Source organism: Alkalibacterium olivapovliticus (assembly GCF_003003275.1).
Lineage (GTDB): Bacteria > Bacillota > Bacilli > Lactobacillales > Carnobacteriaceae_A > Alkalibacterium > Alkalibacterium olivapovliticum.
On sequence record NZ_PVTO01000001.1, the window covers coordinates 115,343 to 173,013 of the forward strand.

Genomic DNA, 57,671 nt, shown 5'->3' on the forward strand with positions numbered 1-57,671 from the left:
GAAGCTAAAAAAGAAAAAGATAATATGCTTCCTGATCTTGTGGAAGGGGATGTGATCAAGCTTGAATCACTGGAGCCAAGTCAGCATTTCACACAGCCACCAGCACGGTTCAGTGAAGCGACCTTGATCAAGTCTCTTGAAGAAAATGGAGTTGGGAGACCATCTACCTACGCACCGACGCTTGAAACAATTCAAAGACGGTACTATGTTACGCTTAAAAACAAACGATTTGAGCCCACCGAGCTAGGAGGAATTGTCAATGAAATCATTGGCGAGTTCTTCCCTAACATCGTGGATGTCAACTTTACTGCCAGCATGGAAAAAGATCTGGATGCTGTTGAAGAAGGCAAAAAAGAATGGGTCGAGCTGATCGATCAATTCTATCAACCGTTCAAAAAAGAAGTGACGATTGCTGAGAAAGAACTCGAAGAGGTTGAAATAGAAGATGAACCGGCAGGATTCGATTGTGAAAAATGTGGATCACCTATGGTCATTAAGATGGGCAGATATGGAAAATTCTTTGCCTGTTCTAATTTTCCGGATTGCCGTAACACCAAAGCAATCGTTAAAAAAATAGGCGTTACTTGTCCTTTATGTAAAAAAGGAGAAGTGGTTGAACGTAAATCCAAGAAAAATAGAATTTTTTACGGATGTGAACATTATCCGGAATGTGAATTCACTTCATGGGATAAACCCATTGGACGAGACTGTCCGAAGTGTGAACACTACCTGGTTGAAAAAATTACTAAGAAACAAAGTCAGGTCAAATGTTCAAATTGTGATTATGAAGAGGCCCTTCAGAAATAAACTAATACTATACTCAGTTTATATAGCTTTAAAAAGATCTCTCGTCCCTTTAAACATTGTGGGTGGGAGATTTTTTTTGAGCGATCTATGATATGAAACAAATCTGTCTCTGGCCCCATGTCCAAAGAGAATGATTGTGGTAGAATAGAGGATGGAAGGTGAGATTTGATGGATAATAAATGGATGCAGTTGTTTTCTGATTACTTGAACAATGAACGGCACTACTCGGCACACACCAATCAGGCGTATATGGATGATATAAAAGCATTTGAGGCTTTTTTAAGCGAAACAGGAGACGAAGACTTTCTCTCTGTCAATTTGTCGGATGCCCGTATTTATCTGAGCCATTTAACGGACAAAAAATACGCCAGAGCTTCAATCTCCCGCAAAATATCCAGTCTTCGGGCGTTTTATCAGTTTATGCTGAATAATGAAATCGTGTCGGATAACCCGTTTTCTTATCTTCATGTGAAAAAACGAGGGTCAAGACTGCCTACCTTTTTTTATGAAAAAGAAATGACGGCCTTGTTTGAAGCTGCAGATGGGGATAAACCGTTGGATTATCGTAATCAGTCAATACTTGAATTACTGTATGGCACTGGAATTCGTGTCAGTGAATGCCAGGGAATCCGAATCGATGATGTCGACTTTTCAATGGGCATGCTGTTTGTAAAAGGAAAAGGAAATAAAGAGCGGTATATTCCGTTTGGACACTATGCAAGTGAGGCTATGAAAGCTTACCTGACTGAGGGCCGGGCCGTGGTCATGACTAAATACACTAAAGAGCATGACTTTTTATTTATCAATCATCATGGGGACCAGATCACTCAAAACGGTATTCATTATGTACTGAATCAGCTCATCAAAAAGAGCAGTTTAACTAATAAAATTTCACCTCATATGCTAAGGCACACATTTGCCACTCATCTATTAAATAACGGAGCAGATATCAGGACCGTACAGGAACTGCTTGGACATAAAAGCCTGTCATCAACACAGGTCTACACGCATGTGACGACGGAGCATTTACAGAAAGATTATGATGCCTATCACCCAAGAGCTAGGGGATAAGATTATTTTATGACTAAACTGGAAAGAAAGAATGACTATTTCAAGCAAATCTTACAGAGTGCTAATAATTTGAACACACTGCTTTACATTGAGAGAAAAAGAGATTAAATTGGATAAGGAACAACTTATTTGTCGTCATCAATTAATTTATAATTCAATACGGAGGGTTCAATATGGTAGAATTTCATGCAACCACGATTCTAGCCATTCAGCACAACGGTGAATGTGCAATGGCAGGAGATGGACAGGTAACGATGGGTGAACAGATCGTTATGAAAGGGACAGCGCGTAAAGTCCGTAAAATATATAATAATGAAGTACTTGTCGGATTTGCGGGTAGTGTAGCAGATGCATTTACTCTTGAAGAAAAATTTGAGGGATACCTCAATCAGTATAATGGCAATCTAATGCGTGCTGCCGTGGAACTCGCTAAAGAATGGCGCACGGATAAAATGATGAAAAATCTGGAAGCCTTGCTGATCGTTATGAACAAGGAACAAATGCTGCTGATCTCTGGTAATGGAGAAGTGATTCAGCCGGATGATGGCATATTGGGGATCGGTTCAGGCGGAAATTTCGCATTATCTGCAGCCAGAGCGTTGAAGAAATACGGAAAAGACTTGTCAGCAGAAGTCATTGCGAAAGACAGTCTGACCATTGCCGCGGATATCTGCGTTTACACTAACCATAATATCGTTACTGAAAAATTGTAAGGAGAATGTATAGATGAGAGCTAGAAATGATTTAACACCAAGAGAAATAGTCACACGACTAGATGAATACATCGTCGGACAAAAGGATGCCAAAAAGGCTGTTGCGGTCGCACTAAGAAATCGCTACCGTCGATTAAAGCTGGATGACGACATGCAGAAGGAGATCACCCCTAAAAACATTCTTATGATTGGGGCTACTGGTATCGGGAAAACAGAAATCGCCAGACGTTTGGCAGCTATCGTGGATGCGCCGTTTCTTAAAGTAGAAGCGACGAAATTTACAGAAGTCGGCTATATTGGGCGGGATGTCGAATCAATGGTCAGAGACTTGACTGAGTCCTCTATTCAGATTGTTAGAGACGAGTACCGAAAAAACGTCAGAGGACGTGCTGAAAAGAGAGCAATTGACCGTGTTGCCAAAGCACTTGCTCCCGGAATCAAAAAAGAAAAAACCGGCTACGATAATAACCCATTAGCTGGCATGTTCAAGGGCATGGGAGTGGATCCCAACCAGTTTGCTCAAAATAATGAAGATGATGAAGAAGAAACAGTCACAACAGAAATCTCTTCAAAACGGGCAGAACTGAAAGAACAAATTGCTAAGGGCGTACTGGACAGTCGTGAAGTTGAAATCAAAGTCCAGGAAAAGAAAAAAACGACACCAAACCCAATGAGTGCGCCAATGGAATCTATGGGGATCGATTTATCTGAAACCTTAGGGCAACTGACTCCGACTAAGAAAGTTAAACGTAAAGTCACAGTTAAAGAAGCGGTTGAACTCTTTACTGAAGAAGAAGCTGATAAACTGATTAATCAGGAAGACATTAATGCGGATGCAGTCCATTTAACTGAAAACTCTGGGATCATCTTCATTGACGAAATCGATAAAATCACTTCTAAGGGTGGACAAAATAGCGGGCAAGTCTCACGTGAAGGTGTCCAGAGAGACATTTTACCCATTGTTGAAGGATCGAGTGTCCGTACGAAATATGGGACAGTGAACACTGATCATATCCTCTTTATCGGATCTGGGGCATTCCATTTGTCTAAGCCCAGCGATCTGATTCCTGAGCTTCAGGGGCGTTTCCCGATTCGTGTGGAACTGCAGGACTTGACGAAAGACGACTTTGTGAAAATTCTGACTGAGCCGCAAAATGCGCTGATTAAACAGTACCGTGCACTTCTGGATACAGAAAATATCGAAGTGATTTTTACAATGGAAGCTATTGAGAAAATTGCCGAGATTGCATTCGACGTGAATGAATCCACCGATAATATCGGAGCCAGACGTCTGCACACGATACTTGAGCGACTGCTGGAAGATCTTCTGTTCGAATCACCTGACATGAGTATGGGCGAAGTGAAAATCACTCAAAAATATGTCGAAGACAAAATCGGACACATTGTTGAAGATAAAGACTTAAGTCGCTATATCTTATAAAAGTAAGCAAATAAAAAACAGCCTCCTTAACCAGTCAGATCATCGACTGGTTAAGGAGGCTGTTCTCAAGCTGTTAGCTGTTTTTGGAACTATTTCGTCCAAATGGCACTCTGTTTTCTTCACCATTTCTGATCCGTTCAATATTTGAACGGTGCCGAACCACAACGATAATCATTGCCACCCAGACAATCAGTGCGAACACCCAGTCGCCGATAAACAATGACGCGACTGCGGCTACAAGCAGTGTGATGATACTGGCTAAACTGACCATGCTAGACAGGTATAATATGGCTGACCATAGAATGATCAGGATACCCACAAATAATGGCTGAGCCCCTAATGCGATCCCTGCACTGGTCGCTACGGCTTTTCCCCCTTTAAAATAGGCAAATACTGGAAAGACATGACCGATGACTGCAAATATACCAACGACCATAGGATGTATGGCCAATCCTAACCAGACGGGCAGCAATGCCGCAATCGTTCCTTTGGCAATATCCAGGATTAAGACGATTGTCCCCGCCTTTTTACCCAGCACTCTAAATGTGTTGGTTGTTCCCGTATTGCCGCTTCCGTGTTCTCTGATATCTGTTTGAAAGAAAAGTTTACCTATCCACACACCGGATGGAATTGAGCCTAAAAGATAAGCTGCGCCTATCATGAGTATTTCAATCACTTGGGTTCCTCCTTAAATCATGCGCTGCACTATTGATTATTTTACCATGTTTAACAAATAATCAACACCATTTTTAAAATCAGAGAGTGTTATTTTGATAAAAGCGAAGTGAAAATCAGAACAAATGTTTTTTACCAAAAAATTGATAGTTATGGTAATATTAATAATGCTTGTACTTTATCTTTATAGAGTGCATTGAGTCAGGTAGAGCGTACGCTTTAACAAACAGCAACTGAATGTGAAGAAGGAGACTGAAATTAATGGCAATGAATAAATACGATGATAATTCAATTCAGGTACTGGAGGGACTGGATGCCGTACGTAAGCGTCCTGGGATGTATATTGGGTCGACAGACTCCAGAGGTCTGCATCATTTAGTCTATGAAATTGTTGATAACTCAGTAGATGAGATGCTTGCAGGATATGGATCGAAAATAGACGTGATCATTCACAAAGACAACAGCATATCAGTTAAAGATGACGGAAGAGGAATGCCCACTGGAATGCACCAATCCGGCGTTCCATCTATTCAAGTTATCTTTACAGTTCTGCATGCCGGAGGGAAATTTGGTCAGGACGGCGGATATAAAACATCAGGTGGGCTTCACGGAGTAGGCGCTTCAGTGGTCAATGCCTTATCTGAGTGGCTGACTGTTACAGTTAGGCGTGATGGCGTTGAATATACCCAGAAATTTAAAAACGGCGGAAAACCATCCGGCAAATTGACTAAAGCAAAATCACCGAAAAAAGAGACAGGTACAACCGTCCATTTTAAACCGGACGCTAAAATCTTCTCATCTTTGGAGTACTCTTTCAGCTTACTCAGTGAACGCTTAAGAGAATCAGCCTTTTTACTTAAAGGCACGACAATCACTGTTAAAGATGAACGAAAAGAAGCGAGTGAGTCTTTTCATTATGAAGAAGGAATCAAGGAATTTGTACATTATTTAAATGAAGAAAAAGACACATTGACCCCTATAGCCTATTTCGAAGGAGAATATAAAGGGATAGAAGTAGAATGTGCTTTCCAGTATAACGACGGCTATTCTGAGAATGTTTTGAGTTTCGTCAATAATGTGCGGACTAAAGACGGTGGTACACATGAAATAGGGGCTAAGTCAGCCTTTACTAAAACCTTTAATGACTATGCAAGACGCGTGGGTTTGATCAAAGAGAAAGATAAAAATCTTGAAGGCTCAGATGTCAGAGAAGGAATTGCTATTATTTTATCGGTCAGAATCCCTGAAAACTTGCTTCAGTTCGAAGGCCAGACTAAAAGCAAGCTGGGCACTTCAGAAGCCCGTACAGCCTGTGATTCGATTATCTCAGAGCAGTTCAACTTTTATCTAGCCGAAAATGGCGAAATGAGCCAGAAAATCGTGCGTAAAGCCGTAAAGGCAAGAGAAGCTAGGGAAGCTGCCCGAAAAGCCAAGGAAGACTCCAGAAATGGCAAAAAGCGCAAGCGGAAAGAGACGCTGCTGTCAGGCAAGTTGACGCCTGCTCAGAGTAAAGATGCCAGTAAAAATGAGTTATATCTGGTGGAGGGGGATTCTGCCGGTGGTTCTGCTAAACAGGGACGAGACAGAAAATTCCAGGCGATCCTTCCGTTGAGAGGGAAAGTCATCAATACTGAAAAAGCCAATATGCAGGATATTTTAAAAAATGAAGAAATCAGTACCATGATTTATACAATCGGGGCCGGTGTTGGTCCTGAGTTCGATCTGAAAGACTGTAACTATGACAAAGTCGTCATCATGACCGATGCGGATACAGATGGAGCCCATATTCAAGTACTGCTTCTGACGTTCTTTTACCGGTACATGAGACCACTGATCGAAGCGGGTAAAATTTATCTGGCTCTGCCGCCTTTATATAAAGTGTCTAAAGGAAAAGGAAAGAAAGAAGTCATTGAATATGCCTGGACGGATGAAGAACTCGAAAAACTACTCAAGACATTTGGAAAGAATTACATGATACAGCGCTACAAGGGTCTGGGAGAGATGAACGCGGACCAGTTGTGGGAAACCACGATGGATCCAGCCACACGGACCTTAATTCGCGTTACAATCGATGATCTGGCACAGGCAGAGCGAAGAGTCTCTGTACTGATGGGAAATAAAGTGGATCCGCGCAGAAAATGGATCGAAGAAAATGTCGAGTTCTCGTTAGAAGAAGGCGGAAGCATTCTTGAAACAAACGAAGTCATGGATGAACTCGAAAATCCAATTCAATAGCGGGAAAGGGCTGAAAAATTCGTATGGCAAATGAACGAGCAGAAATACAGGAACTGACTTTAGAAGAAGTAATGGGTGACCGTTTCGGACGGTACTCTAAATATATTATTCAGGAACGTGCCCTCCCTGACATCAGAGATGGGCTTAAACCAGTTCAGCGTCGTATTCTTTACGCGATGTTTTCTGAGGGTAATACAAATGATAAGGGGTTCAGAAAATCAGCTAAAACAGTGGGGAATGTAATTGGTAATTTCCACCCTCATGGTGACAGCAGTGTATATGAAGCAATGGTTAGAATGAGCCAGGACTGGAAAATGAAAACACCGCTGGTTGACATGCACGGAAATAACGGGAGTATGGATGGCGATCCGCCCGCGGCTATGCGGTATACTGAAGCACGCCTATCAAAAATAGCGGAAGAACTTCTGAAAGATATTGATAAAGAGACCGTTGATCTCGTGCTGAATTTTGATGATACCACCAACGAACCGACCGTTCTGCCTGCCCGTTTTCCGAATTTACTGGTTAACGGCGCTACAGGTATCTCAGCAGGATATGCAACAGATATCCCACCGCACAATTTGAAAGAAGTCATTGACGCTGCTATTTACCTGGTATCGCATCCAAATGCATCGATCGATAAACTGATGGAGTTTGTAAAAGGCCCGGATTTTCCAACGGGCGGAATTATTCAAGGGATCAAAGGACTGAAATCAGCTTACAAAACAGGTAAAGGAAAGATTGTTGTCCGCAGTAAAACTGAAATCGAAACGATGCGTGGAGGGAAGGAACAGATTGTCATTACTGAAGTTCCTTATGAAGTGAATAAAGCAACGCTGGTCCGTAAAATGGACGAGATCCGATTGAACAAAAAAATAGAAGGAATCGCTGATGTCAGAGACGAATCTGACCGGACAGGGCTAAGAATTGTCATTGAGTTGAAAAAAGATACGCCTGCAAATGGAATACTGATGTATATGCTAAAAAACACAGACTTGCAGGTATCGTACAATCTTAATATGATTGCAATCAACGAGAGACGTCCTCAACAACTCGGGATCAGAGAGATTCTGACTGCTTACTTAAAACACAAGCGGGAGATCGTTGAAAAGAGAACCCGTTTCCTGCTTCAAAAGGATCAGACACGCTCTCACATTGTAGAAGGTCTGATTAAGGCTATTTCTATTTTGGATGAAGTCATCAAGACCATTAGAGAAAGTGACAATAAAAGTAATGCAAAAGACAATCTGGTTAAAGCCTTCGACTTTACCGTGATGCAGGCAGAAGCAATTGTCAGTCTGCAGTTGTACCGCCTGACGAATACAGATATCACTCAACTGCAGAAAGAGGCAGATGAACTGACTAAACGGATGAAGGGGTATAATCTGATACTGAGTGACGAGAAAACGTTGAATAATGTTATAAAAACAGAGTTAAAAGAGATCAGAACACAGTATGCTCAAGACCGTCAAACAGTTATTGAAGATGAAATAGAAGAAATAAAAATCGAAAAAGAAGTACTGGTTGCAGAAGAAGATGTTGTCGTATCAGTTACCAAACACGGTTATTTCAAGCGGACGAGTTTGCGTTCATACAGTGCGTCGAACCCTGAAGAAGTCGGACTGAAAGAAGGGGATTATTCTCTCTTCACTGAAAAGATGTCAACATTAGAGCAACTTGTTCTGTTCACATCAAAAGGGAACGTCATCAACCGCCCTGTGCACGAAATTCCAGAGATCAAATGGAAAGACTTGGGACAGCATATATCCCAAAGCATCAATCTGGAACAAAACGAAACGATTATTGCGGTCTTTGGCCTGAAAGAATTCAGTGATCAGCAGCGTTTTGTCTTTATGACTAGAGAAGGGTATATTAAGCAGACGCTTGCCTCTGAATACGAACCGAAGAGAACCTACCGTTCACGATCAGCTACTGCCATCAAGTTGAAATCAGCAACAGATGAGTGTCTATCAGTATATCTGATAGACGATGATAGTCAACTGGATGTCTTCCTGGTGACACACTTGGGATTTGGTCTGCGCTACAACTTAACTGAAGTATCGTTAGTGGGCTCGACCGCTAGTGGCGTAAAATCCATCAATCTCAAAAAAGACGATTACGTCGTCAACGGCATTATCTTTAATCCTCAGGAAGGAAACAAGAGTGCGATGCTTGTGACGCATAGAGGATCAGTCAAAAAAATGAACATGAGAGAGTTTGATCTTATTTCAAGAGCTAAAAGAGGATTACTTGTCTTGAGAGAACTGAAAAATAAACCACACCGAGTTGCACTGGTTATTGGCGTTGAAGATAAACACGATGAACTGACGATCCTCACCAGCAAAAATAAAACACAGACTATTTTGCCTAAAGAGTATGCATTCAGTGATCGTTATAGCAATGGATCATTTATCTTAGATGAAGATTCTGACGGAATTCCGGTCGATTCTTACAAATCAAACGTCGTATTGATTGAAGAAGAACCAAAAGAAAATTAAGGTTAATGAACAGCAAGCAACAAAATCTTAAAAATTAAAAGTGAAAAAACAGGGACTATTTTGTAGGTTAATACAAAGTGGTCCCTGTTTTTTTCTATATTCTTCTAAAATTAGTTATGAGGCAATTTTCTTCCTGCTATAATTTCTCCTAAGTGTTTTAGTAGGTATTTATAGCTTGATATCGACAAAAGCAGGTGATTTATGTCGAACCCACAAGGTATGAGAGATTCGAGATAGACAAAAGAGCGGACATATGTCGAACTCGATGATGAAAAACTAAACGAGATCGACAAAAGAAGGTGTTTTATGTCGAACCCGCAAGGTATGAGAGATTCGAGATAGACAAAAGAGCGGACATATGTCGAACTCGATGAAGAAAAACTAAATGAGATCGACAAAAGAAGGTGTTTTATGTCGAACCCACAAGGTATGAGAGTTTCGAGATAGACAAAAGAGCGGACATATGTCGAACTCGATGAAGAAAAACTAAATGAGATCGACAAAAGAAGGTGTTTTATGTCGAACCCACAAGGTATGAGAGTTTCGAGATAGACAAAAGAGCGGACCTATGTCGAACTCGATGAAGAGAAACAGGGGGATTTCGACTAAAGAGTAGACATCTTTAGAACCCGGCTAAGAGAAGCCCTATAATAAGTGAGGGTAAAAGAGCGACAATAAAAAGTGCATTCCCACTACCTTTCCTTATTATAGGAATAGGTGGGAGGAACACTATATATCTTAGTTCTCCCTTTTATGGAGAAATTTTGTCTGAAACGAGATACAGACTAGGATTCAGCTAATAATTTCAATCTGTTTAAATCTTTATCTTCTCCGAGAACAATCAAGGTCTGACCGGGAGTGAGGTGGTGATCTTAGTCGGATTAAAGAGGATATCGTCACTATCCATTTCTTTGATAGCAATAATAATCAGATCTGTCTGCTCAGGGATATTCGCATCCATCAGCGTTTTATGACTGAGTCTGGAGCCTTGCTTTATGACGACTTCATTCAGATTCAAATCTATTTTACCTGAGTGTGTAATGGTATCCAGAAAATCAATCACATTTGGCTTGAGCAGCATGGAAGCCATTCGGTGGCCTCCAATCTCATTTGGAGAGACTGTTTTATCTGCTCCTGCCCGTATCAGTTTTTCATGAGAATCATGAGTGATTGCTCGGGCCACGATTTGTAGATTTGGGTTGAGCTGTCTTGCTGAGAGTACCACATATAGATTATTCGCATCATTATTCAAAGAGGCTACCAAGCCTTTAGCCCGAGATATACCGGCTTTCTCAAGCGTTTCGTCTGAGGTGGCATCTCCCTGAAACGCAATGACAGAGCTGTATTCTTTCACTTGTTCGATTTTGTCTTGTTCGAATTCAATCACGACAAAATCGACCTGTTCTTTTTCCAGTGATTGAATGATATGCTGCCCGGTTTCACCGGCTCCGCACACTATAATATAATCTTTCATTTCACTAATATGATCTTTCATTCGTTGTTCCCTCTAGGATTCACGTAATTTACCACCAAAAAAATAGCCGATTAACTGAGATCCGGAGTAGCCAAGAGTCCCTAAACTGAAAAAAATAAGGATGATTGTAAAGACTTGTGCCGGTGCAGTCATAGGGGCAACTTCCTGATAGCCGACTGTGGACATAGTAATGACTGTCATGTAGATAGCGTCCATTAATGTGATATCCAGTAATAAAAATAGCCGATAGTGCCTACAATAATAATCGTTACTAGCAAATATAAAACATGAATTGTTCTCTTGCGCTGCTGCAAATGACCCACTCCTAAATAGCGCATACTAAACTTCTTCTTGTGATTATAAGTTTAGCATTAATGAATATAAAGAGATAGTCTGACCATAAACAGTTTCAGCCATTTCTAATTTAAAAAATAACGACAAAAAAGGAGCTGAAATACTCAATCAGCTCCTTTTTTTGTTACGAATGATTACCCTTTGTAAGCGGAACGGTAGACTTCAGCTAACTCTTTCACTAAAGGCATTTTTGGATTAGCAGTAGTACACTGATCTCCAAATGCGCGTTCAGCCATATCATCTACAACTGATTCAAATTCTTTTTTATCAACATTATTTTCTTTGATGCTCATTGGAATGTTCATTTCTTTAGCTAAGTCATAAATAGCTTTAATTAAGCTTTCTACACCTTCTTGTGTGGTACTTGCCGGTAAATCAAGTGCTTTTGCAATTTCAGCATAACGCTCGTCTGCTATAAAGTGCTCATATTTAGGAAATGCCACAAATTTAGTCGGTTTTTTAGCATTGTACCGTATGACGTGAGGGAGTAAAATCGCATTTGCACGGCCATGGGCGATATGGAACTCTGCACCTAATTTGTGAGCCAGACTATGGTTGATTCCTAAGAAAGCATTGGCGAAAGCCATACCAGCAATTGTTGAGGCATTATGCATTTTCTCTCTCGCTACTTCATCGTCACCGTGGTGGTAAGCAGTCGGCAAGTATTTAAATACTAACTGCATAGCCTTGATAGCTAATCCATCTGTAAAATCATTCGCCATGTTCGATACGTAGGCTTCGATTGCATGAGTCAGGACGTCCATTCCAGTATCAGCAGTCACGACTTTAGGAACAGTCATAACAAACTGAGGATCGATGATCGCAACATCAGGTGTCAACTCATAATCTGCCAGCGGGTACTTGATGTTATTTTCAGTATCCGTAATAACGGCAAAGGAAGTGACTTCAGAGCCAGTACCTGAAGTAGTTGGTATAGCGACAAATTGTGCTTTTCCACCCAAAGTAGGGTACTTGTAAACACGTTTACGGATATCCATGAATTTTTGTTTGATGCCGCTAAAGTCTGTTTCAGGGTGTTCGTAGAATAACCACATCCCTTTAGCTGCATCCATTGGTGATCCACCGCCAAGTGCGATAATGACGTCCGGCTGGAAAGCTTCCATTGCTTTAGCGCCTTTCAGTACTGTTTCTTTAGAAGGATCTGCTTCGACATCAGAGAATATTTCGCAATGGACATACTCTTTACGGTTACGCAGGTGATAGAGGACACGGTCTACATATCCTAATTCAACCATCATAGGGTCTGTTACGATGAACGCTTTTTTGATAGCGGGCATTTTAGCCAGGTACTGTACTGAGTTACGTTCGAAATAGACTTTTGGTGGAATCTTGAACCACTGCATATTATTTGTTCGTTTAGCACGTTTTTTAACATTGATCAAATGCATTGTACTGACGTTTGTAGACACTGAATTTCCTCCAAATGAGCCACACCCTAATGTTAAAGAGGGAAGGTAGGCGTTATAGATATCACCGATCGCACCTTGAGAAGAAGGAGCGTTCACAATCAGACGACCAGCTTTCATACGTCTGTCAAATTCACTGATGATGGCATCGTTGTTTGAGTGTATAACAGCAGAGTGTCCCAATCCCCCGAAAGCCAGCATTTCTTCCGCACGCTTGATACCTTCTTTAGATTCGTTCACTTTATATGCTGCTAGTACAGGACTTAATTTTTCTCTTGAAAGTGGATAGTCTCTTCCAACACCCGGGTATTCAGCTACTAGAATTTTAGTTTCCTCAGGAACTGTTACATTAGCCATTTGAGCAATCTGATAAGCTGAACGGCCAACGATATCCGGATTTAAGTGATTCTCTTCAGATACCATCAATTTTTCAACCAGTAGCCGCTCATCTCTGGAAAGGAAGTGACAGCCGTTGTCGATCATTTCCTGTTTGACATCATTATAGACTTCTTTATCAGCAATGACTGCTTGTTCTGAAGCACAAATCATACCATTATCGAAAGTTTTAGAAAGAATCAGATCATTTGTTGCTCGTTTGACATTAGCTGTTTTTTCAATGTAGCACGGAACGTTACCAGCGCCAACACCCAATGCAGGTTTCCCTGAACTATAAGCTGATTTGACCATTCCTGAACCACCTGTTGCTAAAATAGTAGCGACACCGTCATGTTTCATCAATGTTTGAGTTGCTTCTATAGAAGGTTTTTCTACCCATTGAATACAGTGCTCTGGTGCGCCAGCTTTAACAGCAGCGTCATAAACGGCCTTTGCAGCAGCAGAACTTGACTTCTGAGCAGAAGGGTGGAAAGCGAATATGATTGGATTACCTGTTTTGATTGAAATCATAGATTTGAATATTGTTGTAGAGGTCGGGTTCGTTACTGGTGTTACGCCTGCGATCACACCGACTGGTTCTGCAATTTCGACGGTTCCTTCATGTACGTTTTCATTGATGACACCGATTGTCTTGTCGTCTTTAATACTGTGATAAATATATTCTGATGCGAAAATATTCTTGACAATTTTATCTTCATAAACGCCTCGACCAGTTTCCTGTACAGCTAATTTAGCTAGGACCATGTGTTGATCAAGCGCTGCAAGAGCCATTTCTTTAACGATTTTATCGATTTGTTCCTGGTTGAGTTTGTACATTTTATCTAGAGCTGATTGCGCATTAGTGACCAAGTTATCGATATCTTTCTGTACACTTGTGATCTTTTCTTTTTTATCTAATACTTTTACCATAATGGTTCCCTCCATAATGTTAGTGAAGTATTGAGCATGATGTGGTTTAAATATAATCTTACTCCACAGTTAATGGGTACTCACCATTTTGTGAAGAAAGATTGTCTGCTCAACGCTTAAACTAATTTGTTTTTGTTTACAAACACATCATAGCATAGTGAATTCGCTTGCATAAATCAGGAAGTGTGTCTAATTTGTGACATATTGTGATTTATCGAGCAATAGTTAAGCGGGACCGTCTGCTTACTTATTGTCACTTATTGTTCACTCATTCACTTGAGTAATGCTCTTATATGTGATAGTATGAACATGTAGAAAAACACGAGTCAAAAAGGAGAATTGATTATGGAAAAGCAACGTACTGACGAAATGACCCTTGAAACAATTTGGAACGGGTTTAAAGGAAGTCAATGGAAAGAGTCTGTTGATGTCCGCAATTTTATCCAAAGTAATTATACGCCATACGATGGAGATGAGTCATTCCTTGAAGGGCCGACTTCAGAAACTGAAGAGTTATGGGCTCAGGTTATGGATTTGAACAAACTAGAACGCGATGCTGGTGGTATGCTGGACATGGATACGGAAATTGTGTCGACCATCACTTCACACGGACCTGCCTATTTAACGAAAGACAAAGAAAAAGTAGTCGGGTTTCAAACTGACAAACCGTTTAAACGCTCATTACAGCCATTCGGTGGCATACGGATGATGGAACAGGCTGCAGAATCTTATGGGTTTGAGATTGATCCCTATTTATCTCATGTCTTTAGAGATTGGAGAAAGACTCATAATGAAGGTGTGTTCAATGCTTATACACCTGAAATGAGAGATGCGCGTCGCACAGGTATCATTACTGGCTTACCGGATGCTTACGGTCGTGGACGGATTATTGGAGATTACCGACGAGTAGCTTTGTACGGTGTTGATCGTTTAATAAAGGAAAAAGAAAATGATAAGGCTCTTTCTGATACGGCCATGATGAGTGAAGATATTATTCGCAAACGTGAAGAGATCAGTGATCAGCTTAAGGCATTAAATGAATTGAAAGAATTGGGGAACATTTACGGATTTGACATTTCACGTCCGGCTAAGACAGCTGTTGAAGCATTCCAGTGGTTATACCTTGGATACCTCGCAGCTATTAAAGAACAAAACGGAGCAGCAATGTCTCTTGGACGTACATCAACTTTCCTTGACATCTATATGGAAAGAGATATTAAAGAAGGAGTCATGACGGAAAAAGATGCTCAGGAACTAGTTGACCATTTTGTCATGAAACTTCGTCTTGTCAAATTTGCCCGAACACCTGAATACAATGAACTGTTCTCTGGAGACCCAACATGGGTAACTGAAGCTATCGGCGGAATTGGAATTGACGGCCGTCACCTTGTAACTAAGAACAGTTATCGATTTTTGAATACTCTAAGTAATCTAGGACCAGCACCAGAACCGAACTTGACAGTTCTATGGTCAACAAAATTACCCTCTTCATTTAAAAACTACTGCTCAAAAGTATCAATCGAAAGCAGTGCCGTTCAATACGAAAATGATGACATTATGCGAGAAGAGTGGGGCGATGATTATGGGATTGCCTGCTGTGTGTCTGCTATGCCAATCGGGAAACAGATGCAGTTCTTCGGAGCTCGTGCGAACTTAGCCAAAGCTCTGCTGTATGCAATCAACGGTGGAGTCGATGAAGTGTACAAAACACAAGCTGGACCTAAATTCCGACCAATCAGATCTGATGTTCTTGACTATAATGAAGTTGTTGAGAAATATGACGATATGCTGGACTGGTTAGCAGGAATGTATATCAATACACTGAACATTATTCACTACATGCATGACAAATATAGTTATGAGAGTGTGGAAATGGCTCTGCACGATTCAGAGATTGTTCGGACAATGGCGACAGGTATAGCCGGATTCTCAGTAACTGTTGACTCTCTTTCAGCTATCAAATATGCAAAAGTTAAAGTGATCAGAGACGAAGATGGTCTGGCAGTCGATTATGAAATCGAAGGCGATTATCCTAAATATGGAAACAACGATGACCGTGTAGACGATATTGCGATAGATTTGCTTAAAAAATTCATGGGTAAAGTGAAGAAACACCCAACTTACAGAAACGCTGTTCACACAACCTCTATTCTAACGATTACATCAAACGTTGTGTATGGTAAGAAAACAGGTAATACACCGGATGGCAGACGGGCAGGTGTTCCATTTGCACCAGGAGCTAATCCGCTGCATGGAAGAGATACTAATGGAGCTCTGGCAAGTTTGAACTCGGTTGCCAAGTTACCATATAAAGAATCATTAGACGGCATTTCCAATACGTTCTCTATCGTACCAAAAGCGTTAGGAAAAGAGGAAAGTACTCAGATACGCAATCTGTCAGCCATGCTTGACGGTTATGTTAAAAAAGGCGGTCACCACCTGAACGTCAATGCACTGAATCGTGAGACATTAGAAGATGCGATGAACCATCCGGAAGAGTACCCGCAGCTGACCATCCGTGTATCAGGTTACGCTGTTAACTTTATTAAATTATCTAGAGAGCAACAACTTGAAGTCATTAGCAGAACATTCCATGACAATATGTAAACTAAGTCGGTAAGGGACTTAACTATAGGGGGAGCAATAAAATGGGAGAAAACACAGTAGGATATGTACACTCAATAGAAACCTTCGGGTCGCTTGACGGGCCCGGCATTCGATTTGTAGCATTCATGCAGGGATGTCGTATGCGCTGTGAATTCTGCCATAACCCTGATACATGGAACATGAATGGGGGAACGGCCTATACCCCTCAAGAATTATTTGATAAAGCAATCGATTACCGTGATTACTGGGGTGAAGAAGGTGGCATAACCGTCAGCGGAGGGGAACCCCTTTTGCATATCGATTTTTTGATTGAATTCTTTAAGTTGGCGAAAGCAGAAGGAATACATGTGTCTCTTGATACGTGCGGACAGCCTTTCACGTATGATCAGCCTTTCTTCAGCCGTTTTGAAGAACTGATGAAATATACAGATCTTGTTTTGATGGATATCAAGCACATCGATAATGAGATACACAAGCAGTACACGATGCATCCGAATACCAGTATACTCGATATGGCTAATTATTTATCAGAAATTAAGGTGCCGATGTGGTTAAGGCATGTACTGGTGCCTGAACGATCTGACTTTGATGAGCACCTGGAGAAACTAAGTGCCTTCATTGATCAGCTGAAAAGTGTTCAAAAGGTCGAAGTGTTGCCGTACCACAAATTGGGTGTCTACAAGTACAAAGAACTGGGTATTCCTTATAAGCTCGAGCATATCGATACACCGACTGCGGAGCGAATTGAAAATGCTAATCGTATACTCAAGACACATAAATATCAGACAGCGTAATCCAAAAGAACTTTGCTTGAGGAGATAGAATATACCTTCTCGTGCAGAGTTCTTTTTTTGCATTAATTGAATTTTTGACCGAAATACTATATTCTAATACTAACGACATTTATCACAAAGGAGAATGAAAGTGGATAAACTATTAATATTCGGACACCAAAGTCCTGATACAGATGCAATTACTTCTGCCATCAGCTTTTCATATTTACAGAATCAATTGGGTAAAGTGACAGAACCCGTAGCGTTGGGTGAAGCAACAGATGAAACTCAGTATGCCCTTGATTATTTTAGTACAAAAGCACCCAGAGTAGTGGATACTGTAGCCGAAGAAGCAGAGGAAGTAATGCTTGTCGACCATAATGAGGCGCAGCAGAGTGCTTCAGATATTGACAAGGTCAAAGTAGTGGCTGTAGTCGATCACCACCGGATTGCTAACTTCCAGACGGCGGATCCAGTATACTATCGCGCTGAACCGGTTGGGTGCACGAACACGATTATTTTGAAGCTCTTCAAAGAACATAATGTAGAAGTGCCTAAAGATATTGCAGGATTAATGCTGTCGGCCATTATCTCAGACACACTGCTTCTCAAATCTCCTACTTGCACTGAGGAAGACGAAAAGGCAGCAAAAGAACTGGCTGACCTAGCTGGAGTCGACCTGGAAAAATATGGAAAAGAGCTGCTTAAAGCAGGAACTAACACATCTGACAAGAATGCAGATCAGATCTTAAACTCTGATGCGAAGAATTTTCCTATGGGTGACTTCACGGTTCGCATTGGTCAAGTCAACGTGGTGGATGCACAAGAAGTGTTGGACCGTAAGGAGGAGCTGCTGAAAGAAATGGCTTCTCAAAGTTCCGCTAATAGCTACGATCTATTCCTGCTGGTCATTACCAATGTGCTGGAAAGTGATTCAGTAGCTATCGTGTATGGAGAAGAACGAAACAGAGTTGCCAATGCTTTCGGTAAAGATATAGTAGAAGATACTATTTTGCTGGAAAATGTTGTTTCCCGTAAAAAGCAGGTCGTCCCACAATTAACTAAAGAACTAAGCTGACAGTACTAGACAAAAAATCCCGCTCCCCTAAAAATTAGGAGGAGCGGGATTTTTTTAAGATGAATATGACGACTGTTGAGTTGCATGAAAATGCCGTCTGATCAGCCGAATAAAGTCGAGCATGCCTACTCCGCTGACTGTTGAAAGAAACGCCGTGGCTCCGAGCTTACCTCCTGAACCGTCAAATAAGGCGAAGGCTGCAATAAATAATACACCTGTCAGAATGGTAAGGAAGAGCATGTCGTTGTACGTTTTCACACGGTTGTATGAGACCATACCTGTAAATGTGGCACAAAAAGCAGCAACCACAACCACATGAGTAGAATCGGGATACAATAATGCCAGTGTCAACCCGACAAGTGCAGAAGCTGAAACAGCATCCATATCAACTATTCGCTGCAGAGCGTAGGTAGCCATACCGGCGGCTATAATAGATAGAAAGACGACTAGATACAGTTTTCGATCTAATGGATCTACAGTTCTTAGAGGGGTTCTAAATATAAGACTAGTCAGAAATGTACCGGAAAAGGCCATGAACCCCAGCTTGCCTCCAAATCCTGAAAAGAGGTGGAGAGACAGAATATATAGGGTTCCGGAAATCAGGCTGGCAACCAGAAGTGAAAGCGGGTTTGAAAATATGAGACTGCAGGCCATTCCGATAAAAGAGCCGCAGTAAATAGCTGCTGCATAAGGTTTGAAAGTCCAGGCTGCAATCAAGCCAACGACACTTGATGCCAGTACACCGCCCAAACCAATAGCGTGATTCAGGTAAAAGGTAAGGTAGGCTCCTATAGACAAAGCCAGTATAGTCAGAAGATTACTTCTGTTGATTAAAATAATGTTCTGTTTGAGTTTACATTTAATACAGGCCCATTCTTTCCTGACCTGAATCAGAAGGAACATACCGGAAAACGCAACTATGCTAAGCAGGAAGGCATTTAGCGTCTGGATATTGCCGCTCACCAGCGACTGCGTGAGAAATAAGGCCATGATCGAGAAAAAAAGAAAGCTGATAGTAGTGATCACTGGTCTCGCTCCTTTTTAGTGATGTGTTTCACATTAATAGTTAAAAAAATAGATTCGTCCAAAGTGTAATCGTTTTATTTTACAGGTACATTGTATCACATGATTTATTAAAATAAAACTATTTTCACAAACTATTTGTAAGGTGAGAGATTCTTTGTCCTGATGTCACTTTTCGGACAATTAAAAAGGGATCAGTATCTATTAAGACACGATCCCTTTAACTCATTTATCAATCATATGGAATGAAGATTTCAGTGAATGTTTCTTTATTGAAAGCAGCCATCTGCTGTGAAAATGAACCGGCACCATTCTCAGTAAACCAGTCGAATCTCAACTGGTCACTGTATATCATGACTTTATCACCAACCGATACGGTTTCGTCGACTTCGACAAGCAGGTGACTCATCATCATGACTTGAATAGGATATGACTGCTGATTGATCAGTACAGGATAATTTTTCCTGGAAAGGATCAATCCATTGCCGTAACCAATATCGATGACAGCCAGACGTGTTTGTTTCTCGGCTGAAAAAGCAGCTGAATAACCGGCATTCTGTCCGGCAGGAACATCGGTTATCTCGATAACATTAGCCGATACTTCTACGGTTTGACGGGCAATTGATTCATCAAGTCCCATATAATATGGCCGTGTCCCATAAAGAATGACGCCGCCTCGAATATGTGTATGGTTCTTATGCAGCCCTTCTCGCAAATAGGAAGCACTGTTTTGAGCATGTATATAAGTCAGAGAGGGAAGGTAGTCCTTGACAGTGTTTAGAACTTCCCTCCAGTTGGCCACTTCGTGCTGGTAGCGGTCACTTTCAAAGTCATCCGCATAGGCAAAATGTGTCCAGATGCCATTGACGTTCAGTTTTTTATCTGCTAAAACAGTCAGCATGTCAGAACCATCGGTAAAGCCCAGACGATTTAAATCATTTCGAAACACCAGCTGCACCGATAATCCGGCGAGCTGTTCTTTGTACTTAGTATAAAATTCAAATGATGGAAGGGACAAGGTAATAGAGTTCGCCTTAAGTTCCTCAAATGCTGTGCATGGATCTAAAAGCAGAACTTCAACGGTCGAATCAAAGCTCCTCAGTCGTTTTGCTTCTTTAAGATTAGTCGTGGCAAATGCTCGAATCCCGGCGTGATAAAAAGCATCAAAGGTATCCTTCAGGCCGAAGTTATAGGCATCATTTTTTACAATGGCAATCGTCTGGACTTGCGACTGAATACTTTCCGCCTGTTCGGCCAGCCGTTTCTGATTCCGGATCAAAGTAGCGGTCATTAAATCGCTCCTAACGTTTCAAGAATGCTCTGGTAATACTGCACACCTTTAACAAGTATCTTTTCATCAAAATTAAAACGGGGAGTATGCAGTCCGTAAATGTAGTCTTTTTCTTCATTGCGTGCCCCGAGGAAGGCAAAATTAGTTTCGGCTACTGATGAATAAAAGGAAAAATCTTCCCCAAATAAATAAGGTTCAGTCAGCAAATCAAGGGTCAATCCTGATTTGTCACAGCTTTCAGTAACGGTTTCGATCAGGGAATCACTGTTATTCACTGCCGGGTAACCTTTTGCAACAGTGAGTTCTGTGGTCGTCCCAAAAAGGCTATCTGCACTTTTAGTGATGTCTTTCATTTTAACTTTTATATGTTCCAGATCATCCGGTTCATACGTCCGAATAGTGCCTTCGATATAACCCTCAGTCGCTACTGTATTGATTGCTTCTCCAGCAGATAACTTTCCAATGTGCAGGATGTTCTGATTCAATCCATTCAGGAAGTAATGCTGTACTTGAGCCAGTTGCGTTGCAATTTGTGTAACAGCCCCAAGAGCACTGCTGCCGTTATTCTTTTGAGCAACGTGAGCAGAGAGACCTTTCACACGGATGCGGTATTCAGTTGCGCTGGCCATCAGAAATCGGGGTTTGGTCGCAAGTGTGCCTTCAGGAATATCCGGCCCAAGATGCAGACCGAAAATTTTTGAGACAGAGTAGTCTTGAAAAGGGAACGCATTGATGAGCGCATCCGCACCTGCATTCGATTCTTCAGAAGGCTGAAAAATGAGCAGGACATTGGTTTTCAACTGCCCGGCATCAGATTGATGTTTAAGCGACTCTGCGAATGTCAGAAGGATCGAGGTGTGACCATCATGTCCGCAGGCATGCATGACGCCTGCATGATTGGATGCAAAAGGAAGATCTGTTTCTTCCAGGATCGGCAGAGCGTCTATATCAGCTCTGAACCCGATCGTTTCTTTAGAATCAGATGTCCCTTCAAAGAAAACAACAGTCGCCGTGTCCAAAGGCGTAAAGTAGGGAACAGCCAGTTGGTCCAGCTGTTCTCTGATATAGGCTGTTGTTTTGAATTCGTTAAAAGACAGTTCAGGGATCTGATGAAGATATCGTCTGTGTTTGATTGCAGTTTCCAGTAAATCAGTCATTAGTTCCTCCATTAAAAACATTCAGTATTAGGGTGATTACTTGTTTAACTGTCTGAGTGCAGATACAATCGCTACTTTAGTCGATTCCACTTCACTTGTGTTTTTGATTTTACGGGCAGGTACGCCTGCTACGACAGTGTTTGCCGGAACATCTTCAGTGACGATAGCGCCAGCAGCTACTACAGATCCTTCGCCGATTGTGACACCTTCTAAAACAACAGCATTTGCTCCGATTAGAACGTTGTCTTCAACAACTACAGGTTTTGCGCTGGCTGGTTCAATCACACCCGACAATACGGCTCCAGCACCCACATGAACATTTTTACCAGTAATGGCTCGGCCGCCTAAAATCGCGCCCATATCAATCATAGTGCCTTCTCCGACAACTGCACCGATATTGATGACCGCTCCCATCATGATGACGGCATTGTCACCAATGGAGGCGTGATCTCTAATAAATGCACCCGGTTCGATACGGGCATTAATTTTGGACGTATCCAATAGAGGGATGGCAGAGTTGCGACGATCCTGTTCGATTACATGGTCTGACAGTCTCTCGCTGTTTTCTTCATAAAATGGTATCCAGTCGTTTTGATCCGTGAATAGTGTATAGCTTCCACTTGTACCGAATACTTTAAACGATTCAGGAAAGTCTGATTTCTGTAAATCAGTATTGACATAAATTTTCAGAGGGGTCGTTTTCTTTGAATCACTGATGTATTTAATAATTTCTTTTGCGCTAAATTCTTTCATTGATTACACTCCTAAGTTGTTGTAGGTATAAAACCCGTTATTTTTTTTGATTAATTTTTCGGCAACGTTTAATGCGCCATTGGCAAAGATATCTTTGGACTGAGCTGTGTGCTTAATTGAAATGACTTCATCTCCACCTGCGAACAAGACCTCGTGCTCACCAACGATGGTCCCGCCTCGAATAGTCGAAATGCCTATTTCTTTTTTGTCTCGTTTAGTAGTAGTCTGACTACGGTCATAAACTTCGGTTGTGTCTTTTCGTCCGTTTTCTTTGATCGCATCAAGTAATTTGATTAGCGTTCCGCTTGGTGCATCGATTTTCTGGTTATGGTGCTTTTCGATCATTTCGATATCGTAATCGTTCATCAAAGGGGCAATGTATTCTAGTAGCTGAGTAACGATGTGAACGCCGTAACTCATATTCGCACTGAAAAAGACAGGAGCTGATTTTGCTTTTTCGTTCATTAACTTAACCAAGGTGTCTTTTTCACCAGTCGTCGCAATGATCATTGGACGATCGTATGCTGACTGGAGCATCTCTTTCGTAAGATCAGGATGCGAGAAATCGATGAAGACATCTGCTTCAGGCAAGTCATCATTAAAGGAAGTGAAAAGGGGATAAGGACACTGTTTCTCTTCCATTGGCGTAATAACACCAGCAATAGAGTAGCCCTTATCTTCAGCTAGAGCAGCTACTCGTTTAGTCATAGCGCCGTATCCGACTAGAATCAATTTCATATTATCCGTCCTTTCTAATCAAATCAAACTGCGTGATCACTTTATCGATCTCAGTCTGTTCGAGTGGGACAAGTGGTAGTCGCATAGCGTACTCACCAAATCCGATGTGGCTTACCAGTACTTTGATAGGGATGGGATTAACGTCTACTCCCAGAGCATCGACAAGTGGAAATAAGGTTTGATGCAGTTGTAATGCTTCTTTTGGTGCTGTCTGAGCTTTTTCATACAGGTCCTGGTATTCGTTTGGTAGTGCATTTGCTAGAACGGATATGATGCCGTGTCCGCCTTGGGCAAAGTAGGGAAGGGCCAAGTCATCATTTCCGCTGTAGAACGCGAAAGACTCGTCGACAACTGCCTGCAGACGACTGAAGTGAGCGAAGTCACCTGTTGCATCTTTAAGGGCAGTAATAGTTGGATGCTGAGCCAGTATTTTCAGTGTTTCCGGTTCGATCGTCATGCCTGTACGTGACGGGACATCATATAAGACCACAGGGATATTAACCGCATCCGCAACCGCTGTAAAGTGAGCAATCAACCCTTTTTGGCTTGTTTTATTATAATAAGGTGTGATGACAAGCAAAGCATCTACACCGAGTGCTTCTGCTTCTTTAGAGGCAGCTACTGTCTGAGCAGTATTGTTTGAGCCTGTACCGGCAATAACTGGAATGTCTCCGCCTGCTACTTCTAAGGCAATCTTCAGGCAGTTGACTTTTTCCTCCGACGTAAGGGTAGATCCTTCGCCAGTTGTTCCGTTAATGACAAATGACTGAATGCTGTTGTTTTTTAAAAACGTCAAATGGGCTCTGAAAGCCTCATAATCGACTGCGTTATTTATAAATGGCGTGGTCACAGCAGCAGCTGCACCCGTAAATAGGTGTGACATATGCTTATACTTCCTTTCCTTTAATCAGTTGATCTAAAATTTGGACCGCATTCCAAGCGGCACCTTTTAGGATGTTATCGCTGACCGACCATAGATGGTACGTATTCGGTAAGCTCGGATCTTTGCGGATCCGTCCGACATATACGCCTTTTTTATGAGCCGCGTCAAGTGGAGTAGGGTAAATTTCTTTTGAGGGATCATCCATTACCACTATAGAAGGGAAATTCTCCAAAGCTTGTCTTAATTCATCAATACTCACTTCTTTATCAAGTGTGACATTCATAGCGACTGCATGAGAGTGGGGCACAGGAACTCTCACACAAGTGGCGGTAACATTTAATGTCGGATCACCTAAAATTTTTCGGGTCTCTCTGATCATTTTGTCTTCCTCTTTCGTGTACCCATCTTCAAGAAAGACATCGATTTGAGGAATGACGTTATGATAAATCGCTTTGTTGTAATTTTGAGGTTTTTCGCCTTTTTCTCCTCTATCCAAGTCTTCGATTCCTTTCCATCCAGAACCTGAAACAGACTGATAGGTCGTATAAGCGACACGTTTCAATCCGAAAAGATCAGCAAGAGGCTTTAAAGGCACAACCGACTGAATGGTTGAGCAGTTAGGATTGGCAATGATATGTCTCTTCAGTGATGCACGGTTGACTTCAGGGACAACAAGATCGATTGAAGGATCCATTCTCCATGCGCTGGAGTTGTCTATTATGACGGCACCCGTTTCTTCAAAGATAGGAGCATAACGCAGGCTGGTGTCTCCACCGGCAGACATGAGTACATAGTCAAAGTGGCTGTCTGCGGCATTTTCTTCTGTCAATTCTTCGACTACATAGCTATTGCCTTTAAGTGTCACTTCTTTTCCTGCTGAACGGGCTGAAGAGTATAAGGTAAGGGAGTTAAAAGGGATAGCTTCTTCATCTAATAACTGGAGCATGGTCTGACCAACAAGACCTGTAGCTCCGACTAATGCAATTGATACCATTTCAAAAAATCCTTTCTTATAATTAGTTTATAAATCAAATGTCTGGCAGAGGATACGTGTGGCTTTTTCTCCGTTTTTCCCGTCGACTACATAAGACACACTGATTTCAGAAGTCGTGACCTGATAGAACGGAATATGTGATTCGATCAGTGTTTTAAATATTTTTGACGCGATTCCGGTCATGTCTCTCATTCCTGCTCCTATAACGGATACTTTGCAGTACGTTGTTTCTATCTTAACGTATAATTCCTGATAATGGGACTTGAGTGAATCGAACAGCTCATTTAATTCGCGTTCTTCAGACTCTTTAAATGTAAAGGATAACTGAAGACCATCCTGGTTCTGGATTTGAGAAATCATGTCGATGTTGATTTCTGCTTCTTCCAGCTTAATAAACAAGTCATGCAAAAATGATTGGTTCTCGTCAGTAGGGTAGGTGATGGTGACGTGAGCCATTTCTTTATCTAAGGCAACGCCTGTAACAGCTTTTCTTTCAAGTATCTGATCATTTGGCACGATCCATGTTCCTTTCTCATTCGATAGTGTTTTTCCTAAATAGAGGGGGATGTTATGGTTGTTTGCGAGTTCGACGCTGCGCGTTTCCAGTACACCAGCTCCTAAAGCAGACATTTCCATCATTTCTTCAAATGAAATCATATCCCATCTTTTTGCATCCGGGTAGACACGGGGGTCTGTCGAATAGACGCCGGATACATCGGTATATATTTCGCATGGGCAGTCAAGCGCTGAGGCAATGGCAACAGCTGTTGTATCGGAACCGCCCCGTCCTAGTGTAGTCAGTTCTCCTGCTTTGTTGAAGCCCTGAAAACCGGCGACGATCAGGATATTGTTTTCTTCAAATAACTGTTCAAGTAAATCTGTTTTAATTGAAGAAATCTTACTTTTTAAATGTTTGCCAATCGTTTCAATGCCTGCCTGATAGCCTGTGAGCGGTTTGGCCGAGACGTCTAAATCGTGTAAAGCGAGTGATAAAAACGATATGGTCTGCTGCTCACCTGTAGTCAGAAGCATGGCCAGGTCTTTATCGTTTGGATTAGAGGTCAGTTCATGAACCGATTTTAGTAGATTATCGGTTGTTTTCCCCATTGCGGATACAACAACAACCAGTTGCTCACCGTTTTGAACGCGTTCTTTGAGGTAATGGGCAATGTTTTTTATTTTATTGAAATCAGCGACACTTGATCCGCCGAATTTTAAGACACTTCTCTTCATGACGACTCCTTTAGTCAGACATTTTATTCTGGATCAGCCAGTATCAGCGCGAGCTAGGGGGTATGCAAAAAAACAAGCCGGGAATGCCCGACTTGTTTTTAAAAAGCTATATAACAAGTGGAAGCACTCCGTTTAGCGTCAGCTACTCGGCAGTCTGCATATTGTTCATATACAGCCCAACGATTCATTATTCTGTAAAAAATAAATCATTTCGGCAAATTTCCCTTTCCTTATTTCAGACTTACAGGTCTATGCGAAATAAGTACTGTTGATTTTTGCACCTCATCCAGTTCTAATTTTAAATTGTCAAATTTTAATGTTCCTAAGCACTAGCTTATCAAATTTAGAAGGCGTTGTAAAATGATATTTTAGAATAAATAAAAACACGCATTATGTAACCGATTTCCTGATAATTGAATGAGAATGAACGAAATTGACTGTATCTTATTGTTTTTGACCGTTCTATATGATAAACTCATCTATGAAGAGGTGAGGTAAGTGCTTACAGAAGATCGTTACTCAGCGATAATGGATCTGCTGAGTGAAAAAGATACCGTTACAATACAGGAACTCATTAGCCAGTTAAATCACTCTGAATCAACTATAAGGAGGGACTTGACTCTGCTGGAAGCTCATGGCAGACTCGTTCGCGTTCACGGTGGTGCTAAAATGAAACGGCGAGCAAGTGATGAAGCGTCCATGGAGGACAAAACAGTCAAAAACACTCAAGACAAAGAAATTATCGGTCGCGCGGCTGCTGATTTAGTGGAAGATCATGATGTTATCTATCTGGATGCAGGATCAACAACCTATGCAATGATCCCGTACCTGGTAGATAAAAAAATAACCGTTGTGACTAACGGAGTGCCCCATGCGGCGCTCCTGTCTGATCATAAGATCGACACAGTGTTATTAGGCGGAAAAATCAAACAGAAAACAAAAGCCATCATTGGGACAGTAGCCGAGAAACAACTGGATGCCTTTCATTTTTCGAAGGCTTTTATGGGAATGAACGGAGTGGATCCGCATTACGGCTTCACGACACCAGATATTGAAGAAGCTTCGGTAAAACAGAAAGCGATGCATCAGTCAAATGAGCCTTACGTCTTAGCTGATCCGTCCAAATTTGGAGAAGTCAGTTTTGTCAAAGTAGCGGATATCGATGACTGTGCCGTCATTACCAGTGTATCAACTAAACTGTCCAGAAAAATACAAGAATTAACGAAAGTCATAGAGGTGAGTAAATGATTTACACAGTCACATTAAATCCATCAATCGATTATGTAATTTACCCAAATGAAGAAATCAAACTGGGTGAATTAAACAGATTTGATAAAAATGGTAAGTTTCCCGGCGGTAAAGGGATAAATGTCTCGCGAATTTTGAAAGAACTGGATAAAAAATCAGTGGCATTGGGATTTTTAGGTGGATTCACAGGTGAATTTATAAACCATAAGCTTGCTGAATTAGCAATCGAGACACAGTTCATTAAGGTAGATGAAGACACACGCATCAATGTAAAAATTAAAGGCGCTGAAGAAACAGAGATTAATGGAACAGGCCCATATGTGGATGCAGACAAGCAGGCAGCCTTACTCGTACAGATGGACAAGCTGACTACTGATGATGTGGTCATTCTTTCCGGAAGTAAACCGTCAAGCTTACCTGTAAATTTTTATCAGACGTTAATCAAACACATAGCTGAAAAAAATGCGTCATTTGTAATAGATACAACAGGTAAAGAATTAATGGAATCTCTTGGCATGCACCCGTTACTGGCAAAGCCCAATATTCATGAATTAGAGTCTCTTTATTCAGTTAAAATTGAAAACAACGAAGAACTTATTCATTACGGGAAAGATTTGATTAGTAAAGGGGCTGAACATGTCATTGTTTCTATGGGCAAAGAAGGCGCTGTGCTCTTTACAGGAGAAGCTGTTTACCACGGAAAAGCAGAACCTGGGAAACTGGTAAACTCAGTCGGTGCAGGAGATTCTATGGTAGCGGGCTTTGTGGGAACGTATCAGTCTTCTAAAGACCCGGTCGAAGCATTTCGGTACAGCCTGGCATGTGGATCAGCAACAGCTTTTAATGAAGATCTAGCCACTAAAGCAGACATCCAAACAATTCTAAATACCATAACAATCCAAAAATGGGAGGAAAAATAAATGCAAATCAATGATGTATTAAGAAAAGACTTGATGATAATGGACGTGCAGTCAACAACTAAGGAAGACGTCATCAATGAAATGATCAAACGACTAGCGCAAAAAGAAGTCATAACAGATACACAGACATTTAAAAAAGGCATTATGGATAGAGAGAGTCAGACATCAACTGGCTTAGGTAACGGGATTGCTATGCCGCACTCAAAAAACAAAGCGGTAAAAGAGCCTGCAGTATTGTTTGCAAAATCTTCAAAAGGAGTAGAATATGAAGCACTTGACGGAGAACCCGTGCAATTATTCTTCATGATCGCAGCTCCAGAAGGTGGAAATAATGTTCATTTAGAAGTACTGGCTTCACTTTCGAGGAAATTAGTCGACGAAGATGTCGTTTCTCAACTGAAACAGGTCACTACACCTGAAGAAGTTCAGGCATTATTCGCAGAAAATGAAGAAGAGGTTTCAGTAAGAGAAGAAACTAGCTCAACAGACAGTAAAGATAAACCTTTCGTCGTAGCTGTTACGGCTTGCCCGACTGGGATTGCTCATACCTATATGGCTGAAGATGCCTTGAAGAAAAAAGCAGCTCAAATGGGCGTTGAGATCCGCGTTGAAACGAACGGAACAGATGGTGCTAAAAACAAACTGACTAAAGAAGAAATCAGTCGTGCGGCAGGCGTTATCGTTGCAGCTGATAAGAAAGTTGATATGGCTCGCTTTGATGGGAAACCAGTCCTGCAGAGACCCGTATCAGAAGGCATCAACAAGTCTGAAGAACTGATTTCACGTGCGGTAGCTGGTAAAGCCCCTATATTCAGTGCAGATGGGGCCAGCGTCTCTGACGATAATGAAGAGGGTGACAATGCTAGCGTTTGGCAGTCAATTTATAAAGATTTAATGAACGGTATTTCTCATATGCTGCCATTCGTAGTAGGGGGAGGAATATTACTGGCTATCTCCTTCCTGTTCGAAGCACAGCTTGGCAGTGATAGTATATTCTTCACGTCATTAAATACTATAGGCGGTTCTGCATTCGAGTTTTTGATTCCAATATTAGCAGGTTACATTGCCTATAGTATTGCTGACCGTCCAGGACTATTACCTGGTATGGCAGGCGGGTTGCTGGCTGTTCAAAGCGATGCAGGGTTCCTTGGCGGATTAGTTGCCGGTTTCCTGGCTGGTTATGTGATGCTGGGTATCAAGAAATTACTCAGAAACGTACCAAAAACATTTGAAGGACTGAAATCGATCCTTCTTTACCCAGTCCTTGGTCTTTTAGCTACCGGTTTGCTAATGTTCTTCCTAGTGGGTCCATTCTTCGCCGTAATCAATAACGCGATGCTTGCATTCCTTGAGAACTTGGGTACAGGAAACGCCGTTGTATTAGGCGCTGTTCTTGGCGGTATGATGGCAGTAGACATGGGTGGTCCAGTCAATAAGGCTGCTTACGCTTTCTCTATTGGCATATTCACAGATACAGGTAATGGTAGTTTAATGGCTGCAGTTATGGTTGGCGGAATGATTCCACCATTAGCCATTGCTATTTCAACATTATTATTCAAGTCTAAATTTACTGATCTGGAACAGAAATCCGGATTATCAAACTTTGTATTAGGGGCTTCATTCATTACAGAAGGGGCTATCCCGTTTGCTGCAGCCGATCCGATTCGCGTCATTGGATCGTCACTGGTCGGCTCAGCAATTGCCGGTGGATTGACTCAATTGTGGAACGTATCGATTCCGGCACCACACGGTGGTCTTTTCGTCATTGGAATTGGCGAAAATCGTTTGTTGTTCGTAGTGGCTTTAGCAATCGGTTCACTGATCAGTGCATTAATGCTTGGTTTCTGGAAACCTAAAATTGAACAGTCTGACGTAAAAATGCAGGCTACTGAATTAAGTTAATTCCTCATAAATAGATAGATTGGACCCCATCACATTTATATGTGGTGGGGTCTTTTACAATTTATATGTCTTTATTGGAGAGCGAAGCTTGTCTCTAAGAAAAGATCAATGAAGACTTATTCCTGTGATAACGGCTAATTTGTTGCTACTATTATAATATATACGAAGAACTAAAAAGAAGGAGACTGCATAATGAAACAAAGGCTATCATTTCCAAACGGTCGCCAAGTGCTGAATCTAGGTCAGGGGACATGGCGCATGGGTGAAGATGACTCTAATAGAATGAAAGAAATTGAAGCTTTGCGAACGGGAATCGACAATGGATTAACGTTAATTGATTCAGCAGAGATGTATGCGGAAGGAAAAGCAGAATCAGTTGCAGGTGAGGCTATCAAGCCATATAAGCGAGACGATTTATTTCTGGTCTCTAAAGTGTATCCAACTAATGCCGGAGAAGAACACATGTTCGAGTCGTGTGAAAACTCATTAAAACGCTTAGGTGTCAACGAACTAGATATGTATTTGCTCCATTGGCCAGGACATATTCCATTGCAGGAGACTGTCGATTGTTTTGAGGAATTGAAGCGACAAGGAAAAATTCGGGCTTGGGGCGTATCAAATTTTGATTTAGAGGAAATGCAGGAGCTGTTATCTCTGAATAATGGAGAGAATTGTCAGACGAATCAAGTTTTGTACCATCTGGCCTCAAGGGGTATTGAAGTCGTTTTGCACGATTATCTGAAAGCTAATAATATTCCAATCATGGCTTATTGCCCAATCATTGGTCAGGAGCCAGATTTAAAAGAAAAGGTGCACAACAGTCCAGCTGTGAAGCAAATAGCTGCTCAGCATAATATCAGTATTGTCCAGTTACTTTTAGCGTTCGTCATGCAGCAGGAGCAGATGATCGCTATACCAAAAGCAGGATCTAAAGATCACGTCATTCAGAACAGAGATGTACTGGATATCAAACTATCTAATGAAGAATTAGCTTTGCTGGATGAAGCATTTCCGGTGCCGGATAAAAGAGTTCCATTAAGAATGCAATAAGCCATGAAAAACTGACCAGATTAAATGGGTCAGTTTTTTTGCGAAGAGCGTCATACAATTCAGACAGAAGTGCCATTCAGTATAAATCTAATAAAAAACGAGAAATAGTGATTGAATTGAAATCAATTCGTTTATTAAACCAGAGGAACTCCAAAACAATATAATTTAAGAAGGCGTTCTTGTTAAGTCTGTTAATCTACTTTGTATAATATATATTATGTAAACCAAAATAATGAAAAAAGCTCCTCTATCAAGATACCTCATTTATCTTATTAAAATCCCCTATTTTTTTATTATTTATCCCTTTATTTTATGTAACTTGGAATCCACTTGAATAGTCTATAAAATGAGATCATTTACAAAATTTATTTTCTAGGATGCTCTCAGACATCAGTTCAGTTTGATCAGCGGCTCATTATACCTGGATCGGCTTAAAATCGTCGCTGTTTTCTCTTGAATATCTGGAATGATAGATTCAAACTCTATAGCTTAATCATATAAAAATGTCTTTTGCTGAACATATCATTTTTTAATTTGTAGTAATTAAGATGACTATTTGCTATCCGAAATATGTAACTAGCAACTGCGTATTTATTTAATTAGTCTTATTAATGTGATCAGTCATGTTTAGTATGTAATTAAATCTTACTTCAAAATGATTCTAATAATTTAATATGTGCAGAAATAAACAGTAAATGTGTATAATGATTATGAGAATTAACTGGTTTATTGAAATTATGCGTATGCTGACACTCTCTGCATGCAAATTCTTGTGCACAGCTGACCATCGGCAGCACTGACAAAGACTACTGGAAGATAGTCGTGACGTTTATTCAAGTTATTTGTTGAGATGATACACTGTACTCTACTTAGCCAGTATCTCCCTCCCCTCCCTTCTCCTCTTCCCTATCTTTGAGAAAGGAGGGTGGAATACTCGATACTACCAGTCATCATTATTAGTTAATTCTTCTAAAAGCATAACCATAAGTGGGTTAAAATCCATTTCGTAGTAGGTTCCATCAATATAGAGATGGTTTTCATTGAAGAAAATGGTTTCCTGAGCAGATTCTTCGAACTCCATCACTAAGCCGAAACTCGGCTCATCCAGGCTTCCAAACAACTGTCTCTCAGCTGAGAGATTCCAGAAGTCATTATTTGGATATAACCTTGTTTCGGACTGAGGTGTACTATCTTCTAACTCATAGTCTAAAAAACTATACCTAAACCGCTCTATACCCTCAGCAGATAATCTAAGAAATTGCCCAGCTTCCACTCCATCAAATTCTACTGAAGGATGATTGGCAAATCCTGTAATTTCAAGCAAAGTGATTTCACGACTATCAATTATGTCCATCAGAACAATGTCTAATTGCGTTCTACTCCACAGCATAAACACCACAAATAAAAGAACGCCAAGGGAAAAAAGTCTAACTAATAGTGTGAAAAATGTCTTTCGTTTGGTTTTTTCCAAGTCCGTTGTACTCATTTACCTACCCCACATTTTTTCAGCTCCCATATCCTCTAGAAACGTAATGAATCTGTGCTCTAGGTCACATTGAAGTAGTTTAGTTAATCGAACATAATAAAACATTTATAACTAAAATTTATCAGTAATAATGACAGAAGGCAATATTTACTAGTCTGTTTAACAGTGAAACGTTCAAAAACAGATTACTTTCTTAAATGATTCAATTGTTTATCGGGCACTATTTTCGGGTATACGGCTATACACTATAAAAAATTATATTATGACTTGGTTTCCAAGCGTATAGAGACTATACTTCACTTAAAGAGTATTTTGGAGGTGAAACGGGTGAAAAAAACAGATGTACATACCATTCCGATTGAAGATCTTTTAACAAAGTCTACGGCTGCATACTTAATGGACACCCCCTTTCCTGATAATCGGTTGTCAAAAATACCGCTATGGAAAAAAATCTGGAACGAAAAAAGGCTGGAGAGACTCCTTAAAACTCTCAAAAAGGATTTACATCCATATATTTCAGAATTTAAGGCGTACGCCGAGCCTGCTGCCAACAGAGATAATGCTAGAGTTGTCAAACTAAAAGAACTGGTTATCGATACACTTGAAAAAATCGATGAAAAGAAGCTCTTATTCGATCAGCCGTTTCTAACTTACTTCTTATCCCAAGGATATATGGATGCCGCTGAGGGATTTTTACTTAAGGCTGAAACTGACGATGCCCAATTAAGCCATGTAGACATTTTCCAGGCTATGCGGAATGTCTGGATCATGAATAGTCTACAGCTTTACTGGGGCAATCCTGTGAAAGTAACAGCACCTATGTATGCCTACAGCATGTTGTACCCTTATACAGATAATCTTCTTGATAACCCTGAAATTGATACAAGGATTAAAAAGGCATTTAATCAGCGGCTTTCAAAAGCATTGTCCGGTGAAAAAGTTGATGCCTGTTCTGATACTGAAAAAAGAATTTTTATACTGGTTGATGAGATATTTGAACAGTTCCCAAAGAACACTTTCCCAGCTGTCACTGAAAGTATCCAGCTGATTCATAAAGCCCAAGTGGAGAGTCTCAAGCAAACGGCGGACAAATCGTTGTCTGAAGACGATATTTTGAAGATCAGCTTGTTTAAAGGGGGCACTTCAGTCCTGGCAGATGCATTTCTGTTAACAGGAAGCCTTAATCGAGAGCAAATGGTCTTCTCTTTTCATTACGGTGCTTTTCTACAGCTGTTAGATGACTTACAGGATAAGGAGTCAGACTTAAAAGAGCAAACCCAGACGCGTTTCACCATCCGAGACACTCAAGAATCAATGGACAATGAAATAACTAAACTAATAGCCTATATTTACAAAGTAAATAGTCCTGACTCATCTGACGACCAGACGAAAGCGCGTTTGAAAGACATTATTAGTCGCTGTACACTGATTATGGTCATGGAGTCTGTTGGGAAAAATCTAGGCTGTGTGACCCCTGCTTTTTACAGAAAGCTGGAATCATACTCTAAAGTCAGATTAAAAACGTACAGGGCCCTTCAGGAACAAATTGAATCCATTATGGAAAGTATCGTGTAAACAGACTGTCGACCTTTTCTCTGCATGCCCTCCCCTCTTTTATAGCCGCTGATGTGTGGCGTTTTAGCATACAAAAACACAAACGCGATGACTACCATCGCGTTTGTGTTTTTTGAGTATAGATAGGCTACGCCAGCCAAGTACTTATCTGGTAGTCACCTTATTAAATCAGATATCCGACAATAATACTCTGTACACCTTGTCATCATCTTCTGCTGGATCTCCTCTGCCATCTGTATTATTACTGATAAAATAAAGGTATTCTCCATCGATGTATATATCCCGTATTCTTCCGAACTCTGTAAATAATGCTCTTTCTTCATTGGTTTCCAGATTAAACTCTAGAACAGCATTCCCACGCAGTGCCGAGACGTATAGTGTGTTATCATGGTAAGCCATACCTGAAGGTGCCCAAGTGTTGTCTTGTCCAGATGTAAACAAAGGGGATACCATGCCTTCCTGCTCTTCTTCCCCTTCAATCACGGGCCATCCGTAATTTTCTCCTGATTCAATTACATTTATTTCATCATTTGCTCTATCTCCATGCTCACTTGAGTACAGCGTTTCATCAGCGTCCCAAGTCAATCCTTGAGCATTTCGGTGACCATAACTATAGACATATGAATCCGCAAATGGATTATCCTCTGGAATAGAGCCATCTAAGTTAAGGCGCAATGTCTTTCCGCCTAGTGAAGATAGGTCCTGCGCTATTTCAGGACTTGCTGCATCACCTGTAGTTGCATAAAGCCTATCGTCAGGCCCTATCTTCAAACGTCCTCCATGATGAACTGATCCACTCGGGATTTGATCAAGCAGAACCTGACTTTCTCTCCAGGTATTATCTTCCAGGACAAGTCTTATAATTCGATTAAATCGATTCTCGCCTGTTTCATAAGTATAATAGGCGAACGCTTCACTTGTTTCCGAGAAATCTGGACTCAATACAAAGCCTAATAAGCCGGCCTCTGATGCACCCGATAGCTCTTCTTCCAGTTCCAGCTCTTGTCTATCGACTGTACCCTCTGTTATCGTTAAAATAGTTCCCGGTCGTTCAGTTAAGTAAAGCGTCTCATCGAACGCTTCTATCGTCCATGGCACCTCTAAATTCTCCGCTACAATCTCAATATCCATTTCGTTCGGCTCTTCTGTATCAGGTTGTTCTAATACATCCTCACTGTCTTCTGAAAGTTCCGGCTGCTCATTGTCTGTGCAGGCACCCAATAAAGAAATAGAAGCGAGCCCAATTATAAGCATCTGTTTCATTCTTAAAACTCCTTTCCAAAAGAAACTGAATAATGGCTCTTATTTTTTAAGGTTATCAAATCTTGTTCAGTTTCGACTGCTTCCGATTCATAAAGGTGTTAACAGCTTTATGATAGTATAGTGTATCAAGAACGAAATGGTCGTTATGAGTATTAAGAGAAACATGGGTGTTAAAGGCTTAAAATACCAGTTCCATTCTGATCCTGGAAGGTAGATTAATGTAAAAATAGCAGATGAAAGGAAACTAAAAAGATTTCCAGTGATAAGGACATTTGTATTATTCGTCATAAAGGCAATACCACATAACAGTGAAAATCCAGCTAACATAACACCATAAAACATCATGGAGCCTGACAGGGCATCTCCATACATAGCGAGGAATACAAATGGAATGCAATAAAACAAGAGCATTAAACGTCTTACTCTCTTTTTGTTCATTTGTGAGTCTCCTTTGTGTTGAACTCGAATTTTTGTGGAAGAAAAGAAATCACTACTTTTAAATGTCAAACGCAGCCCCATATAGTTGTCTGTGCTATGATGAATAAAACTTATTTTAGGAGGAAACAATGGTGTGTATCGTTACATTTCTTTATCAATCCAATCCAGAGTACCCGTTGATTCTCGTTCAAAACCGTGATGAAGCATATGACAGAAAAAGCCAGCCGATTCATTTCTGGAATGACTTCCCTGATGTTTTAGCGGGCATTGATACGCTTCATGGCGGAACATGGGCAGGCATAACTAAGACTGGGCGCCTTGCTTCTCTAACAAATCGTCCATTTGAAGACTTTTCAGCTCTAGACAGTACTTTATCTAGAGGAAAGCTGGTAAAAGATTATCTGACGAAAACACAATCTCCAGAAGCATTTCTGAAGCAGTTACGCAGCACCAGGTATAGTTACGACAGTTATCAGTTAATCTTCGGTTCGATCGATAACGTGCAGGTATACTCAAATGCTACAAATGACCATCGTGTCCTCCAGCCCGGTTTATACTCATTGAGCAATACAGAGGATGATTTAAGTCAACACAAGACGACACGTGCTGCAGAGCTAGTGGGGAATTATTTAAATCGTCACCCCCAAGCTGATCTAGATGTTCTTATCACCTTATTTAATGATAAGAAAAAGGCTGAAGCTCTCCATCATTACCCTGACCATATTCCATCTGACGTGGCAAAAAATAATTCATCTATTTTTATTGAAGGTGAAACATATGGCACAGTCAATACCACTGCTTTAATGGTTCACAAATCAGGAAAGGTTACGTTAAAAGAAGTAAGGTATAATCAAGCTGGGCCACTAGAAGCAACTGAAGAAATGTTTCAGATGGATGCAACTGATTAACTGCAAACAAACAGTACCCTTTATGATTCTGCCCCTTTTTTAAGCATCTCCTGAGCCATTTCGCGGTACTCTTTTAAGCCTGAGATGCGGGCAAACTCTGCAATGGTGAGGGCTTGAGTCGCTAGTCTTTCGATGACGTGCTCTTTCATCTGAGGCCAGACGTACCCACCCGCATTTTTATAGCTGTCAATCAGTCGGTGTAGAGCCCCTTCGCCAAACAGCATGTAAATAGAGGTGAAATCGGTAGAGGGATCAGACACTTCAGCTTCAGTCCAGTCAATCATGCCAGTAACGCGGTTGTCTGAATCTATTAGTGTGTGCCCTGGGAATAAATCGCCATGAATTAGGGTTGTCTTATCAGGCCAGGTGGCGTCTGAGTTTACCCAGGTCTGCCAGCGCTGCCAGAGTTCCTCGTTAATTTCGTAATCATCTTTTATACTATCCATTCGCTTTTTCATGGAGTGGCGAATCTGACTGGCTGTCTGCAGTTTGAATCCAGTCTGTTCAGCATCGTCGAGCGGCAAAGTGTGAAGCGCAGCCAGTGCCTGACCCAAACTGTCTAAATAAACATCAGGGACAGACTCGGAATCAAAGACCCAATCCGTTTCCTTGGTGTCAGGATCAAACGTAACTGCCGGAACACCCTCCAGTTTTTTATAAAGGATGATGTCATCATTAGCCACTTCCCAGACTGGCACTTGGAAAGCTGCTTGATGCTTACTGATAAAATTCAGGCTGTCTTTTTCTTTTTTTATTTTATCAAATACATCTTCACGCCTGGGTAGTCTGCACACCCATTCCTGCCCTTCTATATCGTCTGCAAAGACAATTTGAAAATCCAGTCCCATCGATTCGACAGTCATGGACTCTTCCACTAAACTGACCCCATATTTGGATGCGGTCAACACTGTCTCTCTCTTTAATGTATCCATAAGGATTCCCCTTCCATTCTATAGTGTTTTTCACATTTCGTGTTCGGAAAAACGCATTTGAGGACGCCATTTGCGGTCTGATGCGTTTTTAAGAAAATCATAAGTCTGGAACGCGCTGTCGTTAGCCCCAAAAATATCCGGCCCGTTGGTTTTACTGATGGCCCCTAACTCGTATAAAATCCATGTCAGGTATTTCTTCGCCCATTTCTCATCCTGAACCTGATACAGCCTGGACAAGGCGATGGCATCTTTATCTTCAAAAATATCGTCTAATGATCTTCCTTTTTCTCGCTCTTGCTGAATAAACCAGCTTAAACGGTCAAAAAACAGATCCTGCTGCTCAGCTGTAATGGAGCCATTAGTTGTTGCAACTTTAAACACAGAAATTAATTCAACGGTGTCTTTATAGTCTGGAAGCGAATAGCGGTCCAGCAAATAGGCACTGTTCTCTCTGGTCTCTTCCATTGCAGCTACAAAGGATTTAAATTTGCTCAGATTTTCTTCGTAAACCACTTCATTTTCTTTTAAATCCGGATCGAAATAAAGGTATTCCTGGACCCATGGTTTTTCCTCAATTAATTGACTCAAGTCAGACATGTTTTTGTTCCTCTCTGATTAAACGATTAAGATTGATTGATATACTGTTTGAGCTCTGCAAGGCGCATGATAGCGTCTTGCACACCTAAATCGTAAATGGCCTGCAGTTTATCTGGATCACGCTCTAATCGCCCGATTTGAATCGTCTGGGAGGGTCTGATGACGAACGCCTCGCCCGACTGCTCATCTTCCGTGATTTTTTCAACAGTTTGATTATAGTTTGCGTACCTGTTCTTCAACGTTTTTTTAAATTTAGGGTAGTGTCTGTACCAGCGGTCGATCACGAAACGGCTGGGTTTTGTTTTTCTGTAAGCAAGCGGTCGGGTCAAAATAACGATTGTCTTATCGTACCCCAAAGATTTAGCCTTCTCATAGGGAATGCTGTCACTGACACCCCCGTCAAGGTAACGGACGCCGTTATTCACAACAGGTTTTGAGACAAAAGGCATGGAGCCTGATGCTCTGAGCATTTCCATCTGATGAAAAGGGTCAGTAATAGTGATGTATTCTGGCTCCCCTGTTTCCATATTAGTGACTGTTGCATAAAAGGCGATGCCGGATGCCTTGAACGCTTCTTCATCAAAGATATCCAGAGAGAAAGGGACTGTGTAGTAGGCAAATTCCTTGTTGACCATGTCACCTGTTCTGATCAGGCTTCTCAGACTGATGTACCGCTTGTCATTTATGTACGTCTTATTATATCTGAGTGCTCTTCCTTTTTGACCGGAAGCAAAGTTGATGCCAAACAGCGCTCCGGCAGAGACTGTGACCATTCCGTCGATGCTGATTTTTTCATCTATCAGTGTATCCAGTACACCGGCCGTATACAGGCCTCTCATCCCGCCACCTTCTAATACCATTCCTACAGACATGCACTCACCTTTTCACAATTAATTAGTGTTTCACTGACACTATACCTAATAACTATACCACTTTCCTTATCCATAAAGAAAGAACCACTATCAAAAAAACGACAGTGGTCCGGAGCTTGTTTAATCTAAATTATCTATAGCATATTGAGCTTGTTCAGTGCTGAATCCTTCGAAAACAAGCTGGTCGAACAGTCCACTATCAGACATAGGGGAATAGTCCTGATAATCGAGCGCTTTTTGAAGAGCTTGCTCATTCCAGTCAGCCACAATCGTATCAATGGCATATTGAGCCTGGTCCTCTTTGTATCCTTCAAAAATGAGTTGTTCGTATAGCCCTTGTTTAGAAAAAGCTGTGTAGTCCAAGTACTGTTCCGCTTGACTCAATGCCTGATCATGCCAGTCTGCCTCAACTGTTTCAACAGCATATAAGGCTGAATCTTCAGGATACCCTTCAAATATTAACTGGTCATATAACCCTTCTTTAGAAAATGCAGTGTAGTTTAGGTACTGTTCTGCCTGCGACAAAGCATTACTGTGTTCTCTTGAAATAGTCTCGACAGTATCTTCAACCTCTTCTTCAGGTTCATCAACGACTTCCTCCGCCTCTTCTTCTACTTCAAGCTCTTCCTCTTCTACCGCCTCTTCTATTTCCTCTTCACTGTCTTCCTCTATCTCTTCTTCTTCGTCAACTGCTTCAAGAGTGGTCTCTTCTTCCTCAACATCTTCAATTTCTGTGGCGACAACCTCTTCAGTATCTGGTTCCTCTCCTTCAGGCTGAGTGGTGTCATCACATCCGCCCAATAAAGTGATTCCGCCAATAGCTAAAGTAACTAGTCCGATCCGCCACTTTTGATTAAATAGCTTTGACTTGTCAGATGCTGCAGATAGTCTTCCCTTGTATTCTGACTTTGACATATAGTGCCCTCCTTATTTATTTTATTTATAATATTAAGTTTTAAGTATATCTAATAATAACACGCTTACATTTTTAATACTACGAATATAATATAATTATGAGTATAAAACATGTAGACCCCTTTTATAGTTCAGGGATCTACACTGTAGTTCTATACGTCAGTTTATTTGCTGACATGGTTCTGAAGAAATTCTATCATGATATCAATCACTTCTTGAGTGTAAAATGGCCCTCCACCGTGGTCAGCTTCATCTATACAGTAGAAAGTGGAGTCTATTTGTTTAGATAAACAAATCTCATGCAGTTCGACGCTTTGTTCAAATGGAACAACGGTATCTCTGTTTCCATGCATGATTAAAAGCGGTGGATACGTTTTTCCTTTTTTGAGGTAATGCTTTACAGAGGCACTTAATGCTCTATCTGTATCATCAAGAGACAGGAAATCTCCTAACAGAATATTTTCCGGACTAGTCGGAATGTCATGAGGGACGGTCGATTTATAATCCGCGATGGTTGTCAGATCTGAGACACCATAAAGATCAATGATCCCTCTAAGTTCTGGCAAAGGGATTGTTGACGAGTCCAGATCCGGTGTATTCCACGTTGCCCAGCTCATTAAAGCCGTATGTCCACCGCTGGAATCACCTGACAGAAAGACGTTAGACTGATCTATATTGAGTTCATCTGCATGTGCAGCTAAGTACCGTACAGCCTGTTTAGCATCTTCGATTTGACTGGGAAATGAGGCATCAGGTATCGGCAAGTATTCGACTACCGCTAATATGAAATCACTGGTCACGATATCTTTAAAGTCAAAGATATGCCCATTTAAATTTTGTTTAAACCAGGCTGATCCTTGTACATGAACGACTAAAGGATAACGCGTTGATTCGTTTCCATGCTGATCAGGATAGACCATACGAATTTTTAAATTATGGCCATTTTTGCGAGCGTAAACCAGGTCTTCTCTATCTGCCCGAGCCAAAATAGTACTCATATCGCTTTTGATTGTTTTCATGCCTTTTGCAGTAGCTTGAGATTTCGGCATAGTTTCAGGGGTATAGGTCATTAGAATAAAACACACCTTTCAAGTTGAACGTCCTCTTAATAAGAGTGTAATAGCCAGAGGAGACCAAGTCAATTAAAAATGTAACCGATTGCTAAAAGTCTGGAAAAACAGCATAGACACGGACTTTATCCGGTGCCTATGCTGTAGGTGAGTTAATCCAATATAATCAGTTTAAATTCATTATCGCCATTGACTTCGCCTTCTACCGCTTGTCCTTCTTCAACAAATGGTAGTGTGTCGTTTAAGGTGACATCAGCCTTGTAGATGCTGCCGTCTATCATGAAGTAATAAATGGTATTGCCTGAAACAACAGCCTGGGAAATATTTTCCACCTGTCCACTGACGAGTGTCAAGTTATCATCGTCAACTTCAACGATTTCATCCAGGTCTTCACCCTCACCTTCTCCATCACCATCAGCAGTGCTGCCACCATTCAACTGAACAATCAATCCATCAACTGTATCACTAGTGATGACGCGTTGATAATCCTGGGCATCAACTAAAGCATATGATCTGACCAGTCCCGAGTCATCCTTCAATGATGAAATATAGTAAGGTTTGTCATTCAAACTGATCAGCAGTGGGAATGTCGACTGAAAACGCATCTGCTGAAGGGATCCTTCTGCAGAATCCATCGCGGATACTTCATCAGCTGATGTTACTGGATAGAATTCAGCTGCTTTCGTACGCAAGTTGACGAGATAGAATCCGATATTAGATGCGTCATTATTAATAGACGTCACCCCTGTGTAAAGATAAACATCATCGTTCATTGGAATGTAATTGTATCCATCCGTCGTTCGAGTCACACCCCGTTTACCAAACTGAGCATTCAGGAATCCGTCGCTGTATTGTCCTCTGTAATTCAACTGCTGTAATATCAGATCCGCAGAGTAAACCCGGTCGACCCATGATGGCATCTCGTCCAAATCATAATTTTCTGTTTCACCGGTTACAGCGTCCAGAATAATCAGTCCTGTGGGTTCGAGCTGTTTGAACCAGAATCTGTTTTCATAGGTTGTCGCAATGTAATACGGGTGACCAGCATCATCCACTTCAAATGAGGGATCTTCAAATAATTTTGTCGGGTATCTGAAGCGTAAATGACGATGCACATTACGGTTCAGCATTTCAGAGTCCGAATACATAATGTTGTCATCCAAGTCTTCCACTTCTACTGCTCCCGTTACCATATCCACTTTCAGGTAATTTGGAATGCCTTCACTGCGGTTGTTCAACCAGCGGACAAAACTCGTATACTGTAAAGGTGTCACGCGGTAAGGCTCATTATCCACATTGATTTGAGTATAGGTATCGGCGGGGACAAACTGGGACACTAGTTCACTCATGGAGCCGATTCGTCTGTCTCCTAGTCGCTGAGCGGTGTCTCTGTCCATCATGGGAATGGAGGAGTCATCCATTGCCGGAAAGTCATTCTCGAAGCTTCTTTCTTCTACTTCGATCAGTTCAGCATAGTCATTGGCACGGAAGAACACCCCGTTGACCAGGTTACCGATGGCTATTCCGGTCACTAGAATAATCGGGAGCGCTAAAAAGCCGTATTTAAGTTTCTTATTTGAAAAGGTGTTCTGATCGATGCTGATTTCTATTGAAATCACGATGATTGCGAGTATCAGCAGCATAAAACGGAATTGCTGAGAATGGATATTTAATGCTGGAGTCGTTATGTAAAAGACACCTAATGCCACTAAAGCTAGGGCAGTATAAGACGCGAATCGTTTTTTTGCAGAGTTCATTTGATCTTCCTTTAGTTACAGAGTTACCGCTTTATTGAGCTAAAACAGTCAGACCAGTACAAAAAAAGTCACAGAGTGTAGGCTAAGTCAGTCAATCGGTACTCTATCCAGTATACCGATTTTCAGCGTTTATTCAATCAGTCTTGAGCACTATTTAACAAACACTCATAGTATGAATTGGTTCAGGCACACAAAAAGTGAAGGTCAGCATTCCCATCAGAATCTGATCTTCACTTTTTGTAATGACGTTGGCTGCGTGATAATCGTTTTACTCATAAACGCTTGTCTTCAATCATCTGAGGAAAGGCAAAGCAAGTCTTTCTTATGCATTGGGGTTACCAATGATGTCATTCACTTTGTCAATTTTCGTATTGAGCGTATTTTCATGACCCGGTCTGATATCAGCTTTCAGGACGACTTCTGTTCGAATGCCTTTATCTGTCAGAACGGAAGTCGCTTCTTTTACGACGGCCATAACCTCATCCCATGGTCCTTCAATTTCAGTAAACATAGATGTCGTGCGGTTCGGCAATCCGGAATCTCTGATCACTTTAACAATTTCAGCGACTTGAGATGCCAGTTCATCATTTGTTCCAACGGGTGCTATAGCGACTGCAACGAGTGTATTCATATCTTACACCTCCTCTATGTCAAACTGATTTTGAGCAATGTCGTCTGGTGTTGCTTTGTACAGCTGATCCAAAAATTCGACCTGAAAACCGGCGGGTGCGTCTGTTGTGGTTTCTGCCCGCTTTCCGGCCACGTTAAAGGCCGACACAGCTGTCAACGCCGCAATAAACGGTGACCCACTGGTTAAATAAATAGCAGCAGCCCCGCCTAATGCACACCCTCCCCCAGTGATTTTACCAAGGAAATGAGATCCCCCACGGCTGGATGCAACAACTGAACCGTTTGTCACCAGATCAACTTCTCCTGAAACGATGACTGCTCCTTTTGTCCACTTAGCCAGTGAGACCGCAGCTGCTTGTGCCTCTTCTACTTTATTAGTTGAATCGACACCTCTCACCTGCGACTCGCCTGCCCCTCCTTCAAGCTCCCACAGTCCGGCTAAGGCAATGATTTCGGAGGCATTTCCTTTAATGATATCCGGTTTATAGTCTTTGAACAGCTGTAACAGTTTCGTTCGGAGCGATCCAATCCCAATAGCAACAGGATCCAGCACCCATGGCTTATGTTCTGCCTTGAGTGTTCTGACGACTAACGGAAGCGTCTCTTCATAAACGGGCATCATAGTCCCCATATTGATATAAACAGCGCCACCCGCCTTTGCCAAAAACTCACCTTCATCTGGTAGGTAGACCATGGCAGCGGATCCTCCAACAGCGATTTGCGTATTCGCCACCAGGTTGATGGTCACTGAATTCGTAATGGATCCCGCCATCGGATTGGTGTCTTTAACAGTCTGGACAACTGTCTTCATCTGACTTTTCAATTTTTCTGATGACATTCTATCCTGTCCTTTCCTTATCTCGCTTGTGAGCACAAAAAAAGATGCTCAGTCTCTGCTAGAGATTGGCATCATAAGGGTCTTTTCATGTTCTATTGATCCCTACGATAGTCTAAACTAACAGGTTCAAAGGGTCAGGTTTGACCTTCTCAACTCCTAAGAGTCCCCCTTCAATATGGATAAGCTATTTAATTAGGTGGAAAAGGGTATGAGTGTAAACGGCCTCTTCTATGAAAAGTTTACCACAAATGGACGTTGGTTCAAATGAATAAGCTGATAAAATGCTGCTCTAAATTGAACAATCGGCTGTTTAAATTCACGTCACTTCTTTGTTCTCAAAAAAAACGGGTTATGCTTTCTTGGCGATGGATTATATTTATGTAGACAAAAGAAAAAGGAATAACCATGGTAATGGCTATTCCTTTGACCTAAAGATTAATATAAATCGTACACTGCGTCAAACAGTTCTTTTTCTTTTTCAATCTGTGCTTTGTTTCCGATGACCGCGACGGTACTGTCACTGATCACTTTTTCAAAAGGTGCTTTCAGTGCAGACAGCTTGCTTGAATCTGTAGCCAGTATTTCTTCTTTCAATCGAATAATATCCTGTGTTGTCAGTCCCTGTTTGTAACGGGAGAAAGCCGTCAGTCCTTTTTTATAAGCTGATTTCGGCTGTTCCAGCGGGCTTAATGTCCCGATGATATACTTCAGGAGTTCTGACTCTGACAGTTCCAGCGTGTCGATATAAGACGGCAACTGTTTATAAATGTCAAGCGTCTTTGTGATATTAGGGTCACGGTAGGAAGCCAGTGCCATGTTTCCATTGCGTCTGTGCAGATACAGTGAACCGTACGCGCCGCCTTTTACTCTTATATTGTTCCACAGGTAATCGAATCTTAAAGCAGTCGACAGGACCTGTGACTGACCTGTGTAGTCCAGTTCGTCAAGAGCATTGGCAGCCATTCCAACATAGTTGACATCCTGTGCTGTAACAAACGCTTCATTCTGTTTAACACCAGCTTCATGTACAGCATCTTCACCTAAATCATCTGAAGGAAGATATTTAAAGGCTTCAAGCAAAGCATTTTTGACATGCGTACTCTGAGCCCTGTCCCCAACATAAATCGCATTCAAGCGGCGTTTATTTAGCAGCTTGTCAAGTAGCTGTTTCAAATCAGTGCTGAGTTGAGACGCTGTGTCCCCTTTTAGTTCGTCTCTCGTTGCTTTCAGGTAATTGAACTGATCGATTCCATTTAAGTGCTCGCCTAACTTAGACAAGGGTTTGACCTGACTCAATGCACGATTAGCGGCAATGACATGCGCTCCGAAATTAATACGGTTTTCAAAATCAGAAATGTAACTTTGAATCAGTTTCAGTATTTCACCCTGATTATCAAATGAAGTGGTTGTAACGATTTCTTTCATCAAGCCAACTAGTTCTGACAGTTTTTCGTTCAGTGCTCGTCCGCTTAGTACGAAGTAAGGTGTCAGCTGACCTTTCTGATCTTCAAATATCGTCACTTTCCCACTGATTCCACCCGTATGGGTATCTATTTGGGTCTGAAGGCTTGTCGCATCATATTTATCTGTATCCAGTTCTCCCAGAATATCACTGAGAAGACTGAGTGAGGCGTAGTCTTCTGTTTTCAGATCGCTGATATCAAAGTAAAGACTGATATAGTCGATTCCTGATGTAAACTGTTCCGAGTAGTAGAACTGGGTATCGTCGAACAAGTCAGATGCTTCTAATGGGTAATCCGGTTCATCCGTTGTCAAATCTTCACGAGTCAGAGTCGGTATTTTAGCCAGATCTTCCGCTTTATCAGGGGTTTCCTGTCGGTCGATCAGTTTCTGTGTTTTATCGACAATAGCCTGAAGCTCTTCTTCTGAAAGGCCGGCTTTATAGTCCTGCAGTTTCTCCAGAGTCTGTGCTTCCAGTTTATCACTCTTACCAGGTTCAGCCTTGAGTGCAATTTCCACTCGCAGAGGATTGTTCAGCAGTTTTCGTTCGATCAGTTTTTCAAAGTAACCGAATTCTGACAAGTCTGCCAGCTCATCCAGATATTTAGAGAACTGTAAACGGTCATAAGGCGCTTTGTCATATAACCATGTGCTCAATGCATTGATGGCATATATCACACCGCGTGGATTGTCTTCAGAAATAACGGCTTCTTTCGTCTGGAAAATGATTTTGTTCAAAGCTGCCTGGATTAAGTCTTTATCTAACCCATTTTCAACAATTGAGCTCAATGTTTCTTCAACCACTTTTTTGAAGCGGTCCAGATTTTTAGAGTCAGCATATTTTGCTGTAATGACAAAAGCAGTCGGGTAACCAATATCTGCCACATCACTTTCGATGTCGCCACCGATTTCAGCATCCAGTAGTGCTTTTTGAAGAGGGGCCTGGTTATGGCCGAATAAGATTTCATCCAGTACTTTCATACCATAATTATCAAGGGCATCTTCAGGTTCCAGTACATGCCAGCCTAAAGCCAGGTAATCTTTTCCTTCAGGGTCATCGCCTTCTGTAATTGAATAGGTGTCTTCAAACCGGCCATTTTTCGGTTCAGGGATAGCAACGGTCAGGTCGATCGTTTCCCCTTTGCCCATGCCGTCGAAGTAACTCTCCAGTTCGTTAAACACTTTCGTCTGGTCGATGTCTCCGTACAGTATCGTCAAAGAATTGCTCGGATGGTAATATTTTTTATGGAAATCCAGAAACTCTTCTTGTGTCAGGCTTGGGATAGCTTTAGGTGCTCCACCTGAATTATACTGATAAATCGTCTCCGGGTATAACTGACTGGATAAGTGATCATACAGCTGGCTTTCCGGTGAGGCAGTCGCCCCTTTCATTTCATTGTAAACGACCCCTTTATAAATCAGGTCATCTTCAGTGTTTTCCAGATGATAGTGCCAGCCTTCCTGTTCCAATATCTGTGCATCTGTGTATAATTTAGGGCTGAAAACAGCATCTAAATAGACGCCTGCTAAATGCATGAAATCTTTTTCGTTAGTGGATGCGACGGGGTAAATCGTTTTATCCGAAAATGTCATGGCATTTACGAACGTATTAAGTGAGCCTTTGATCAGTTCAACAAAAGGCTCTTTAGATGGATATTTCTCGGAACCGTTTAACACCGAGTGCTCGAGAATATGCGCGATCCCATTATCATTGTAAGGCGGTGTTTTGAATCCGATCGTGAACGCTTTGTTCTGATCATCATTAGCTAAATGAAGCACTTGTGCCCCGGTTTCTTCATGTTCATACAAGGACCCGACTGACTGGATATCAGGGAGATCCTGTGTTTCTATTTTTTTAAATGTCATACAATTCTCCTTTAAATCACATTATTTTGTCATGTAACTCTATTGTACATGATTCTTATAATTATTCCTATATTATGGATCATTAATTTATAATTAAATATGTTATAAAGAGTGAGTTGTCACTTTTTACATCAACGTGAGGGCTACTAGTCCGATGTAACTCAAAAACGTAATCAGGACACTCAACATGGTGCCGATTACGAAATACTCGGAAAAATAAGGGTCATCCGCAATCAGTTTATATCGTGCAAATGCTTTGATTGAGAGGATCGCTACAACTGACAGCAGACTGCCATATAGAAATGACAGGAAAATAAGGATCCGCTCAAGATTGCCAATCATCGCCCCTGCCCCTTTGAATCCGGATTCCTGTCTGATTGTATCCTCTTGGCGGTAGGATGAGTCGGTCAACTTCCGCTCGTTCCCTTTTGGATCATACTGAACACTCAGCGTTCGAATGATCAAATTGGCCGGTCGCATCAGGAGGATCAGAATAAAGGCGGAATGGATAAACGTTTCATAAGGCAGACGATTCTGAAGAGAAATCAGAGTGCCTGGTCCAGTATCAACCACTGAGAGTATTGAAATCTTCAATTGAGAGATAAAGAGCAACAGTGCACTTAACACAACATAAGACGTGATTGTCTGAAAAACGCGTCTTTTATTGTCTTTGATCCAGGTCACTGAGGTCGTGGATTTAAGTAGCAGTAACCCTGTACTGATGATGACAAAGAATACTTGCGTCAGGGGTTGTGTCCAGTTAAACAGAAACTGATCGAGCAGACTGATCCAGAATACAAACAGCATCTGATGCAGCAAAAAGGCGACAATCTGTCCATTATTTTTATAAAATGTCTGCAAGGCATGCGTCGTATTATACTGAATCGTGCTGCTTAAAAACAGATCGATGGGATGCATAATGTATTTCCTGAATAAAGCATGTCCCAGCACCAACCCGACACTGATCGACAGCCATGCCAGATACCGGTCTGGTTCGATTAGTCCGAAGATGACCAGGCTGGTGAAGAAAATCCCCCAGGCGTACTGAGAATGCCCGTCCGAATTTCTGGAGTTAGCCAGGAACGTTGGGTAGCGTGTGAAATAAAAATAACCGACAATGTGGGCGATGAGCGCTTCAATGATCAAGTTGTCGTCTCCGTTCTTCTATTTTCTCTGCGAGTAAGCGTCTGGAATGGGTATACTGCTTAATGTGAGTGGATATGAGTCGTTTGCTGACGGTCTGCTCACTGATGGATTGATTTAAATACGCCTTCATAGCAGACTTGATCAGCTGGTTAGTCAGTTCATCGTATCCGCAGGTGTTCAATACAATAAACGCTGTTTCCTTCTGAGATGTCGTCCAGTCGTTTCGGATGACATTCTGCAGACGAATGACACTGTTAAAAAAGTCATCTGTTTCATGAGCAGTAGAAATTTTTTCATTCAGCTGCCCATAATCATCATACTGATGGACAGATTCAATAGCTTCTCTGGCATACCAGTAAGCCGGTCCATCCGTTCCAATACTAATTTTCCGGTTTTTTATAGGGGTGCTCAGCCTACCGAGCCCTATCCCCCACCTTAACGTCACTTCTTCCCCCCATTGTTTTTTCGTCTGGAGCTGAAAATCGAGTGAGATGAGATCGATGATCAGAAAAGCTGTCTCGATTGAGCCCACGATGCCCTGAAATTCGTCCCCTAAAGTGATGGTCAAGTTCGATTCGATGTCCGCTTCAAAACGCTGATTAATGTCCGACAGGATGGAGACCAGTATATCCTGAATTTGAGCTCGTTTGGTCATTTTCTTCGAGGCAATGATATCCGCTATCAAGGCAATGCTTAGTTCATCAGTCATTCAGTTCCCTCCTTTACTGTTTAGTCAGTATAACCCTTATTTAGTTGATTATCAAATATCAACCATAAAATGGGGATTAAAAATGTTGTGCTGTTTCAATATGAATGCTCTTGACCGATTTATGTTAGGCAAGTGTTAATAATAGAAAGTGTTAAGGCCTATTGCTATAATTTAAGTGTTCAAAGTGAAAGCTGTGAACCAAATTTTAATGAGGAGACGATCAGAAATGTCAGATTCATACTTAACGGATCCACGTACGAAGTATTTTAATCAGAAATTTCCGGAACAGGAACAGGAGACCCCTGCCCTGCAGCACAAAATGGATCCTCAGCCCTATTCAGGCGAGCAATCCTATAAAGGAAGCAACCGATTAGAAGGACGGAATGCATTGGTGACTGGAGGCGATTCTGGTATCGGTCGTGCAGCAGCTATTGCATTTGCCCGTGAAGGCGCCAATGTAGCGATTCAGTATTTCCCAGGTGAAGAAGATGATGCCAATGCGGTAAAAGACCTGATTGAAAAAGAAGGACGAAAAGCAGTTACGCTTCCTTATGACTTGCGGGAAGATAATGCCGGTACTGAAGTGGTTGAAAAAGCAGCAGAGGCACTGGGTGCTCTCGATATCCTTGTACTGAATGCTGCACAGCAGATTGCTCAGCCCTCTCTTGAAGATTTATCCATGAAACAGGTAAACGATACATTTAAAGTGAACATCATCAGTTACTTTGAGAGCGTGAAAGCAGCTGAGAAGTACCTCAAACCTGGCAGTGCGATTATTACGACAAGCTCTGTCCAATCCTTCTCGCCAAGCACAAGCCTGCTGGACTACGCAGCGACCAATGGGGCAGTCAGTAACTTTACGGTAGCCTTAGCACAGTATTTCGGACCGAAAGGCGTTCGTGTCAACGGAGTAGCTCCAGGACCTGTCTGGACTCCTTTGCAGCTGGATAATGGTAAACTAGATGGCGATATCCCTGAGTTCGGTCAGAACACGCCACTCGGACGTGCCGCCCAGCCTGTTGAACTGGCCCCTGTCTATGTCTTCTTAGCATCAGACGATGCCAGTTATGTATCCGGTCAAATTTATGGCGTAACCGGCGGAAAACCGATCGATTTATAAAACCGACTAGTTAGAGTGAAGCCTAAAAAGAGTAACTGATATCCCTTGCAGGTTAGATTGCCACCGCGCAGTTCTTATCTGCAGGGGGTATTTTGTTTTGTCTGTCAAATGAGACCGTTACAGTAGATAAATGGCCATTATCTTCAGGAGTTCATAAAGGTAGTCAATCAACTTCTTAAGTTTGGACACTTTCTAAAGAAGTTGATCAGCTTTTTGGCTAAACTTCTGGGATTAGAACATGAATCGTAAGAAGTATTCAAATTAGACAACCAAACTCCTTACGATAAGCAATAACCTATTTAGGTAAGCGACCTAAATTTAGTTGACTGCTATGAAGAATCGTTTACTTTTCAGAAACTGGTAATACTATAAAGTGTCAGATAACCCATATTTGGTTGATTAGTCTATTTCAACCTTATTTAGTTTAATCTATAACTAATGTATGCTGGGTCCCTTCCCAAATAGAAAGACTCTGTAGACTGATCACAGTCTACAGAGTCTTATATTATGTGTTCAGTTAATGTTCATACGGCACTACACTGATGACTATAGTATCAGCACCTTGTGTCAACTTGGAGACTGGGCATCGTTTTTCAGCAGATTTTACAATGGATTCTGCCTGTTCCATTTCCGTGTCTTCAATAGCAGCAAAGAGATAGACCTGAAAATAAAAGCCAACACCATCTTCTTCTCGTCTCAGCTGAACCTTGGCAGACACCTTGCTTCTCTTTTGAAACCCTCTGGCTTTAAGCAGTGACTCAATCGTCGCATTCAGGCACGTTGTCAGTGCTAAACCAAACAACTCTTCCGGATTGGTACCGGAAGAGTCGTTTAATGGATGAGAGGTTTCAACGGACAAGGCACCCGGGCCTTCCACATAAGCGGTGCCGTTGACACCATCTGTATTGTGAATAGTGGCTTCAAATAGAGCGTTATCCATATTAATCCCCTCGTTTCTTAGCTTTTACGCTGAGTCATGTCCAGGCCTTCAATTTTTTCAAGTTCAGGTAGTAAAGCATTCAGGATACGGCCACCAAAGACGAAAACGTCCATCATAGGTTTCACGTCGTGTCCAGTAATACCCAAGTGACGCATGATGATTTCACCATCACCAGAAATAACAAAACGGTAATAGCCTGAACGCATCGCATTGATTTCATTTAATTCCGTTACGATTTCAGGCAGTTTATTGCGATCCGTCACGTATCCAATTTTATTGTAAGTGATCTGATAGTTTGCACGTTCAACATCAGCTTCATGAATAATCACACCACAAGCTACAGCTTTCGTTTTATTGACACGTAATGCTGTCTGGAAAACGATTTGTTTCTGTTTAACTTCTTCGCCGTCTTTTTTACGTATAGGCGCTTCAATTTCCTTAGATTTGAATTGAATTTTCTTTTCTTGTGCTAAATGTTGAAAGTTTTCAGTAATTACGCTCATATTAAAATCCTCCATATAGTCATTTGTGATATTGTTGTGTCACACAAGGGTAATTATAACATAAAACGCTTACTACTAACAGTGAACTGGGGAAAAATTAAATACACTGCTTTATAAGACAGCTTAACAGACTCCAGTAAAGGTGATGGAAAATTGACGAAATGCTGGTTAAATGGGTGATTTAGTACCACACTAAAAAGAGTCAGGTTTCCCACCCGTTTATCGATTAGCGGTTTTTATATGCCTGCTTACTTGCTTTAGAAATGGATTTCCATTTGTCTTTTTCCTGACGCATCACTTTCTCGTTCTCTTTTCGTTCAACATAAGCCAATTCTTTTTGGAGCTTAAGGTAACTATTATAGCGATCCTGTGTTAGAGTTCCCTCACTTAGTGCCCCTTTTACGGCACATCCCGGTTCAGTGTCATGCCTGCAGTCATTAAATCGACAATTGAAGATCAACTGGTCAACATCAGTAAAGCTTTCAGCTAAACCTGTGCTATTTTCTTGCTTCCACAGTTGGAATTCGCGCATTCCTGGCGTATCAATCAGAATACCACCTTCAGGAAGCAGAATAAGCTCACGGTGAGTGGTCGTGTGTTTCCCCTTACTGTCATCTTCTCTAATCGTATTTATTTTCATTCTATCCGTATTCAGCAAGGAATTAACAAGTGTCGACTTCCCTACCCCTGATGATCCTAAAAGGGCAGCTGTGAGATTAGGCTGCAGCAGACTACTGACAGCCGCTATGTTTTCACCTGTTTCATTACTGACAAAATACAGGGGAACTCCGAATGCGATTTGGTCAATTTCAATCTCCATTTCCAGTCGTTTCGATTCATCAATCAGATCTGATTTGGTCAGCAGTATAATAGGCTTTGATCCAGAATCCCAGGCTGCAATTAGATACCGCTCTAACCGTCTGATATTAAAGTCCTCATTACAGCTCATAACTAGAAATGCAAAATGGATATTGGCTGCAATCACCTGAGCTTTTGTCTCAATTCCCGCTGTGTTTCTTTTAAATACTGAACTGCGTTTAATCGTATGTCGTATGATGCCCCGCTCTTCACCCGGCAGCTGCTCCACACCTACCCAATCCCCTACTGCAGGATAATCGAAAGTAGGGGCATAGTGATAGGAGCCCGGCAAGGTACATAACCACTCGCCCTTTTCAGTCATGACTTTTGACCAGTCGCGAGATTGCGTTATCAAACGTCCGATTACGCCATTTTCAGTTTTAATTGTGTTCCATTCCTGTTGTAACTCTGAGTCCCATCCAAACTGTTCTAACATTACTATTTAGCCTCCATTTATTTAGTGCATAATAAAAAACCGTCAACTTGTTTGAAAGTCCACGGTTCTGCACACACTGAATAAACAATACGCTCTATTTTGAAGGCGTAAAGAACAGAGTGAGTCTATGGACTTTCAAACATGATAAAACATCTGCAATTACGATTGATACATTAGCCATAAACATCACACCCCTATTCTTTACTTGATACCCTCATTATAGGGCGTTGCTGAAAAAAGTCAACCACTCATACTAATGCCATTAACTGTGCTGCAAGTAACATTTTTTGGGCCACTGTACATAGAAACAAGGAAGAAGGTGTTGTATCATTGTGAGTAACATACTATAGGGGGAATAGATAAATGACTAGTTTGAAATTGATTGAAGAGTTGAGTAATGCATACGGGGCACCGGGATTCGAAGACAATGTCATTGATGTGGTACTTAAGCACAAAGGGAATTTGAAAGCTAAACGGGATAATTTGAAGAATCTTTATCTTTATCCAGAAAACTATGATGAATCCAAGCCAACCATCATACTGGATGCTCATTTGGATGAAGTAGCGTTCATTGTCAGCTATATCGATAGTAACGGACTACTGGGCATTGAAATGCTAGGGAGATGGGAATGGTATAACGTGTCTGCCCATCTGTTTATGGTCAGAGATCGAAATGGGAAGTATGTAAAAGGCATTATAGGGTCTAAGCCTCCCCATTTTCTGACGCCAGAGGAACGTGAAAATGGATTGAAGATGTCAGACTTGAAGGTTGATGTGGGAGCGACTTCCAGAGATGAAGTCATCCGCTCATTTGGTATTGACGTCGGGGCACCAATCGTCCCTTCTGTCCAGTTTGATTATAATGAACAGAATCAGACTATGCTTGGAAAGGCCTTTGATAACCGATTAGGCTGTGCAGCTGTCATTGACACGCTCAAAGCACTTGAAAAGGAAGACTTGCCTGTAAATGTAGTTGGTGCACTGGCGTCTCAGGAAGAAGTCGGTCTGCGCGGGGCAACCGTTACGGCTAATCGCATAAATCCTGACTTTGCAATCGTATTTGAAGGCACACCCTCAGATGATTACGCTAAACCAGTCGACCAATCTCAGGCTCGAATGGGATATGGTCCACAAATAAGACATAAAGACAGCAGCTATATCGCTAACGAAGAATGGATCAAACTGGTCAATCAAGTGTGTGCAGCAAACAAGATACCCGTACAACATGCTGTCCGCGAAGGCGGCGGGACGAATGCCGGTAAAATACATGTAAATAATCTTGGCGTCCCTGTCCTGGTGCTCGGGGTACCGAGTCGATACGCACACACTCATCACCTATTTGCCTCATTTAAAGACTATACACACACAGTTAAGCTGGCAGTCGAATCCATTAAAGCAATCGATGCAGCCTTTTTGAATCAGTTTGAGGTTGAATACGACTAGATATGGTTTAAAAAAACGTTCAGTTCTCTCACTAAGGTAATCAAGTGATGAGTCTGAACGTTTTTTAATACACTCCTCTTCTAAAAGGAGAATTCGATTCCCTTATATGAAAAGGATTCTGTTAATCCAATCTTCTTGGCGACCTTTTGTGAAACGGTGTTGGATTCCATGCAGTCCCAGTAAGGGGTTAGATTCTCATAAATACACATTTGAACAAAAGCATATGCTGCAAACTGGGCCAGCTGCTTGTTCTGGTGACTGGTGACCGTTTCGATATCGATACAGAATGTGTTCTTATAAACAAAACTTGAAAAGCACAAACTGACGACAGAATTATCGCCGACAATACAGTACCCTATTCCATTGTCAAAAAAGGCCTGGGAAGTGGACCAGAATGTATCAATCTTAGACCGTAAAAAGGAGCTGTTGTGAATCGCGTAATCACTATTATAATAAAAGTCTGGTGTGATTTCTTTCAGTTGATAGTTGCTGGGAATAAGCTGAGGCAGAGGCGGCAAGTCGTGTTTGTCTTTCAACGTAAATACAATCTGTTTCCAGCTGCTGGTTTCCCGGTCTTTGAAAAGATCATCCAGAACCCTATCCCACCGTTGATGATTACCCATCCCTTCAAACCAGCTCAATTCTTCTTTCTCAGCCTCTGCTTTGATGACAGTATCAATAAAATCCGAGATGTAATCAGTAAACTGACGATTCTGCTCATCACCAATAAAAATAAAGCCGTCATTATTTCCGAGCCAGATCAGTCCTGTGGAAGGATCGGATAAATCATCTACAAAGATGCGTCCTGGATTAGTCCCTCTAATAACTGCTTTCGCTTCCACCTGACCGTCTGGGTTCACCAATTTTCTGCACTTCCGAAAGTCGGATTGATTCAACTCATAAATCATAAAGTCACCTCTTCCCTGTTCAGTTATAGTTAACATAAGCACTGTCACCTATGCATTTATTTTATGATTATACAAAAATGGAAAACTAGATTCAACTATCATACCTTCTCGTAAAATATGTTGCTGAAGTAATCTCTTTTATATACTATAGTATTTAAGAAGTCTAAAGTAAACGATTTCATTAAAGTTATTCTTAACTAAATTGTTTTGATCCTAAACTAGAGTGACGGGAGTTACAACAAATGAAAAAAATAAAATACAGTTTAATATCCTTATCCTCACTGATCCTGCTGGTCGCCTGTGATGCAGATGATGAAGTGGCTGAAGACGATGCAGCGAAGATCAGTCAGCTGGAAGAAACGGTAGCCGCCAGCCAAGTAAAGATAGAAGCACTTGAAAGCACAGTTGCTGAAAATAATGAACTGATCGAAAATCGCTCAGCTGAGTTCTCTTACCTATCAGAATTGACAGAAGCTGACTTAGAAGCTTACAACACATTTCTCGAAGACTATGATACAAAGGTCTTAGAGAATTATTCACCGGAAAATATTTTGCTGCTCTACTTTCATTCGGTAGTCATGAGTGACTGGGAAGCCATTTATGAACTGACCTATGATGGAGGGGGTCTTCCTGATCGAGATGAGTTCAATGAGGTGTTTTACACAGCCTACAATACTCAATCCATGCTTGAATCTGCTTTAGACTACCGGTATTATGACACACTCGAAGCAAGGAGTGACACTCAGTCTGAAGATGACGTGTCTGTAGAAATTAGTGTGGCCATAGGGGTCTCTCGCTTCTCAACTGTATACGGCTTGAAAAGAGAAAATGACATCTGGAAAATGGACGTATTGTATTTGCTTGAAGACGATAGTTGAATTTAGTTAAGAGTGAATAGTTGAATTCAGCTGTTCGCTCTTTTTTGACCATTAAAGGCATAAAAAAAGCCACCATTCTAGTAAAAGAATGATGACTTTCTAAAACTATTAAATTAGTTAGTTTTACGTACGCGTTCTTGGATACGAGCAGCTTTTCCTCGTAGGTTACGTAAGTAGTACAATTTAGCACGACGTACACGACCTTGACGAGTCACTTCAAGTTTTGCAACACGTGGTGAATGAACTGGGAAAGTACGTTCAACGCCAACTCCGCCTGAAATCTTACGAACAGTATACATTTCGCTGATTCCTTGTCCGCGACGTTTAATTACTACGCCTTCGAATAGCTGAATACGTTCACGTTCACCCTCTACGATACGAGCATGTACTCGAACACTGTCTCCTGGACGGAAATCCGGTAAGTCTGTACGTAGTTGTTCTTGTGTGATTGCTTCAATCAATGGATTCATTT

The 57,671-nt window shown here is 41.5% G+C and carries 49 protein-coding genes and 2 riboswitches (1 of these 51 cut by a window edge); of the genes, 18 read left to right on the forward strand and 31 right to left on the reverse strand.

Translation table 11 applies throughout. The features are described 5' to 3' along the window. From topA to hslU, 4 genes are all read left to right on the forward strand, one after another. Nucleotides 1–807, forward strand: partial view of a type I DNA topoisomerase gene (topA, locus tag CLV38_RS00580; RefSeq protein ID WP_106190123.1) — the 3' portion only. The gene continues 1,263 nt to the left of window position 1, outside the view; only the last 807 of its 2,070 coding nucleotides appear in the window; its start codon lies beyond the left edge, outside the window; its stop codon occupies nt 805–807. 165 nt (nt 808–972) lie between these two features. Further along, a complete protein-coding gene (gene xerC / locus CLV38_RS00585; RefSeq protein ID WP_106190126.1) occupies nt 973–1,878 on the forward strand; it encodes a tyrosine recombinase XerC in 906 nt (301 codons plus the stop codon). A gap of 173 nt (nt 1,879–2,051) precedes the next feature. Next, nucleotides 2,052–2,591 (forward strand): ATP-dependent protease subunit HslV, encoded by a 540-nt coding sequence (hslV, locus tag CLV38_RS00590; protein WP_106190128.1) that lies wholly within the window; start codon nt 2,052–2,054, stop codon nt 2,589–2,591. 13 nt (nt 2,592–2,604) lie between these two features. Continuing rightward, entirely contained in the window at nt 2,605–4,032 is a 1,428-nt protein-coding gene (gene hslU / locus CLV38_RS00595) for an ATP-dependent protease ATPase subunit HslU (protein WP_106190131.1), read from the forward strand. A gap of 73 nt (nt 4,033–4,105) precedes the next feature. On the opposite strand, the gene plsY is transcribed toward hslU, so the two are convergent. Next, on the reverse strand, nt 4,106–4,708 hold the full coding sequence (plsY, locus tag CLV38_RS00600) for a glycerol-3-phosphate 1-O-acyltransferase PlsY (protein WP_106190134.1): 603 nt from the start codon (nt 4,706–4,708) through the stop codon (nt 4,106–4,108). A gap of 260 nt (nt 4,709–4,968) precedes the next feature. Here plsY and parE point away from each other — a divergent pair, with 260 nt between their 5' ends. Next, complete coding sequence (gene parE / locus CLV38_RS00605; protein ID WP_281260027.1) at nt 4,969–6,942, forward strand: DNA topoisomerase IV subunit B; 1,974 nt, start codon at nt 4,969–4,971, stop codon at nt 6,940–6,942. A gap of 23 nt (nt 6,943–6,965) precedes the next feature. Continuing rightward, nucleotides 6,966–9,440, forward strand: a complete 2,475-nt coding sequence (gene parC, locus CLV38_RS00610) for a DNA topoisomerase IV subunit A (protein ID WP_106190136.1) — start codon at nt 6,966–6,968, stop codon at nt 9,438–9,440. Between the two features lie 841 nt (nt 9,441–10,281). Here parC and CLV38_RS00615 read toward each other — a convergent pair. The 3 genes from CLV38_RS00615 to adhE all read right to left on the reverse strand — a co-directional run bounded on the left by CLV38_RS00615 (nt 10,282) and on the right by adhE (nt 14,000). Further along, on the reverse strand, nt 10,282–10,935 hold the full coding sequence (locus tag CLV38_RS00615; RefSeq protein WP_106190139.1) for a potassium channel family protein: 654 nt from the start codon (nt 10,933–10,935) through the stop codon (nt 10,282–10,284). A 12-nt stretch (nt 10,936–10,947) separates the two neighbouring features. Then, nucleotides 10,948–11,196, reverse strand: coding sequence for an ion channel (locus CLV38_RS00620; protein WP_342751961.1), 249 nt, complete (start codon nt 11,194–11,196; stop codon nt 10,948–10,950). 206 nt (nt 11,197–11,402) lie between these two features. Continuing rightward, nucleotides 11,403–14,000: a bifunctional acetaldehyde-CoA/alcohol dehydrogenase gene (adhE, locus tag CLV38_RS00625; RefSeq protein ID WP_106190145.1), complete on the reverse strand. Its 2,598-nt coding sequence runs from the start codon at nt 13,998–14,000 to the stop codon at nt 11,403–11,405. A gap of 345 nt (nt 14,001–14,345) precedes the next feature. On the opposite strand from adhE, the gene pflB reads away from it, so the two are divergent. The 3 genes from pflB to CLV38_RS00640 all read left to right on the forward strand — a co-directional run bounded on the left by pflB (nt 14,346) and on the right by CLV38_RS00640 (nt 18,458). Continuing rightward, nucleotides 14,346–16,607, forward strand: coding sequence for a formate C-acetyltransferase (pflB, locus tag CLV38_RS00630; protein ID WP_106190148.1), 2,262 nt, complete (start codon nt 14,346–14,348; stop codon nt 16,605–16,607). A gap of 41 nt (nt 16,608–16,648) precedes the next feature. Next, nucleotides 16,649–17,401, forward strand: coding sequence for a pyruvate formate-lyase-activating protein (gene pflA / locus CLV38_RS00635; RefSeq protein WP_106190150.1), 753 nt, complete (start codon nt 16,649–16,651; stop codon nt 17,399–17,401). Between the two features lie 130 nt (nt 17,402–17,531). Next, nucleotides 17,532–18,458 carry a manganese-dependent inorganic pyrophosphatase gene (locus CLV38_RS00640; protein ID WP_106190153.1) on the forward strand — a complete coding sequence of 309 codons (927 nt, stop codon included), beginning with the start codon at nt 17,532–17,534 and terminating at the stop codon, nt 18,456–18,458. A gap of 54 nt (nt 18,459–18,512) precedes the next feature. Here CLV38_RS00640 and CLV38_RS00645 read toward each other — a convergent pair whose 3' ends face one another. From CLV38_RS00645 to CLV38_RS00680, 8 genes are all read right to left on the reverse strand, one after another. After that, a complete protein-coding gene (locus CLV38_RS00645) occupies nt 18,513–19,484 on the reverse strand; it encodes a hypothetical protein (protein ID WP_106190156.1) in 972 nt (323 codons plus the stop codon). Nucleotides 19,485–19,713: 229 nt separating this feature from the next. Beyond that, entirely contained in the window at nt 19,714–20,772 is a 1,059-nt protein-coding gene (locus CLV38_RS00650; RefSeq protein ID WP_106190159.1) for an alanine racemase, read from the reverse strand. Then, on the reverse strand, nt 20,772–21,929 hold the full coding sequence (locus tag CLV38_RS00655) for a M20 metallopeptidase family protein (protein ID WP_106190161.1): 1,158 nt from the start codon (nt 21,927–21,929) through the stop codon (nt 20,772–20,774). The genes CLV38_RS00650 and CLV38_RS00655 overlap by 1 nt, the downstream gene beginning before the upstream one ends. A gap of 36 nt (nt 21,930–21,965) precedes the next feature. Further along, on the reverse strand, nt 21,966–22,682 hold the full coding sequence (gene dapD, locus CLV38_RS00660; protein WP_106190164.1) for a 2,3,4,5-tetrahydropyridine-2,6-dicarboxylate N-acetyltransferase: 717 nt from the start codon (nt 22,680–22,682) through the stop codon (nt 21,966–21,968). 3 nt (nt 22,683–22,685) lie between these two features. Then, a complete protein-coding gene (dapB, locus tag CLV38_RS00665; protein ID WP_106190166.1) occupies nt 22,686–23,420 on the reverse strand; it encodes a 4-hydroxy-tetrahydrodipicolinate reductase in 735 nt (244 codons plus the stop codon). A gap of 1 nt (nt 23,421) precedes the next feature. Next, complete coding sequence (gene dapA / locus CLV38_RS00670) at nt 23,422–24,303, reverse strand: 4-hydroxy-tetrahydrodipicolinate synthase (protein WP_106190169.1); 882 nt, start codon at nt 24,301–24,303, stop codon at nt 23,422–23,424. Between the two features lie 4 nt (nt 24,304–24,307). Next, complete coding sequence (locus CLV38_RS00675; RefSeq protein WP_106190171.1) at nt 24,308–25,297, reverse strand: aspartate-semialdehyde dehydrogenase; 990 nt, start codon at nt 25,295–25,297, stop codon at nt 24,308–24,310. A 27-nt stretch (nt 25,298–25,324) separates the two neighbouring features. Further along, nucleotides 25,325–26,530: an aspartate kinase gene (locus CLV38_RS00680; RefSeq protein WP_106190174.1), complete on the reverse strand. Its 1,206-nt coding sequence runs from the start codon at nt 26,528–26,530 to the stop codon at nt 25,325–25,327. A 113-nt stretch (nt 26,531–26,643) separates the two neighbouring features. Further along, nucleotides 26,644–26,824, reverse strand: a riboswitch (Lysine riboswitch). 204 nt (nt 26,825–27,028) lie between these two features. Here CLV38_RS00680 and CLV38_RS00685 point away from each other — a divergent pair. The 4 genes from CLV38_RS00685 to CLV38_RS00700 all read left to right on the forward strand — a co-directional run bounded on the left by CLV38_RS00685 (nt 27,029) and on the right by CLV38_RS00700 (nt 31,650). Then, nucleotides 27,029–27,778, forward strand: coding sequence for a DeoR/GlpR family DNA-binding transcription regulator (locus CLV38_RS00685; RefSeq protein ID WP_106190177.1), 750 nt, complete (start codon nt 27,029–27,031; stop codon nt 27,776–27,778). Then, nucleotides 27,775–28,698, forward strand: coding sequence for a 1-phosphofructokinase (gene pfkB, locus CLV38_RS00690; RefSeq protein WP_106190180.1), 924 nt, complete (start codon nt 27,775–27,777; stop codon nt 28,696–28,698). Before CLV38_RS00685 ends, pfkB begins: the two co-directional genes overlap by 4 nt. Then, nucleotides 28,699–30,600 carry a PTS fructose transporter subunit IIABC gene (locus CLV38_RS00695; RefSeq protein ID WP_106190183.1) on the forward strand — a complete coding sequence of 634 codons (1,902 nt, stop codon included), beginning with the start codon at nt 28,699–28,701 and terminating at the stop codon, nt 30,598–30,600. It abuts the gene before it with no gap. A gap of 192 nt (nt 30,601–30,792) precedes the next feature. Next, entirely contained in the window at nt 30,793–31,650 is an 858-nt protein-coding gene (locus CLV38_RS00700; RefSeq protein WP_106190185.1) for an aldo/keto reductase, read from the forward strand. A 940-nt stretch (nt 31,651–32,590) separates the two neighbouring features. On the opposite strand, the gene CLV38_RS00705 is transcribed toward CLV38_RS00700, so the two are convergent. Then, nucleotides 32,591–33,136, reverse strand: a complete 546-nt coding sequence (locus CLV38_RS00705; protein WP_106190188.1) for a hypothetical protein — start codon at nt 33,134–33,136, stop codon at nt 32,591–32,593. A gap of 327 nt (nt 33,137–33,463) precedes the next feature. Between CLV38_RS00705 and CLV38_RS00710 the strand changes: the two genes are divergently transcribed. Continuing rightward, a complete protein-coding gene (locus CLV38_RS00710; protein ID WP_106190190.1) occupies nt 33,464–34,711 on the forward strand; it encodes a hypothetical protein in 1,248 nt (415 codons plus the stop codon). A gap of 168 nt (nt 34,712–34,879) precedes the next feature. On the opposite strand, the gene CLV38_RS00715 is transcribed toward CLV38_RS00710, so the two are convergent. Together CLV38_RS00715 and CLV38_RS00720 are read right to left on the reverse strand one after the other, a co-directional pair. Further along, nucleotides 34,880–35,974 carry a PQQ-dependent sugar dehydrogenase gene (locus tag CLV38_RS00715; protein ID WP_106190192.1) on the reverse strand — a complete coding sequence of 365 codons (1,095 nt, stop codon included), beginning with the start codon at nt 35,972–35,974 and terminating at the stop codon, nt 34,880–34,882. 87 nt (nt 35,975–36,061) lie between these two features. Beyond that, nucleotides 36,062–36,412 carry a hypothetical protein gene (locus CLV38_RS00720; RefSeq protein ID WP_106190195.1) on the reverse strand — a complete coding sequence of 117 codons (351 nt, stop codon included), beginning with the start codon at nt 36,410–36,412 and terminating at the stop codon, nt 36,062–36,064. 128 nt (nt 36,413–36,540) lie between these two features. On the opposite strand from CLV38_RS00720, the gene CLV38_RS00725 reads away from it, so the two are divergent. Continuing rightward, nucleotides 36,541–37,320, forward strand: a complete 780-nt coding sequence (locus CLV38_RS00725) for an NRDE family protein (RefSeq protein ID WP_106190198.1) — start codon at nt 36,541–36,543, stop codon at nt 37,318–37,320. Nucleotides 37,321–37,340: 20 nt separating this feature from the next. Here CLV38_RS00725 and CLV38_RS00730 read toward each other — a convergent pair whose 3' ends face one another. The 11 genes from CLV38_RS00730 to CLV38_RS00780 all read right to left on the reverse strand — a co-directional run bounded on the left by CLV38_RS00730 (nt 37,341) and on the right by CLV38_RS00780 (nt 50,113). Beyond that, on the reverse strand, nt 37,341–38,252 hold the full coding sequence (locus CLV38_RS00730) for a macrolide 2'-phosphotransferase (protein WP_106190201.1): 912 nt from the start codon (nt 38,250–38,252) through the stop codon (nt 37,341–37,343). Between the two features lie 30 nt (nt 38,253–38,282). Beyond that, a complete protein-coding gene (locus tag CLV38_RS00735) occupies nt 38,283–38,849 on the reverse strand; it encodes a hypothetical protein (protein WP_106190204.1) in 567 nt (188 codons plus the stop codon). 26 nt (nt 38,850–38,875) lie between these two features. Continuing rightward, on the reverse strand, nt 38,876–39,721 hold the full coding sequence (locus CLV38_RS00740; RefSeq protein ID WP_106190206.1) for a patatin-like phospholipase family protein: 846 nt from the start codon (nt 39,719–39,721) through the stop codon (nt 38,876–38,878). A 120-nt stretch (nt 39,722–39,841) separates the two neighbouring features. Next, nucleotides 39,842–40,636, reverse strand: coding sequence for an Ltp family lipoprotein (locus CLV38_RS00745; RefSeq protein WP_106190209.1), 795 nt, complete (start codon nt 40,634–40,636; stop codon nt 39,842–39,844). Between the two features lie 164 nt (nt 40,637–40,800). Further along, complete coding sequence (locus CLV38_RS00750; protein WP_106190211.1) at nt 40,801–41,706, reverse strand: alpha/beta hydrolase; 906 nt, start codon at nt 41,704–41,706, stop codon at nt 40,801–40,803. A 152-nt stretch (nt 41,707–41,858) separates the two neighbouring features. Next, nucleotides 41,859–43,463, reverse strand: coding sequence for a hypothetical protein (locus CLV38_RS00755; RefSeq protein WP_211295380.1), 1,605 nt, complete (start codon nt 43,461–43,463; stop codon nt 41,859–41,861). Nucleotides 43,464–43,785: 322 nt separating this feature from the next. After that, nucleotides 43,786–44,094, reverse strand: a complete 309-nt coding sequence (locus tag CLV38_RS00760; RefSeq protein ID WP_106190214.1) for an MTH1187 family thiamine-binding protein — start codon at nt 44,092–44,094, stop codon at nt 43,786–43,788. Between the two features lie 3 nt (nt 44,095–44,097). Continuing rightward, nucleotides 44,098–44,931 (reverse strand): hydroxyethylthiazole kinase, encoded by an 834-nt coding sequence (gene thiM, locus CLV38_RS00765; protein ID WP_106190217.1) that lies wholly within the window; start codon nt 44,929–44,931, stop codon nt 44,098–44,100. Between the two features lie 82 nt (nt 44,932–45,013). Continuing rightward, nucleotides 45,014–45,111, reverse strand: a riboswitch (TPP riboswitch). A 255-nt stretch (nt 45,112–45,366) separates the two neighbouring features. Then, complete coding sequence (locus CLV38_RS00770) at nt 45,367–48,258, reverse strand: insulinase family protein (RefSeq protein ID WP_106190219.1); 2,892 nt, start codon at nt 48,256–48,258, stop codon at nt 45,367–45,369. Between the two features lie 126 nt (nt 48,259–48,384). Beyond that, complete coding sequence (locus CLV38_RS00775) at nt 48,385–49,404, reverse strand: hypothetical protein (protein WP_106190222.1); 1,020 nt, start codon at nt 49,402–49,404, stop codon at nt 48,385–48,387. Further along, nucleotides 49,394–50,113: a SatD family protein gene (locus CLV38_RS00780; RefSeq protein ID WP_106190224.1), complete on the reverse strand. Its 720-nt coding sequence runs from the start codon at nt 50,111–50,113 to the stop codon at nt 49,394–49,396. The genes CLV38_RS00775 and CLV38_RS00780 overlap by 11 nt, the downstream gene beginning before the upstream one ends. 226 nt (nt 50,114–50,339) lie before the next feature. On the opposite strand from CLV38_RS00780, the gene CLV38_RS00785 reads away from it, so the two are divergent. After that, nucleotides 50,340–51,233 carry an SDR family oxidoreductase gene (locus tag CLV38_RS00785; RefSeq protein ID WP_106190227.1) on the forward strand — a complete coding sequence of 298 codons (894 nt, stop codon included), beginning with the start codon at nt 50,340–50,342 and terminating at the stop codon, nt 51,231–51,233. A gap of 517 nt (nt 51,234–51,750) precedes the next feature. Here the strand turns inward: CLV38_RS00785 and CLV38_RS00790 are convergent. From CLV38_RS00790 to rsgA, 3 genes are all read right to left on the reverse strand, one after another. Further along, nucleotides 51,751–52,173, reverse strand: coding sequence for an OsmC family protein (locus CLV38_RS00790; RefSeq protein WP_106190230.1), 423 nt, complete (start codon nt 52,171–52,173; stop codon nt 51,751–51,753). A 17-nt stretch (nt 52,174–52,190) separates the two neighbouring features. Further along, entirely contained in the window at nt 52,191–52,676 is a 486-nt protein-coding gene (locus tag CLV38_RS00795) for a hypothetical protein (RefSeq protein WP_106190232.1), read from the reverse strand. A gap of 226 nt (nt 52,677–52,902) precedes the next feature. Then, the gene (gene rsgA, locus CLV38_RS00800; RefSeq protein ID WP_106190235.1) at nt 52,903–53,970 is read right to left on the reverse strand and encodes a ribosome small subunit-dependent GTPase A; all 1,068 of its coding nucleotides are present in this window, start codon (nt 53,968–53,970) and stop codon (nt 52,903–52,905) included. A gap of 363 nt (nt 53,971–54,333) precedes the next feature. Between rsgA and CLV38_RS00805 the strand changes: the two genes are divergently transcribed. Continuing rightward, the gene (locus tag CLV38_RS00805; RefSeq protein WP_106190238.1) at nt 54,334–55,413 is read left to right on the forward strand and encodes a M42 family metallopeptidase; all 1,080 of its coding nucleotides are present in this window, start codon (nt 54,334–54,336) and stop codon (nt 55,411–55,413) included. 80 nt (nt 55,414–55,493) lie between these two features. On the opposite strand, the gene CLV38_RS00810 is transcribed toward CLV38_RS00805, so the two are convergent. After that, nucleotides 55,494–56,357 (reverse strand): GNAT family N-acetyltransferase, encoded by an 864-nt coding sequence (locus CLV38_RS00810; protein ID WP_211295381.1) that lies wholly within the window; start codon nt 56,355–56,357, stop codon nt 55,494–55,496. Between the two features lie 206 nt (nt 56,358–56,563). On the opposite strand from CLV38_RS00810, the gene CLV38_RS00815 reads away from it, so the two are divergent. Continuing rightward, nucleotides 56,564–57,199: a hypothetical protein gene (locus tag CLV38_RS00815; protein ID WP_106190244.1), complete on the forward strand. Its 636-nt coding sequence runs from the start codon at nt 56,564–56,566 to the stop codon at nt 57,197–57,199. A 113-nt stretch (nt 57,200–57,312) separates the two neighbouring features. On the opposite strand, the gene rplS is transcribed toward CLV38_RS00815, so the two are convergent. After that, on the reverse strand, nt 57,313–57,669 hold the full coding sequence (gene rplS, locus CLV38_RS00820) for a 50S ribosomal protein L19 (RefSeq protein ID WP_106190247.1): 357 nt from the start codon (nt 57,667–57,669) through the stop codon (nt 57,313–57,315). Nucleotides 57,670–57,671: the final 2 nt, after the last annotated feature.

Coding starts and splice junctions, on each gene's coding strand:
- CLV38_RS00655 (WP_106190161.1), bottom strand. CDS start 21,929: ATGACTGATTTACTGGAAACTGCAATCAAACACAGACGATATCTTCAT.
- CLV38_RS00615 (WP_106190139.1), bottom strand. CDS start 10,935: ATGAAAGATCATATTAGTGAAATGAAAGATTATATTATAGTGTGCGGA.
- adhE (WP_106190145.1), bottom strand. CDS start 14,000: ATGGTAAAAGTATTAGATAAAAAAGAAAAGATCACAAGTGTACAGAAA.
- hslU (WP_106190131.1), top strand. CDS start 2,605: ATGAGAGCTAGAAATGATTTAACACCAAGAGAAATAGTCACACGACTA.
- thiM (WP_106190217.1), bottom strand. CDS start 44,931: ATGTCATCAGAAAAATTGAAAAGTCAGATGAAGACAGTTGTCCAGACT.
- CLV38_RS00740 (WP_106190206.1), bottom strand. CDS start 39,721: ATGTCTGTAGGAATGGTATTAGAAGGTGGCGGGATGAGAGGCCTGTAT.
- CLV38_RS00805 (WP_106190238.1), top strand. CDS start 54,334: ATGACTAGTTTGAAATTGATTGAAGAGTTGAGTAATGCATACGGGGCA.
- CLV38_RS00745 (WP_106190209.1), bottom strand. CDS start 40,636: ATGTCAAAGTCAGAATACAAGGGAAGACTATCTGCAGCATCTGACAAG.
- CLV38_RS00780 (WP_106190224.1), bottom strand. CDS start 50,113: ATGACTGATGAACTAAGCATTGCCTTGATAGCGGATATCATTGCCTCG.
- CLV38_RS00735 (WP_106190204.1), bottom strand. CDS start 38,849: ATGTCTGACTTGAGTCAATTAATTGAGGAAAAACCATGGGTCCAGGAA.
- parE (WP_281260027.1), top strand. CDS start 4,969: ATGGCAATGAATAAATACGATGATAATTCAATTCAGGTACTGGAGGGA.
- pflA (WP_106190150.1), top strand. CDS start 16,649: ATGGGAGAAAACACAGTAGGATATGTACACTCAATAGAAACCTTCGGG.
- CLV38_RS00795 (WP_106190232.1), bottom strand. CDS start 52,676: ATGAGCGTAATTACTGAAAACTTTCAACATTTAGCACAAGAAAAGAAA.
- CLV38_RS00790 (WP_106190230.1), bottom strand. CDS start 52,173: ATGGATAACGCTCTATTTGAAGCCACTATTCACAATACAGATGGTGTC.
- CLV38_RS00785 (WP_106190227.1), top strand. CDS start 50,340: ATGTCAGATTCATACTTAACGGATCCACGTACGAAGTATTTTAATCAG.
- CLV38_RS00700 (WP_106190185.1), top strand. CDS start 30,793: ATGAAACAAAGGCTATCATTTCCAAACGGTCGCCAAGTGCTGAATCTA.
- CLV38_RS00715 (WP_106190192.1), bottom strand. CDS start 35,974: ATGAAACAGATGCTTATAATTGGGCTCGCTTCTATTTCTTTATTGGGT.
- dapB (WP_106190166.1), bottom strand. CDS start 23,420: ATGAAATTGATTCTAGTCGGATACGGCGCTATGACTAAACGAGTAGCT.
- rsgA (WP_106190235.1), bottom strand. CDS start 53,970: ATGTTAGAACAGTTTGGATGGGACTCAGAGTTACAACAGGAATGGAAC.
- CLV38_RS00675 (WP_106190171.1), bottom strand. CDS start 25,297: ATGGTATCAATTGCATTAGTCGGAGCTACAGGTCTTGTTGGTCAGACC.
- CLV38_RS00720 (WP_106190195.1), bottom strand. CDS start 36,412: ATGAACAAAAAGAGAGTAAGACGTTTAATGCTCTTGTTTTATTGCATT.
- pfkB (WP_106190180.1), top strand. CDS start 27,775: ATGATTTACACAGTCACATTAAATCCATCAATCGATTATGTAATTTAC.
- CLV38_RS00815 (WP_106190244.1), top strand. CDS start 56,564: ATGAAAAAAATAAAATACAGTTTAATATCCTTATCCTCACTGATCCTG.
- CLV38_RS00695 (WP_106190183.1), top strand. CDS start 28,699: ATGCAAATCAATGATGTATTAAGAAAAGACTTGATGATAATGGACGTG.
- CLV38_RS00725 (WP_106190198.1), top strand. CDS start 36,541: ATGGTGTGTATCGTTACATTTCTTTATCAATCCAATCCAGAGTACCCG.
- CLV38_RS00760 (WP_106190214.1), bottom strand. CDS start 44,094: ATGAATACACTCGTTGCAGTCGCTATAGCACCCGTTGGAACAAATGAT.
- CLV38_RS00750 (WP_106190211.1), bottom strand. CDS start 41,706: ATGACCTATACCCCTGAAACTATGCCGAAATCTCAAGCTACTGCAAAA.
- dapA (WP_106190169.1), bottom strand. CDS start 24,303: ATGTCACACCTATTTACGGGTGCAGCTGCTGCTGTGACCACGCCATTT.
- hslV (WP_106190128.1), top strand. CDS start 2,052: ATGGTAGAATTTCATGCAACCACGATTCTAGCCATTCAGCACAACGGT.
- CLV38_RS00730 (WP_106190201.1), bottom strand. CDS start 38,252: ATGGATACATTAAAGAGAGAGACAGTGTTGACCGCATCCAAATATGGG.
- pflB (WP_106190148.1), top strand. CDS start 14,346: ATGGAAAAGCAACGTACTGACGAAATGACCCTTGAAACAATTTGGAAC.
- CLV38_RS00755 (WP_211295380.1), bottom strand. CDS start 43,463: ATGAACTCTGCAAAAAAACGATTCGCGTCTTATACTGCCCTAGCTTTA.
- CLV38_RS00770 (WP_106190219.1), bottom strand. CDS start 48,258: ATGACATTTAAAAAAATAGAAACACAGGATCTCCCTGATATCCAGTCA.
- dapD (WP_106190164.1), bottom strand. CDS start 22,682: ATGAAAGAATTTAGCGCAAAAGAAATTATTAAATACATCAGTGATTCA.
- rplS (WP_106190247.1), bottom strand. CDS start 57,669: ATGAATCCATTGATTGAAGCAATCACACAAGAACAACTACGTACAGAC.
- parC (WP_106190136.1), top strand. CDS start 6,966: ATGGCAAATGAACGAGCAGAAATACAGGAACTGACTTTAGAAGAAGTA.
- CLV38_RS00650 (WP_106190159.1), bottom strand. CDS start 20,772: ATGACCGCTACTTTGATCCGGAATCAGAAACGGCTGGCCGAACAGGCG.
- CLV38_RS00810 (WP_211295381.1), bottom strand. CDS start 56,357: ATGTTAACTATAACTGAACAGGGAAGAGGTGACTTTATGATTTATGAG.
- CLV38_RS00680 (WP_106190174.1), bottom strand. CDS start 26,530: ATGAAGAGAAGTGTCTTAAAATTCGGCGGATCAAGTGTCGCTGATTTC.
- CLV38_RS00705 (WP_106190188.1), bottom strand. CDS start 33,136: ATGAGTACAACGGACTTGGAAAAAACCAAACGAAAGACATTTTTCACA.